Raw genomic sequence first — 40,760 nt, 5'->3', positions numbered from 1 at the left:
CCCATATAGGGGAATATAAGCGAGATGGCAAAGAGCGAAATTATCAATGATTACAACGAATATTGCATCAATGACCCTGCAAGTTCTGTCCTCTTGGAGCAGAACGGGGCAGGAACAAATAAGAAGATTGACACGCCACTGACACAGCAAAGTTCAGGAGACGTTCTCACCCTCGCCGGCCTGATCGAGGCTTACCGGACCCACAAGGCTTCCAGCTTCCATAAGCTGGCCTACGACAACCGGAAGAACACCCGCCGGCTGACCGAGCGCATGGACGAGCAGTATGGCTCGACGCCCCTTGCCGAGATCCGCGCCTCCACCATTCGCATCTGGCACGACGGCTGGGCCGAGGGAGGCAAGGTCTCAATGGCGCATTCGTTCATCGCCCAGCTTCGGACCATGCTCGGCTTTGGTCTCCTAATGCTGGAGGACCGTGAGTGCGAGCGACTTTGCGTCACCATGAGCAAGCTCAAGTTCGAACAAGCCAAGGTGAGCGATGTCAGCCTCTCGCCCGAGCAGGCTGACGCGATCCGGGAGGCCGCGCGACGACACTTCGGCTGGTACTCCCTAGCCCTCGCCCAAGCATTCCAGTTCGAGCTCGTCCTGAGGCAGCGCGATGTTATCGGCCAGTGGGTTCCCGAGAGCGAGCCCGGCGAATCTGACATCCGGTACAACGGGCTGAAATGGCGTGCTGGCATCCGTTGGTCAGAGGTCGCTGACGATATGGTCCTGCGGCACCGCACCAACAAGCGTCAGAAGATGATGGCGGCCGACTTGAAGCTTTGCCCCATGATCCAGGACGAGCTTCGCTACCTGAATTACCGCTCGCCGGACGGCCCGATCATCATCAACGACGTCACCGGCCTGCCGTGGAGCGCAAATGAGTTCCGCCGCAAATGGCGCTTGGTCGCCAACCACTGCGGTGTCCCGAAGGAAGTCAAAGATATGCACTCGCGGAGCGGAGGCATCAGCGAAATGTTCCGGGCCGGCGTGCGACCTGATGCAATCATGACCATGGCAACGCACAGCGATCTCGCCATGACCATGCGTTACAATCGTCAGAACCACCTCGATACGAGCACGGAAGGGCAGCTTGCTCGCCTGGAATATCGCAACCGCAAGGCCGAGGAATAGCCATGCGGCGGCTGAAGTGGATCTGGGACTGGAAGGTCACAATGACCATCGGCCTGCTCGATGGCCTGCCGATCTTATGGTTCGAATGGGAGCAGAGGACGCCGCCGCCGTGGTCCTCACAGTGCAGGGGGGAACATTCATGACAAATGCCCACATCGCCTTCAAGGAAGCAATCGCCCGCCACTACAAGGCGGAGCGGGATCGCGCCGAGGATTGCCTTGGCGACATCATCAAGATTTTGGACCAGGAGGGCGATCAGGTCGAGCAGATCTTGAACCGTCTTGTCCGCCATTACAGCCGCACCGACCCGGCGCTGCCGTATTCCAATCTGACCACCTCCTCCGCACTGCGACAGGGAGAACGTTGATGCAGCACGATCAGCACGTCATAGCTTGGCGTCGGAAGCGCGCCGACTACTACGGGTGGGTTTGTGATTTCGCTAAAATTCTTGGCCAATGAGGAGGACGATATGACTGACACGAAAATTCAAGCGCCGAATCCCGCCGACTTCTCCTGCAACGAGAAGCCGGGGGAATACACCGCTAAGATCGAAGTTAAGGGCGTAATCTCAATACCCATCAAGGCTGAGAGCCAAGAGGACGCACAGCGCCAAGCTGAAGCGGAGCTAGAGCGCATTGAGAAGGAAGGGTATGTCGAGATTAATGGAATCGACGAGATCGACTTGCAGTACGTGACAAAGGATCGCCCGATGTATCGCGTTACACGGGGAGGAGAGCGGATGCAGGTCTCGCACCTTCGGCCCGGCGACCTTCCGCGCGACCCTGACCCTTCCTACGGCTTTTAAGCCACACTCGCGCAGAGGCAAGGACAATGAGGACGACATGAAACAGACGGTCTTGGTCTGCGGCGGGCGCGACTACGATGACGCCCGATCGCTCGGCATGGTGTTGGATGCAGCGCACTCGGCCAACCCGATCGAATGCCTCGTCCACGGGGCAGCGCGCGGTGCTGATACGCTGGCGGCCGATTGGGCTCTAGAGCATGACGTGCTCTGCAAAGCCTACCCAGCGGACTGGGACCGCGACGGGAAAGCTGCCGGCCCAATCCGCAACCAGCGGATGCTCGACCTGGGTAAGCCGCACATGGTCGTCGCTTTCCCAGGCGGCAAGGGAACAGCGGATATGATCCGCAAGGCTGAAGCGGCTGGCGTGCCCGTCGTCCGGGTCACACGCGCAGTCCCGAATGGTCAGTGAGGTAGTGACCATGAAGGAATGGTCTATAGATGAAGACGATGTGATTTTGCGAATGCTCTCAGAGGGGCAAACGCGGAATCAGATTGCCGCGCACTTCGGCGTCACGAGGAACGCCATCTGTGGTAAGGTTCACCGCCTAACCAAGCCAGAGATAAGCGCGATGGACCCCAACGCTGAAACGATTGCTGCGATGAACGATCCGGGCGATGTCCGCGAGGGAACGACGGAAGAAATCCTTGAAGCAATACTCGCGGAAAAGCCAGAACCTCGTGCCCTCATGGAAGGTGAACGCGATGCATTGCGGTGGTTTGCTGAGCGCGGCCCTACTCCCGGCCTTGATGTAACGACCGTACCGGGAGGACTGCGTATTTTCCCAACCGCTCGTATGCGCGATCATCTGTTGGAGATCGGCATGTTAGAGCGCCGCGCGCCGTTAGGGATGTATTTGTACGAAGTTTCCGAGGCTGGCCGTGCAGCATTGGCTGCCGCGCGTGATCATTGCTGACCGAGGAGTGAAACTGTGAAGGAAACTTTATCAGTCTTGGCTTTGTTCGGAGGTACGTTCGCCTTCATCGCGCTCGGCCTCCACTTCGGGTTCAAGTGGATCGACAAAAAGCTGCACTACCGCCCGATCGACCCCAGCGAGCCGATCGTTCGGCGGACCGATCATCGAGGATGAGAACATGCCACTGAAATTCACTAGCCGAGAGAAGCGGGACGAACTGGCCGAGCGGTTGATAAACCTGTCACAATATATGCAGTCATCCTTCGACCAGGGACAGCATGGTACTATAGGGGTGACTGATCAGATGATCGGCGACCTCAAAACAGCCGCCTGCGTGATCGCCTTGGCCGATATCCAAGAGCCAAATCAACTAACTCAAAAAGAAATCTTTGACCTTCAGCAATACCCCAACGCGAAGCCTCAGTAGCGATGATGAGCAGGAAACGACGATGAACCCCGAGAACGCCCTTATCAGTCGGCGAGTTGTGCACTCAGATGAGACTCAAGTGGTTATTGAGGAGCGATGGAATTTGGACCATCCCGATAGCCCCTTTGTAAGGGCGTATTCCTTGATCAACCCGTATCAATCTGCGCACATCCGGCAGTTCGTTTTATCGCCGGACGAATATGCTGAATCAAAGATTCCGCTTAAGCAGTCCTAAGCGAAACGTGAGGATGTGATGGCAATAGATCAGTTCGGAAATCAATGGACGCTCAAGTTCAAGGCCGGTGACATATGGGCGAGCGGCACGGACGACGACGGGAAGCCGTGCATGCGTCGCGTGTTCGACCGGGAGCTAGTCATCGATTGGTCGAAGCCAAATGCAGTCAGACGATTGACCTTGACGGACGAGCCGATGGAGATCGACCTGACCGCCGCAGATGGGCAAGGAGCTGTGACGTGACCGAACAGATAGATAAGATGCTCAGAGAGCGCCAAGCGGTCAGAGACCTTGAAACCATCCCCATGACCCGAGGTCAACTCGTACAGCTTTTGATCCGGCTATACCTAGTTGAGGGGATGAAATTCGAACAGGCTGAGATCCGAGCGCGGATTCAGGTTGACGCCACATTCGCACACTTGCGCTGCCCCTGAGGGAGTTGGGGAGCGGACTACGGCTTCGGCGGTGGAGGCGGCGGCTTTGGCCGCGCGCCCATCTTTCCAAACCGCATCTCAATACTGCTTCGTCGTGTCGCCCAGCAGGCGCCAGCTATTCGCTGCCGTGCCTTGGCAAGTCACCGGACCGGCCGCGCCAAGCGTCCCGAGCGCCGCGTTTGTGTTATAGCAGAAGTTCCCGGTTGCTCTCGCGATGCCGGTTGCGCTCACGTCAACTTGAACATCAGACCCCTTCGGGTTGATAACCGGCGTCCCGGAGACCACAACTAGGTAGGTATTGCCGCCGCCGAAGGTGTTGCCAGCCATGGTCCAATTGACGGTTACGTTTCCGGTGGTCCGCAGGAAGGCATTAAAGCAGCTATCGAGCTGGCAGTCATTGATGCTCAAATCACAGGTAGCGGAGATGTTGCCGACGCATGGTCCATTGAAATAAGCACCATTCAAGCCAAGACGAGGAAGGCCAAGAGCACCGCTCGCGATTTTGAAGACGTTCTGGAATCCGTTGAGATAACCGCCGCTGACGTTAACCGCTCTGACGGTCGATCCCGATCCAAGGAAAACTAGCGCATCAAACAGGAAGGCTCCGTTGTAAATAAAGCCAGCCCCGAACACGTTGATATTGTACACCGTTCCTGAAATTGCGGCATAGGAGACGCTTGTTCGATTGGGAAATCCAACCAAGGATGCAGCGGGGTTATAAATATCCAGCGCTCCGACCGTACCGTCGCTGGTGACGACTACGACGCCCGTAGCCGTGGCCGGGATATTCGGAGCAACATTGTCAAGGGTCAGGCGATCGACAATCACTGTTTGCACTATGACCCCAGCCCCGGCCATGGCATCGACGTTACGGAACGCAATTCCAGAAACCACCTTCGTTGAAGTGTCAGAGGCTACCTTGCACGCATTTTGCGGAGCGTATCCATGCACGCCATCGAACTCGATGTTGTACATGAACTCGGTCGATAGGCCCGCATAAACCACCGCAAGGCAGGCGAGTGTCTTGGCGTCGATGTTGACGCATTTGAACCCGATGCAGTCGCCGCCGCCAGTGAAATTGTATTGCAAGAATGGAGCGCCAGTCTCCGAGCACTGAACCGAGACGACATCATCTCCGTATCGACCGAAAACACCATTCACATAGCCGCCGAAGGCAGGACCATAGACCTTGACCCCATCGCTATTAGTGGATGGAGAATAGAGGTTGACAACACTGTAGTCCCGCACGGCTCCGAAGCAGATGCAATATTTGCTGGCGTTCTTCACGGCAAGGTCGCGAAACACGATGTTCTGTGCATAGGCGCCGATCAGCGCGAATGACTCTGTGGCGCTGCCGTTGACCGTTGGATAATTGTAATCCCACTGCCCGCCTTGCACGATGATATTCTTGTTGGCCTTCGTCGCCAACGCGGAGCCGGTCGGGGCCGTCGTGGGTTGCCGTTGCGGGATGAAAGTGAAGTTGTTCGCGTCGGTGACGGACTCCACCTGGAACACGCCGTTATAATAGGTCGGCGTCGAACCTTTGAGGTAAATCGGGTCTCCGACCGATTTACCATGAGCAGTCCATGCGACCGATACCGGAACTCCGCTCGTCCACGACAGTGTGACAGCCGTAAACGATCCGTTCAAAAACTGGTCCGTCACAAGCATATTGCCAGGGGCGGCAGCAGTGTTTGTAATGGTCATCCCCTCGCTGAGAGTCAGCGTGGTATTATCCGGGATCGAAAGTGTGGCGTTGATATAGACGATGCCGCTGCCAATCAGCGTCACATTGCCACCGAGATTTAGCGCGGTTTGAATCTTTGTGACATTCGCCGCTGCGGCCGAAGTGTCGTTCAGCGTGGGGGCCACAAGCCCGCGATCAATATAGCTCATGTCAGACCCTCACCAGAATGTAGTTGCCTTGTGCGCCGAGCACGTATTGGCCGTCGCTCATTTGCAGGAATTGATAGCCAGCGGGTGCCACTGGCACTGTCCCAAGGGCAGTGCTGCCCTCCCTGCCGAAGCCCCTGCCACCGGCGCCTAGCTTTCCAAATGCCATTCTATGAAGCTCCAATATTGCGGGGTCGCGTGGCGGCGTGCTTCAATTCAGCCTCCAGGAGGATTCGATGATTGATTGGGATAAGATTCGGACTTACCGCTACTCGACCGAGGCTGCGCCAGAGCATTGGCCCCGCGGGATCAAGCCCATATCGAGTGAGGGCTTGTCCTTGTTCGGGATAGACCCTGCGTCCGGTAAGCTTTATTGGGATGGCCAAGAGGTGGCCACTGTTTTGAAGCTGGCTGCTGTGGAACGCTGCCTCGCGTTCATCGGTACATTCAGCGCTCTTGGCATGTTCATTCTGAAGTTGGGTGAAGCCAAGAAATGGTGGTGACTAAGGCGCGGCGATCACCGAGATGGAGGCGCCCGGCTGGACTCCAAAGTACTCAGGCGACATGGCGCCGATCGGCAGGCTCGAGGTCGTGGCCGTGCCGCCAACCTTCACCGCGCACTGCACCTCGCAGGTGATGCGGATGTATTTGGTCTGCGCATTGAAGGCGGCCGAGGACTGCACTCCGCCGCTGATGTCGAGCGTGGCCTGATCCGTGAGGCTGGGCAGAGCGGCCATCTGGCCGGGAGAGCCGCCGCTTGCGGTCGCCGTGAGGACCGCGAATTCCGAGATCCACACGCGGGACGCGGCATCGGCTGAGGTGGCAGACAGCAAGAAAAGTGCCGCCGCAAGAGTTTTGCGAAGCATTGGTAGTCTCCAGTTGTGGGAAGTTAGACCTTACAGGTCCGGCGGATTTGCCAGATTTGACGCAGTGACAAGCCGTGCTCGACGGCGAAGGCGATAGCGGCGACCTTGCCCTTTTCAGAGATCAGGCGGCGGACGTCTTCACAGGTATATGCGGGCGGGGCCTGCGCATCTGCCGGCCAGGCGGGCCGGGTCATCAGTACGATAAGGGCGACGAACAGGACGAAAATCGCCGCCACTGTGAGGATAAGGAACCCAATGGCGCGACGCTTCATGTAAGGCATCAGCGCTTGTATTCGCCATCGACATTGGCACGACGCTCCTGGATGAAACCGCTGCCGTGCCGCAGCTCATCATACCACTTCATCAGAAGCTCGATCTTGGTTTCCTGAACCGCGATCTTCTGGAGCGTTTCACTGAACGTTTTGAACTCGGTTTTAATCTCTCCGAATTCTCTGGCGAGCGCTTGTAGTGTCATGCTGTCGCCGGCTTCTTTGCCGCCTCTGTTGTAGAGGAAGGCGGCAGCCACCATGACCGCGCCGCCCATCGTCAGGATATCTCCGAGCTTTACGGTCCATTCAAAGGTCAGTCCCATTCCCATTAAACTCCTAGTAATCCGCCGATTGCTAGGATCGCGCCCAGCCTGTGCTATGGTTACCGCCACAGCGCGGGTTAGGGCCGTCAGGGTGCTTCCAACACCTTGGCGGCCTGCTTACTTCTTCGAGGCCGCCGCGATGGCGTCAGCCTTCGCATGCAGCTCGCGGGAAAGCGTGTTGGCGTCGATCACGAGGCCTTGGATACGCTCGCGGCCGAACCAGATCAGAGCGCCGCCAGCCATGAAACTGCCGATGTTGCCGAGGATCACGAGGAAGGTCATGTGTTCGTTCCTTTGACTATGGTGGTCGTTGGTTTTGTTACGGCCAGAGTTGCCGCCATGCGATCTTGTCCGCGGAGCATCATGCGGTCGCCGAACCAGAAGCCGATGATGGCGCCGAACATCGCTTGGGTTTCGTCGGGCCAAAGCACCTTGACGAGTTGCCCGAGGTCATAGCCGCTGTTCACCGCATAGATGAACATGAAGACCTCTAGAAGAATCCAGATATGGAAGAAAACCAGCGTGACATAGGGCCTGACAAATACGGCCAGTCCGTCAACAAACTTGTTGCCGCTAAGGCCAGCGCCAAAACTGTAAATATGGTCTGCCTGTCGAATATCAGCCTGAGCGTTAGCGAGATCGACCTGTAGAGCCACGCCTTCCTTTTGAGCCTCCATCTGGAGCTGAGCCATTGCGAGTTGCTGGGCATTCTGCGCCTTCAACGTGAATAGCTGCACGATGGCCGGGACCATGCCGGCGAGCGCGCCGAGGATGGCGGGGAGCGCCGCCAGGACTGCGATCATGACTTGTTCGCCAGCGTTTGGATTGCGTTGTCTTTCTGCGCAGAGCCGGACGACGAACCGATCCAATATCCGACGACTGCGGTAAAATTGGTCGCCAGCGCACCCAACAGGATGGATAGGATTTCAGGAACGGCAGCGCCGTCGAGCTTGCGCGTCATGTAGAGAACGGTCACGCCGATAAAGCCAAAAACCACGATGGTTGAGACCAGAACGCGGCCCCAATCGTTCAAAGTGTTCATCGGTTTGCCTTCGGTTTGAAAAGATCGAGCACCCTGCCCCAGAATGTCGGGGCAAGGTCGTGATGCGCCTGGCTACCGGGAGGCGGCAGAACGATGTCAGGCGGTACAGGGAGCGTCGCCACGGGCTTGCCGGCGGCGAGAGCATCATCCAGAGCCTTGAACGTCTCCGGGCCCGTCAGGCCATCCACGCCTATCCCTGCGGCCAACTGGAAGGCACGCACGGCATTCCGTGTCGCGGGCCCCACGATCCCGTCGAGCTCGAGCTTGGGGCTCGCTCCGAGCCGGTTGAGACTGTTCTGAAGCCAGATGCCGTCACGGACGGGCTTGTCGGATGGCTGGATCGGCCGGGGCTGTACCTGCGGCGCTGGGCCGTCGAACTTGATCGAGGGGTCAAGCTCCATCATGGTTAGGATCAGACCGGCGACTCCGAGCTGAGCATCAACCTTATTCGGGTCGAAAACGCCATCGGCAACGAATTTGCCCTTTTTGTATTGATCGGTCCCGCTCCAGACGTAGGCCGATGGCAGGCCCCGATTGGCGTAGCCCGTGCCGTTGAACCTCTCTAGGTTCGTGAGCATCCCGCCGATGCTCCAATCCTTCAGGCGGGCAGCGTAAGGCGAGCATTTCACCAGGGCATCGACCGCGGCGTCTTCGAACGACTTGAAGGGGCCTCTCTCCTTCGGAACGTGAGTGGACTCCCGGTTCCACGGATCGCCCTGCGCCAGGCTCTTGCTAAAGTCTTGAGACGACTCGCGATAATGGCTAACGGCGATGAACACCCACGCGATGTCAGGCATGCCGGCCTGCCGAGCAATGGCGAGATACCGGCCCTTGTTGGCAACCGCCACCTTTGCGGGGCGCGTGAATTCGGCTTCACGGGTCAGCTTGGCTCGAGACCAGCGATCGGCGTTCGCCCGCGTAAGAGCGTTGAGGTCTACCATGTAGTTTCCCATGAAAAAGCCGCCAGAAAGGCGGCTAGTTGCTACCATCCACCAGGAAGCACCTGATAGAGAATAGTCCCCGTTCCAGCCAATGACGTGTCAGTGGCATTCCCAGAGACGCTTGCGGACCTGACCTGGATGCCCGTGAAGATGGATGTCTTGAACGGCATCAGGAGTTCGCTCGTGAACCTCTGCTGGTGATCGTCGCTGATTTCATCCATGGTATTCATCGAACCACCCGATAGAATGGTCCACGACACTTCATTGTTCGCAACGCCGCGCAAGATGCCCGACGTGAACGACGGAAAACTGGCAGAGACTACCGTTCCGCGTGCTGAGCCTACCGTGATCGAGGCCGTCAGCGACGATATCTGAATCGATGTCAACTGGTTCAGCCGAGCGTAATAGGCTTCTTCCGGATCAGTGGCCGGAGCCGTAGCAGCAGCATAATCGCAGTAGTAGATGAACCCAGACTGTCCGCTCGTGCTGGTGATAACCGTGCCAGCCGGCAATTCGATACATTCACGACAATCAAGCTTGCGGTGGAAATAAGGTCCGTTTCCATTGACATAGACGAACCACATATTCGTGGCGTACCACGTCGTCCCCGCAGGCACGATAAGCGACATGCTGGTCCCGCTGGAATAGGTGTACGCATTCGGGTCGAGCAGGCGATACATCCGGGACCAGTATTGCCGCTTGCTGCTCAGTGCCATGATAGGGACATCCCGTGGATATAAGCGAGTTTGTTGTTGAATACTTTAATTCGAGCTTGGATGGATGTTCCTGCCGTACAGGACTGGTCTCCGGTTTCGGCAACTGATCTCCCATCTTGGCCGGTGCCAGTAAGAGATAGTGCCGCGGCACTCCAATTCGTGCCGCCATTGCAACTAACCTCCACGGTAAGGTCAGTATTCAGTGTGATCGCATTGACTTGCTCATAGGCGATGAGCACGCGTACATTCGATGAAGACGCGTCCGCCGTTTGAGCCGTTGTTACAACCGTAATGTTTTGTGTCGTTCCAGTCGCAGTCAGAATCTCGACCTTCGACACGACGCGAGCTGTCGTTGCTGCGGTCGAATACCCGGTGACGGTGGTTGCGCCAACGTTCGCGCTGTCTGCCGACTTGAAATAGAGTGTGAAATCGGCGCCAGTTGCCGAATTGTTCCGCGCGCTCGACGTGCCCGTGATGTCCATCGAGGTGATAAGCGTTTTGGTATGGTCATAGGTAAAGGTAACAGCGTCGCTGACGACTGCGGGGCCACCGCCGTACAGTGTCACGCCATTGTTGCCGCCATTAAAAGTCAAACGTACCTGATTGCCGTCAAAGTTCGGGGCTGTGCCAGCGTGCCCAACATAGACATTCGATAAGGTCGTGTTGCCGGCTGATGGCGGGGTGAAAGTCACCCTGATCTTGTTCCCGGTTATGTTCGCCAAGGAAGTGCTTGCGATCGCTTGACGTTGCGTAATGCCGCCTTGGCTGATGGCGTCGTTAGCCAGAGTTCCGGTCGCGGCAGTCGAATAGGTATCGGCAGAGATCGTTGGCGCAATCTTTCGCGCGACAACATCGATAGCGCCGTTTGTTACCGTTGCTCCGTCTGTTGTGGCGTACCCATCCGCAAGCGCGGAAAGATGACGGCGATACCCGCCATAGTCTTTTGCCTGATAGATGCGCGTCAGAAGGATGTTGCGGCGATCGATGTCCGGTAGACTGCCAGAGCTGCCAGGAGGGGTGCTATAGTTTCCCGTCCCGTCAAGATAAAGCGCAGCATCGTTAGGAAGTTGGGGCGATAGTCCCTTCTCTGCAGTCGTCGCCAACGGTAACGCTGCAACCACCTGGTCGCCAACATCAGCCATAAGCGAATAATCTACGTCAAACGTGTAGGTGCCATTCGCTTTGGTGACGGTAAGAAAGCTACCAGTAGCTATATTCGCCGGAAAGCGAACGTCCATCTTCCCTTTGATGGTCGGCTTGGGAAGAACCTTGATCCTGAGGACGGGAGCATTCATAGGCGCGCTACTCCCGAGACGATCGACAGAGAGCCAGTAAAGAGCGAGATCGTATCGCCGTTGAGCGAGTAGACGCCGCCGATCTGATAAGAGCCGGGGCACAGGCAGGACATTGTCGATGCCGGGACGTCGAGCTCAAAAATCCCCGTACTCTGGATCGTGATCAGGCCGTTACTCGTTGACGCCTGGATGCGCCGGCACCCTTCAAAATCCTTAACGTCGATCTCAATACTCGCACCCGTGAAATCGATCAGGTCGCCTGTGTCGGCGTCGTTGAACTGGAATTGGGTCTTCCAGTCTGCATTATTGGCCGCTGCGGAACTTAGGGTTATCATTGATCAGGTTCGCCTTGAGGTGGTTGACTCGGCTGGGGGGGTGAGTGGTATGGCTCGGGTATGAACCGAGCCATCGCTATTACCTGCCTCATTATCGCCGTTGGCGGCTTCGGCTGGACTTACGAGCGGGTGAACAAGATCAGTAGTCGACTAAACCTTCTTACAGAAATGGTGAGCGTTCAGAACGAGCGGGTGCAGATCAGGTTATTCATGATCCGTAGCCAGCTTGCGCAAGCAAAGAACCCGATTGTCTTCGTTGGCGACAGCATTACGGAAGCCGCGCTGCTGCCGTCTTCGCTGTGCGGTATGCCCATTGTTAACGCCGGGATTGGTCGCGAGACTGCCGCGTCGTATGCTTACACAGCCAAACGACTCTTTACCCGCATTCCACTCGCTGTCGTTGCGATCGGTACAAACGATGCTCTCGCTTCCAATCAATCCTTCCGAGAAAGCTACGAACAGTTGTTAGATGATCTACCAGCGAAGAAGCTGGTCTTAGTCGGGCTCCCGCCGCTCGAAAGCAACTCGGGAGAGGTAGAGAGCTACAACCAAATCATCGAGCAAATCGCGAAGGAACGCGGCTTTTTGTTCGTTGCTCCGGCGTTCTCAGAGAGTCCGCTATCAACCGATGGAGTTCATCTTTCGGCTGGTGGATACGCCCAATGGCTCCCGCCAATCACTGAAGCCGTATTGAAATCATGCCTTAGGTAATGGTCAGAGCTTCAGGTAGATTGTTGCAAGCATCATTGGGGATGTGATGGCATGCGCGCCGCCGCCGCCTGCCGCATCAAGCGTAATGCCAGTAAAACTACTGTTCGTCGTAGCGACGTTGCTTGCAGTGCTCGACCCAGCAGATGCGAACGCTTGAGCGCCAACGTTTGCGATCAGCTGCAAAGTATGAGTATGCCCCGGATCATGGAGCGTGTGATTATGCGACGGCATTTCTGCTACGGTGAGCGTATGGCTCTGGCTACCGCATGCCGCTCCTAAAGTCGTCGGCGTGCATCCAGCATATGTAGATGTGAGTACTGATGTTGCGCTGTTGCCCATATCCCCAAGGCCAGCGAGCGCGCGACCGCGCCAGTCGGGTAGAGCTATTCTCTTGTTGGCAGCCCAATCGGCCGCAGCGGAAGCCCCTCGCCCGCCGCTTACGGAAAGGTTGGCATCAGCGGCCCAGAGATAGACGAACAGCGCCTGCACATCGGAATTGGCCCGCTCAGTGGCGCCGGAGGTTGCAGAACCGATGGTCCTTCCGTTCGCCCGAACAAAGCCGGAGAGAATACCAGTTCCGTAAGCAACCTTGACGTCGCCGGTTGCCAGGATCGTCGTCGGATCGACCGTGCCGCCACCACCGCCGCCACCAGATGGCCCGACGACCTGGATATTGTCGGCCACAACCTGAGTGACGCCGTTCCTGTCGGTCAGACGAACCTTGATCGTCCCGTCCGCAAGGAACATTTGCGGCAGCCGGCCGGCCGCGTCGCAGGTTTGGGGGTTTGGCAGCGCAATCGTCAGTGCGCTATCCTGATAGGCGCTTTGCGGCGTGCTGGTCGTGCCTGCCTGAATGGTGAAAAACTGGCAGCCGGCGAGTGGCTTTCCGAGGCTATCGAACTGCTGCGACAGACTGAACGGAATGGTCCCAGCGGCAAAACTGGAAGCAATTGACGCCCAAAGAACGAAAGCGAATGCAGCAAAGCGCAACATCATGCGGCCCTCGCAAATTCACCAAAGAGACGTTTGGCCGCATCACAGTAAGCTGCATGGGCCAGTTCAGGAGTTTCAAAAACCCCGAGCGTGATGCGCTGACCGCCGCACCTGATCTGCGAGCACCATTTACTGCGCTTCGGGTGTACGCCCTTGAAGCCGCTCGTGTTGTTTGACGGGCGCTTCTTGTTCGCCAAATTCTCAGACGCCGTTGCCCGTCGTAGGTTGGAGATTGTGTTGTTCTGAGTGTCGCGATTCCTGTGGTCGATGTCGTGATCCGGCCAAACGCCATGCACGTACAACCAAACGAACTGATGAACGTAAGCGCGCACTCCCCCGATATTGGCCTGGAGATAGCCATTTGCGTCGGGAAACCCGACTATATCGCCGACGTGCACCCTGTTGGACGTTCGGACTTTCCGAGTTATAATCCCGGTTTCCCGGTCATAGTCGACCAGCCGCAAAAGCTCGGCATGTGAGATCATCTTGATCATCGAACCCTCAAAGAAAAACCCGCCGTGGAAGGCGGGTCTGTTGCTGTGGTGCGTTGTGATGTTGCTACTGGCCTGGTGGCCGTGGAACGTTTGGCTTGTCGTCTTGGGCGTGGCCTACGCCTACCGCCTGCAAGGCGGGTCCTACCGGAGCTTCCTCGCCGCCGATCCGAGCCAAGCCTCGGTCGGCCGAGCGCAGACCATTGAAGAGAGTTTGATTGCGGGCGATGGTCCTTACCCCCTGCAAGATTATGCGCGGGTCTTGGGATACGAGCATTTCAGCGACACGCCGCGACAGTCGTTCGTTGATGGCGTTTCGCCCGCGAGCGGCACCGTAGACGAGAGCGGCGTTGACTACGGCGCCGGGGTCGCTGAATGGATTGATACCGCCCCCGGTCAGTCCGTAAGCGCCTCCGGCCAACCCAAGTTCGGCCAACTGCCGCGCCGTGGTTGAATTGCCCTGCACGGCATTGCGAGCAAGATCCATGATGCCTTCGACGCGCAGGCCGGCCTCGAGCTCGGCCGCGCGCTGCGGTCCCAGCGCGACGTTGAGCTTTTCCCGGGCCGCCGGCGAGCTCGCGATCTGGTTCAGAATATTGCGGCGGTCCCCGACCTGGTTGAGCGTTTCGACAAACCGAGAAACAAACCCGTCCTGGAATAGCTGCCGCTCCTGAGGCGTCATCTGGGCAAGGGCCCGGCGCGCCTCGTTAGCGGTCATATTCTTTCCGACGAAGTTCTGGCCGGCCTCAAGGGCGTTTTCAGCATCAAAGAAACGAGCCGCGCCGGCGCGGGCGGCCTGATATGACGGGACGTGCCTATCGAGTTCGTCGCGAAGCATCCGAGCCAGTTGGGCCGCCGAACTGGAGGTGTCCCCGCTTCGCTGCGCCATGTTGGCAGCAGCATCGAGCTCGCGCTTGGTCGCATCCCAGAAAGCTAGGTTGGGATAGGTCGGGGCACCATTCCGGCCAGGCGTGAACCGGACCACACCATTTTCAACCGTCACGCCCTGCCGCATTGCGCCAAGTCCCTGCGTGATAGCCCTGTCCTTGCCACTGGTCGACGCTTTGCGCATCGCTTCCACGACAGCCGGGCTGCCCATGAGGCGGTCGAGCTCGGGGGACATGATCGGACGGTCGCCGTGTTCCATGGCCCGGCGATAGTTCGCATTGTTGACCGTGCGCTGCACCTGCCCCAACGCATCTTGCTGGGCCGCAGCGTCCGGATAGTGGAATGTCTGCCGCAGCCAGTTGGTTACGCGGTTGCCTTGGCCCTCGTAACGGTCATTAATCGCCCGGTTAAGGACCGCCCGGCCCTCGGGGGACGTATTGGCGGCCGATCGGGTCAGGGCCCGGGTAGTTTCCCCGCCGATGTCCATGATCGTCGCCGGACCGCCGCTCTGGACGCTCGCCGCAAATTCGTTGGGGGTAAGCCGGCCGGTTGCCTGGGGATCGATGGCCCGGTCACGCTCGAGCGCCGTAACGACCCGGCGCGCCGCCTCATCGTCAACGTTGCGGATACCGCGGACTGCGTTTGCGACCGGCTGAGCAACCGCCCGGGCCCCGCGCACAACGCCCTCGATAACTGCCGGAGCAGCCCCGCCCAGCGCGCCGCCGACGCCGGCGCCCACTGCCGCGCGGGAAGCGCTGTCAACGAACCCTTGGCCCTCGCCAGCCCCGGCAGCGCCGCCCAAGGCCGCACCCGTTCCGGCACCGATCGCCATGCGGGTGCCGAGGTTGGCCGCACCGGCGCCCGCTCCTATTGGCAGGACAACGGCACCGCCGATATTGCCGACCGTAGACGCAATGGGGTGCTGTTCCTCGGCCGACTTGTTAAGCTCCCGCTCGCGCTTGACCGTCTCGTCATAGCGCTTCTTGGCTTCGGCATCGCCGGACCAGTATTTCAGGGCACCGTGGATTAGTTTTCCGAGGCTGGCCGGATCGTCCGGATTGGCTCCGGAGGCTTCCACTAGACCCCGGATTTCATCGCCAAAGTTGGCTGTAAAGCCCTGTGCAGCACCTCGAGCAGCGGCATCAAGGGCGCCGCGGTCTGGCTTCTTGGCCTCATCAGCGGTCGCACGAGAAGGCGCGTCAGAGGCTGGTGAAACGTAGAGGCGGTCAGTAGGCCTCGTGGGCTTTGCCGCCGGCGTCTCGTCAAACTGGTCGAAGAAGTTCTTGGCCTCGGGCTTGGCTTGGCTGACATTGGGCTTATCCGTCGCCGCGAAAGCCATGGCTCCGGGCTGATCAGGCGCGAACTGATCAACTGCGGCCCGCGCGTCCTGCGGGCCTAGCGCCTTGTTGAAGCGTCGGCTGTATTCGTCGACCGTCGTTCCAAAGGCGTCCTTGGCGTTGGGGTTTTTCATGCCCTTTTCGCCGGCGAACCAAGCTCGAGCGGCACCATCCGGACCGTATTTATCGACGTATTTTCCGAATTTTCCTTCAAAGATTGCGTCTTGAAGCTTCGGATCGTTGATGAACTCCTGCGGCGATACTTCACGGCCGAGGACTTCCTTTGACCACGGCCCGACGTTCGCGCTCATGACCTGATATTTTCCGAGCGCGCGGCCCATGCTGCCGGTGTGCGGCCCGATCTCGCGATAGTTGCCGCCACTCTCGACCGTCGAGATAGCGTCAGCATAGCGCGATGACGGACGCGGCGCGCTCGGAGCAGCCGCGCTGTCTGCGCTATCGAACTGGTCGAAGAAATTCGGCACTATTCTTCACCACCGCCGAGAGCGGCCTTTGCAGCCCCGGCGCCATATTTCGCATCGAACTGAGCAGCCAAGCGCGGATCCTTCTTCAGCGCCGCGACAGCGATGGCCGGCGCAGCAATAGCTTTGGCCTGGCCGGTCGCCTTCGGTTCGTGCGGAACGAGAGATCCATCCTGGGTGAACGCGAATTTCGGTCGATAGGACTGGCCGCCTTCACGGCCCATCGCCTCGACAGCAGCGCGCCGGTTGGCAGCTTTCTGCTTGATGACGTCCGGCGTATCGCCCGGGACAGGGAAATACTGCTTGTCGGCATTGGAGAATTCAGAGGCAGCGATCGCCGCGCCGGACTCGCGCCGGAGCTGAGCGTTGATGAAATCGGCCTTGGCCTGGTCGTACTTCTGCCGAGCCTCGGGCACGAAATAGTTCGCGACCCTGCCGACGAGCGGCAGTTCCTTGGCGTTGCTTGCCTGAGTATCGACCCAGCTTTTCCCTTCATCCTGCACGCCTGGGGCGCCATTGACCCCGCGAAGGATACCCTCTGACTGCAACATGCGATCGGTGAAGCCCGCGGCCTTGCCCTGATCCGCATTAAATTTGCCGGGGCTGAACGGATTGTTAGGAGTTGCGGTCGGCGCTCCCGTGTTGATCGGGCCTTCTGCTCCATCCGTGTTGACGCGGACCAGCGTTTTGTTGCCGCTCGCGTCCTCGATCTCTTTGATCGTGTACTTATCCTTGTTGAAGGTGCGGTCCGCATTGCTCTGTGCGCGCTGCGCCTCGGTCTGGCGAAAGCCGAAATCTCGGGTATCTCGTGCCGTAGCCTGCGCCTTGTCGGCCGCAGTCTGCGCCAGCGTCAGGAATTTCAGAGCGCCATCCTGATCGCCGACCGAGCCCAACTTCTGCGCGACCGTAAGCGCCTGCTTGCCGTAGTCGGGAGAGGACGGATCCAGCGCCGTAAAATCTTGAAACGCGCCCTTTCTGGCCTCGTTAATCTGCTGCTTCTGCCGCAGGGCTGCATTCGCCTGCAACGTATCGCCAAGCCCCGACAATTGGCTGTAGAAGTCAACGGCCGGAGGCCCCTGAAAGCCGTTTGCCATCGATTATGCCTTGGCCGGAGTAGGAGCAAATCCGCCAATACCAGAGGCCTTCAGGGCGAGACCGCCCAAGCCCGTGAGAGCTCCCCAGAAGTTCGATGATGCGCTGTAAGGCGCGAGCGCGGCATCTGCATTGGCATTCCCCGTTCCTGTCGCCGCATTGTAGTTGAAACCGGCGCGCTGCCCCGCGACGCCAAGATCAGCGCCAGCCTCCGTAGCCCGAACGCCTGCGCCGCCCGCTGTCGCGGTTGTGGCGCCGGCGAGATTTGGAGCGAGCGAAGACAGAAAGCTTCCATACTTTTGCGAGTCATAGTCCGAGGCAAACTTGATTGTGTCGGCGCTGGTGATCCCACCCCCGAGATCGCCGCGCGCGGCCGCCCGCCGCTCGAGATCGTTGATGCCCATGTCACGACCGGCGCTATATCCTGGCAGAGAACGATAGATACCGGCGGCCCGGGTCGCCGCATCGGCGCCGTTGACGCCCGTTGCATCGTTATAGAGGTCTTGACCCTTGCCAAACTTCGCGCCAAGCGTGCTGAAATCGCCATAGGCCTGATCGTACAGCGGCGTAGCCTGTGCGATCCCGGCATCGAGCGAGGCATTCGCGTCGGTCTTCGCGTTGGCGAACCCTGCCGCCTTCGCCTTGGCTGCTTCTTCAGCAGGTTTGCTGCTGAACAAATCGGTAAAAATATTGCCCATCAGTTGGCTCCCGGCGCAAAATTCTTGTTCGCAGATGAGTAAATGAGCACCTGGCCGTTGGCCGGCGCTGTCGTGGATACGTCCGCGAGATCGAGGAGGCCGAGCTTTTCCAGCCCCTTGATGACGTCGTACCAGTCGGCGACAAAGCGCCCCGTGGCTGGGTCGATCGCGGCAACGTCAATCGGTGGAATGCGGATCCTCATCAGACTGCCCTCGGGTCGTCGGACATGGTTGCGAACATGAAGCCTGCATAGACACCACTCGACACATCAAGCCGCCAGCGCCGACCCTGCCATGACGTGCGGCCGGTACAGGCAACAAGCGAAATCAGTTGCCGCGGTTCGGATTGCCGGCCGAGTTTCCGAAGGATCGGATTGGACCAGGTTTGGCCGTCGTCCGACCATGAGATTTCAACGTCGGGATCCGTCTGATCTGGATCGTGGCCGGAGGCGATGCCTACTCCAGTGGTAAAGTAGAAGTCGGCTCTCCCGACGACTGAGCCGCCGGGAAAATCCATCACGGGACCGCTTTCGATGCGGAGCCGAAGCGGGCTTCCAACTTCATCGTTTGCCGCGGTCTGGATGGCCTGAAAATTGCCCGTTTGCGTATCCCCGGCCAGCCATTGGCTGAATGCATTGATTGCACCGGAGATACGCGAGCGAGTGAGCCCGTAGCTGTCGCGCTGAAACCATTGCGACGTCGAGATGTCGAGGATCCAAGTCCAAGCTGGGCAGGACAACTGCCAGAAGGCGTGCCCGCGAGAGATATAGGCGGTCGCCTCGAGCGTCGTCTTGTCCGAAACTGACTCGATCAGGCCCTCGAGATCAGGCGATGAGACCTTCGTCGGCGTGTAGCCGTCGAGCTTGTAGACAACGTTATCGTCACCGACAAAGATAGGCCCGCGGCTGAACCCGTCCTCATATCCAGAGACGCAGTAAGGCCCGGCCAAACCGCGAGGAATGACCGTTGAGCGCGCGAATGGGAATGGCGTCGTTCCTGCGTCGGTCCACACCTCAGTAGATTGGTTGCCGAAGAACAGGAGCCGGCCGCCCCAGGACACCACCCGCTGCAACCCGTCCGGCTTTGCCTCGGCCTTACCGAATGAGAGGGCGTTGACTGACGTCGAATTCAAATCGGTCGCAAAGGCCCGGCCGTCTCCGGTCGTGAACACCAGATACCCGTCGAGGAAGTCAACCGAGTTGACCGATGGCAGATCGGCGTCAGGGTAGGAGTTCGTTACCGTGGTCGGCGTGAAGGTCGCGATATTGCCATCAGGATCGACAAAGACCTTATCGGGCGTCGTGTTGTTGTTCGCAGCAAAGAAACCGCGCTTGGTGCCGTTCAGGTTGCCGACGTTGACCGAAGCCCCGCCGGCGCTGGTCCACTTCTCGAGTTTGCCGCTGTAGCCGACATAAAGCACGCTGTTGACGACGATGGCGCCGCGGTAGCCAGTGCGATCCGACGTCCCGAAATTCAGCAGCCCGGGCCCACGCCGAATGACGGTCTTGTTCGGTGCCTGGTCGCCGAGCTCTTCGACGTAGCCGTTGACGATCCGGCCACCCGACTCCTGCGACTTGGCGCCGGGAGCGGTCTGGACCGGAAACGGGATAGGCCGCTTCACCAGAAGCCGCCCCGATAGATTCCGCGGCGCGGCGTGGTCAAGGCGGGATCGATCCGAAGGGTGCGCAGCGTGCGCGCCGGCGCCGCCAGCGTGCGCAAGGTATCCTCTGCCAGCATGGCGAGGGCCTGCATCTTCTGGTCGGCCTGAAGGTTGAAGCCAGCGCAGGCCTTGTTCGCGATCCAGTCGGCCAGCGGCAGAAACGCCTCGTCCTCGACCGCGCCGTCCACGGGCCCGACACTTCCCACGTCCTGCACATAGTAGATATCGAGACGGGCAAGCAGAGCAGCGGCCGGATCAATGAACCCGTCCATCTTCAGCACGAGGTCAGCGTCGATTGACTGGCCGGAGGCAATGACGCCCAGGTTCGTCAGGCACTGATTGATCAGCTCAGCCCGCGTTTTGGACATCGGCCGCCTCTTCCGCTGCCTTCAAAGCCACGCCCATCCGTCCGCGCACTTCCGCCCGGGTCAGGAAGTTGGCCTTGATCGTGTCGTCGGACCAGCCGCGCGCCTTGAGATAGGCGTCCGTAGCTGCGTCGATCTGTTTCTCGGTCGGCATGTCACCTCACACGAAAAAGGCCGCTCGAAAGCGGCCTCGTTTCTCGGGTATGCGGGAGCGTTACGCTGGCTGCCGGTTCTCTTCGCGCGCGCGGCGCTGTTCGTCGGCGCGCCGGGCAGCCTCATCAGCCTCGCGGTCGGCCTCGGGCACCTCAGGAAGGTCCGTCTGTGCCGTCAGGATACCGCCGCGGTCGCGCAGCGCCTGTTCACGCCGGATCTGCTCGCGTTCGGCTTCCGTGTTCTCGTTCTCCGGGAATTGCTGATCCCGATGATCGTTCGAGGACAGCGGCATGCCCATCCGGACACCCTCGCGGGGCTTGTCGAACACGGACGACGGGGCATCATAGCCGGTCGTGCGGGTCTTGTTGACCTTGGCGACGTCGGTATTTGCCACCAGCGCGTCAGAAACCTTGGCCGGATCCTCACGGAGGATCGTGCAGAGGTCAGAAAGCTTCACATGGTTGCCGTTGCAGCCCTCGATACGGTCCGCGATGGCGCGCATCAGGGAGTCCACACCCTCCGAAACGCTCTCACTCGACTCGACTTCGTTGATCAGGTCGTCATGCAATTTCGACATGGGACATTCTCCTGTTGATGCTGCCCCAAAGGGAAACAGCGGCACGAATGCCGCTGCTCAACGCTTGAAGGCTTACGCCGTTCCGTTAGGTGCCGGCGACGCGAACCGCGAGGCGCGGATCGATCGTCTTCGTGCCGTACAGCACGTCGAGACGCCAGGTGCTCTTGTCGTTGGTGCCGTCATAGAACGGAATGACACGAACCGAGATGCCGTTCTTGCTCTGACGGGACACGTCGACTGCGCCCGGCGGCTTCGCCATCGGCACTGTGACCAGCGCGAAAGCGTTGCGATCGAAGAACAGGTTGTTCGTGTAGTTCGTATTCGCCGTGCCGACGAAGGTCAGCGCGGCATTGTCGGCCGGAGCTGCCGAAACCGTCTGGAACGCGCCCGAGGTGATGATCTGCGGGGCGATCGTCATGGTCAGGTTGCCCGAACCGTCCGAGGAGCCAGCCGCCTTGACGACGAACTGCTTCAGGATCGGCAGAGTTGCCTTGGTGATCGGGTTGACGTCGAACACGTTGGCGATGGTGAAGACGTCGCCCGCGACCACACGAGCCGCCGCCGCCGCCGTCCAGCCGTCCGTGATGAGCGTCTGGGTGTTGGCGCCGGTGGTGTCGTAGGTGGTGTTCTGGGAGGCGCCGTTGATCAGCGGCGTGCCGCCGAACGGGCCGGTGGTGAAGGTCGGCGCGTTCTGCGACATGTAGGTGTCGATGCCGCCGATCTTGCCGATCTCGCCTTCCCGATACGATTTGTTGTTGATCGCCTGGGAGAACAGAGCGGTCTGCGAGCCGGCCAAGGCCCAGAAGTCGGCAGGAGCCAGAATGGCCGTGCGGCCGCCCTGGGGCACCGAACGCTGGTCCATGTTCTGCGCACCCTTGGCGAAGCCCGCAAAGGACTGCACCAGCGTGCCGGGCGTGCCGACATACTGCGGAATGTCCTTGTAGAGGGACATCACCGAGACGTCGATCTGGTTTGCGATCTGGATCATCGCCGGCCGGATGACGCGCTCGGAGAGCTCGCCGATGTTCAGGGTCAGTTGCTGGGAGGTGAACGCGAAGTCGACGCCGGCGATCTGGTTGACGACGATCGAGGTCTTGGCCTCGGTGACGTCCTGCGCGGAGGCAGTGATCGTGGAACGGACCGTGAAGTCGGTCGGCTTGCGGATGGTGATGGTGTCGCCAACCGTATAGCCGTTGATCTTCTTGTCGAACTCGCCTTCGTAGCCGCGGAACACCGCGTTCGCCATGACGAGTTCGTTTTCGAGGATGCCAACCGCCGCTTTCGCGATGATGCTGGCCGAGAGAGTGGTATTTGCCATTGAAGCCTGTTCCTTGTCGGAATGGCTCCCGCAGGCCCGCCTTTAACGGGCCCTGTCGCCGTATGTCTTCTTGAAAAACGCCTGCAAGTCAGCCTCCTGGCTGCTTGGAGAGGCGCCGCCTTTCGAGCGGGACAACGGAGGGGGAGCGGAGGTTTGCTTTTTCGCTTCCGGCAGCTTCAGCGTGGCCTCCAGCCGTCCCATTGCGCGGGCCAGCTCGCGAGAATTCATCGCGTTAAGTGCGTCGAGCTCGTTCGGATTCTTCGCGAGGTGGTAGGAGATGAGATCGGACTTCTCGGACGACATGATCTCGTCGATCACGTCCGTTCGGACCTGAACCCCATCCATTGCTTTCATGACCTGATCGAAGTCAGCGATTACCTCGCGTGCTGCTTCGACTCGCTCGAGGTGCGCGTCACGGCGCGCCTGAGCGACTTCGGCCTGTTTCGCCTCGTGCTGGGACTGCTCACGGGTCTTGAATTCGCCCTGGATGGCGTCCCGCGCCGCTTTGCCAGCCTCATGGGCCGTCAGTGCGCGTTGCCAGGCGAACCAGTCGCCGTTGTAGTCTTCCTCACGCGGCGCTTTCTCCGCATCGCTGGCGTCTGCCGCCGGCGTCTTGCGGGTTGCCTCTTCCAGCCTGCGTTGCAGGTCGGAATTCTCCTGGAGCAGACGCTGTTCGCGGATTTTGGCCCGCTGCGCGCCGCTCAATTTCTTCTTTTCGGTTTCAGCCGTTTCCTCAGCAGCTTTCGCCGCCGCGGCTTTGGCCTCTTCCGATTGGCCTTCTTCGCCTTCCGCAGCCTCTTCCGTGACCTCCTCAGGAGCATCAAGGTCGATAATGCCGTCATTGACCGGCGTTGCGGGGTTTTCAGTCGTGGTCGTGCCGTCCGGCGTTGCCGCCAGCGTGTCGGTATCGCTCATCGTTTGCTCATGAAAAAAGCCGCCCCAAGGGACGGCCGGTAACCAGCGTCGAGCGCCGGAATTTCTGAGCGTTCACCCCACTGGCGGCGGGGAAATCTCAAATGCGAGGAATTAAGATGCGCTTCCCATGTTCGTTGTATTTGGGTGGCACCATTCTTTTCCCGACCTTCTGCCAACCCGCTTCTTCAAGGGTGCGCAATCTCTTGCATTCGGCAGATTCTATAGCGTCAATTCTCTGCTCATTTACACCCTGCCTTCTATCTGGGTGCCAGTCTCCACGCGCCATTGCCATCTGATCCAAGGCCATGGCAAGCCATTTGAACACGACGATATCTGGGTCGTCATAACTCCTGAAGGCGTTCTCTAGCGAATCTCTGCAAACAAAGCAGACGTCAAGTTTGCCTCTGACTCTGACCAATGGGCTTTGACAGCCACAAACTCGGCAAATACCCCGGACCAACTGGGGTCTCCCCCAGCGGTCCTTGGTCCACTTGAAAGTCACGCGACTAGAGCAAGCGGCTTCAATGACACGAGCGCTTTCGGCTCAACTCTTTCCATCTCCTGAGCGTCCATTTCGAGCCGCACAGTAGCGATGGCCGCATTCGCCAATCTAGCGATAGCGTGCGCACGATCCTGCTTGGTTTCGCCAGCGCGCAAACTGTCGATCTCATCCAGCAGAATATTGCGTAGGCCAGCGGTAGTCCGATCCATCTTCGTGGTCATAGTTTTCGTCCTCATGGCGTCCGGCCCGCCAAGCCCGGAACGCGTCAGGGGTTCGCTTTCACGAACACCGGAGCCATGAAGCTCGGTGATCGCGCTCTTCCTCATTGGCGGCGAGGAATTTCTTAGATCAGCCGAAATGCCAGCCGATCCGAGTATCTGTTTTCTTGAGGCAAACGATGTCATCTCGCATGAACACACCGTCAGAGACGGACGGCATCGCGCGTTGACAAACGTGCATCGGAACTTGCTCCCAGCCTTCAGGAACATCTGCTGCGACAACCGCAAGAATGAGAGCACTCACGAATAGCATTATTGCGCCGTCTCCGGTTCAGGCTGGGCCATCTGCTCCATCGTCAAATCGTGCTTCTCGCCGGCGCGGCGGGCGTCAATGCCGAGCAGCGTCATATCTGCGCCGTGGCGATCCATCGCGTGCGCGTGGTCGCGGGAATGGTTGACGTGGCCGCGAGCCATGTCCTGGTCGTGCCGCTCGACGTCGCGCAGATTGTCCATGTGGGTCTGAGCCCAATTGGCCTTGGCGGTCGCAGCCTCGTATTGCGCCTTCTCAGCGTCGGCCTTGGCCTTCACGGCGTCGGCTTGTGCCTTTTCTGCCTTGGCCTGCGCCTCTGCGACCTTGGCCTGTGCTTCCGCCATCTGCATGGCCTGGGCCTGCTGCGCCTGCTGCTGAGCGGCCTGCTGCGCCTGAGCCTCCTGCTGCTGCTCTGGCGATGGGCCCTTTCCTGCGGCCTGCTCGCGCTTCTGGCGGTCAGCCTGAAGCTTGGCCCTGATCGGAGGCGGCAGAAGCTCCTCGAGCCGTTCGCCGATCTCCTCCGCCTGCGGCCAGTCCATGTTGCGGGCGTAAATGTCGCCCATGACAGGTGCGGCCGGCGGGAAAGCACGGATAAACTCGGTCATGGCAGCCTGGGCAAACTCGCGCTTGGTCGCGAACGAAGGCCCCTGCTCCATCACGACGTCATAGCTGCCCGACGTCATATCGTGCAAAATCTTCGAAACCCCGTCCACCATCTGCGGCTTGTTGATCTCCACAATGTCGGGCTTGCCGTCGTCGCCGAGGATCTGGACCGTGCGCTGGGTGTCGTAAATCTTGGGAAAGAGCTCGTTGATGATTTCGCCGGTGCGCTCGATCGCAAGCGCGAAATTGTCGTGGTAGACGTAGGTTCCGGTATCGCCCTGCGCGTCACGGCGAGCGATGGCGATGCCGCTGGTCTCGTTGGACTTCGCGCCCAGGCTGGCATCATAAATGCCGATGACGGCCTTCATGTCGTCGGAGTTGCGAATCTTGGCCTCCGAGATGGCATTCGAGCCGACCGGCGGCTGAATGCGCTGCGGCGGTCCCGGCGCGGCAGGATCAACCGTATACTCGAGGAAGGGATGCGCCTCGGTGTTGGCCGTCTCCCAAAGGTCGTAATGCTGTTCGAACTGCTTCCTTGTCCCGAGCCATGGCGCCTTGGGCTGAAGCGCGATCACCTCAGTTTCGGCCGAGGCGTAGTAGTTTTCCATTCGCTGCGGGTCGCGGGCATAGCGGACGACGCCATGCCGGTAGACCTCGCGGCCGATCCGGACTTCCTCACCGATCACAGGAACGATTGGGATATGCATCCCGGGCCAGTCCGACTCTTCCAGGACTTCGGCCATCGTGATCATGTAGCGGCAGATTTTGTAGCTATCGCGCTCCTCGATGCGCGCCTGCTTCTGCTGAGCCAGCCATTGCAGGCCGGCCTTGGCCTGCTCCGGAGGAACGTCCTTGAGCTGATCGGTCAGATCCTCAACCGAGCCATCCGGCAACAGCGCCAGCGTGCGCTTGATCGGCTTTTTCTTCCAATACTCGACGACGCGGATATAATCGTCGTTCGCCCAGCTTGAAAACCAGCTCGTGCCGCCCAGCCCGTAGAGCGAGGTATCGAAGCCCTCAGCCTTCGCGTTGGGCCATTTCTTCTTGAACTTCGCCCGGGTCATGTCGGTCGGGACGAAGACATGATCGGCGTCAGATTTCGTTGGCAGGAACGAGTCTGCATCCCAGAGGACTGACACACCGTCCTCAATGCCGATCACCCGGATTTCCTGGTTGAACGTGCCGGCGTGCGCATATTCTGTCGTCACGGCCCAATGGCCGATGCCGCAAGTCACTTGGCTATCGGCGCCGGTGGTGTAAACGTGCTTCGCCTTGCTCCGGTTCTCGACGTAGCGGATCATGCCGCCGCGGACTTCCGCCGTCTTGATGTCTGCCCCGCTATCGACCGGGACAACCTTGATCGCCGGCCGAGACTGCCGCATGTCGCCGGTGACCTGGCGCACAAACTGAGGCAGTTTGTTGATGACGAGACACGGACGGCCAACCCGGGCTTCCAGCGCCAGCGAATCCCACTGATCTTCTTTCCGACCGCGGCGGAACCTCAGATCCTGGTACGCTTCATCGATGTTGCCCTGCTCGCGCGCATAGTCGCGATCGTACTCGAGCAACGCCTCTTCGTGGACCTCTTCCCAATCGGACTTGGACTCGTCCTTGTCCTGGTCGTCGTCATAATCAGACATCAGGCGCCCTGCCATGAACCGCCGCCGCGGGCCGCGCGCTTACGCTCGGTCGGGGCTGTCTCGGCAAAGCGCTTCATCATGAAGGCATACCGAGTTGCGGACAGTAGATCGTCGCGCTCTTTCACGATCTTTCCGTCCTTGCGATGGTAAAGCCTGAATTCATCGAACCATTCTTTCAGATGCGCGAAGACCTTGAACCGGCCTGTCTTCATCATGTCGAGCATTTCGATCACGCCGGCCTCAACGCCGTTGCCGCCGTCTTCAAACGTGGCGCGCTCAGGAAGCGTATTCAGGCCCTGCTCTGCGTATTGCTGCGCCAGCGCCTCGCCCGATCCCTTGTCGTGCTGCAAGCCATCGTGCGGCCATGCGCAAGGTATCCACTCGCCCCAGGGCTTGATTGAAGCCACGTGAATGACCGGCGTTGTCTGGCGCTCCCGATAGCAAGCCGTCACATACCAAACGTCAGCGTCACGATCCCACGCGCACGAGACGGCAGCGAAAGGATGGTCATAGCCAAAGTCGAGGCCATTGATCCGAGCCCAATCTTTCGGGATCGTAATGGCCTCGATCATTACTTTCTCATCAGCGATCGGGAATATCCGACCGCTACCCATGATTGGGATGCCCTTGGTCCGGGCGTCACGTTCATGCTCAGGGTAGCTCGCGATGATCGCCGCGCGCTGCTCCTGGCTGTAGTGTCCCGCATCATCGATCGTCATGCGGGTGATGGAGCGGGTCATTCCAGCCCGCATTCCTGGATGAACATATGAACCACGTCCGACATGCCGAGCAGCGGCGTAAAGGTCAGGTAGACCATGCCGCCGGTAGCGTTGGTTCGCGTCAGCCCTTCCATGTAGATATCCATGGGCGGCTCCTCATCGAACCAGACAACATCGAGCGTTTCGCCCTGCCACTTCTCGCGGCCTTGGTCATAAGACTTGAAGCCGAGCGTCGAATTATCGCCCGACTTATGCCTAACCAAAACGCTATCAACAGCGTCCGCCACACCCATTCGCTGCGAAACGTCAACGATGGCGTCCCCCGGAATGAAGCCGGTCCCGCGCGCGGCCCGATCCTTTGGCTCACCGACGAGAAGGCGTTGCACACCATCGCGGGTGACTTCGCCTGTCTTGGATCCTGCCCAGGATCGAATAGGATGGTCAAAGACACGGCCTTCCCACCAAGAGGGATAATTGCCTGTCAGGTGGTAGGATAGCTCAGCGGCCCCGCTGTACGTCTTGCCGAGCTGGTTTCCTGCCATCAGAAGACGCTCGCGATGCGTCAGGCCGGCAGCGTGGAAGTCCTCCTGCTTTGGATAGGGCTGATACCTAGTTAAGCGTGTCCGATCGAACCGACGTTTCCGCTCCACCAGCAGAGCCGCCAGTTCCCGCTTCGCTTCCGTTGAGCTCGAGGCTGATGGCGGCGGCAAGCTGCCGGATACGCTGGTCAAGCTGCTCATCGGTCAAATCTGATTCCGTTGTGACCTTCAGTTCCTTCGGCAAGAGCGAGGCGACAACCTTGAGATATTCGTGGGGCCGATCGCGGCGGACTTCCTTGATCGCGGCAACTCCGCCTTCCTGGAAATCGTCATGCAGTGCCTGGATAAAATCCTCGCCAAGCTTGTTCCGCGAGCCCTTCGGACGTCCGGAAGGATTGCCAGACTGGCCCGGCTTGAACAGATGCGCGGGACGCTGTTCCTCGTCTGTAGGATCAGAAGACATCTCAACTCACACGCTTTCGGAACAGCCCGTCGATGATCGCGCAGATGGCGCCCAATAGGCCGAGGCCGATCACAGATCGCTCACGAACACGACCTTGCCGCCCTTGATGACGAGGCGGCCGGTCTTGGCGATGATCTGGCGAACGATATCCTTGTGGGATGCGTCGCTCATGCGGTCAGGCTTGCTCATGATCTCACCTTGCGAATTGAACGGGGCAGCGCGCCTGTTTGCTCACAAACCTATCGGCAGCGATATGGTTATGACGCGCGCCCCGAACTGAATGAAAAAGCCCCGGCCTTCGCGCTATGGGGGTTAGCAGGCCGGGGCTAGTGGGGGTCGATGGGAGGAAACATGGTGGGTAGAAAGCGATCCATCAAATGCAAAACCCGCCCTGCGATTAACAGGACGGGTGGCGCAATTCACGAACCTGCCTGATTTGGTGTGATTTGGTTAAACCTGTCAAGCCCGCACATCACCCGATCCCCCACAGCTTTGCGAGGCGATATCCGGCATCTCGGACTGCTTCAGTCGCAGCAGCAATTGCCTGAGGCTTGTTGGCCCACCCGATAGCGCTGCCGGCGTCCTGTAGCGTGTTGCCAGCGCATACGACGCTATCGACCACAATGCCCGTTCTGTGCCCCAGCAAGCCACGTGCATCTCGCCATTGCTTGCGGTGGTGTGCTTGGGCCTCGGTCTTTGCCATCCCGCTCATTGAGCCTGGATCATTCGAGAAGATGCGGTTCAGGTCTACCGTGCCGACACCCATCTCCAAGCCGGCCCGGTGCCAATGCATGTGATATTTCTGGAGGGCTGAGTATTCGGCGCCGGTGATGACCTTGCGGGCGAACATCCGGCCGACCGGATCATCCCGCATGGTGTGAACTTTGCCGCCCTGCTGGTCGTCTCCGACGGTGAAGAAGCCGTCAGCTTTCGCCAGCCGCTCCCGTGTTGGCCCCACCGCCACTGCGTATAGCGGGTTCGCCTTCCCCTTGATCGTTGACTGCACGCCCGTCCGTCGAATGTTCCGTGTCATTGCTGCCCCGTGCATTGTGTTGCCCCTCAAACGCTAGACGGCGAAAAGCCGCTGTTGATACGCTCTTCAAGCTCGTCATGGTTCTTCGGCTTGAACGCCAGATCGTAGTGCTGATATTGGTGCCGCAATTGATCGATCGTGGGAGCGGACTTGATCTCCCGCTTGGCTTGCTCCTCCGCTCCGATCCCCCAATTCTGGCCATACTTGTCCTTGAGCTGGGCAAGCGAAGGGCGCTCACCACGCTCCTCCCGCTCTCTCATTTCCATCTGTTCCTTGATCCGCTTCAGGCGCAATTCGTTCTGCAGGATCGGCTCATAGGCCTGGTTACAAGCATCCTTTACTTCCTTCACGGTCGGGAGCCAGCCCTTGCCGTTCGACGGAAGACCTGTATCGGGATGCGTCACCTGAGTAATAATCTCTTCAGGAAACCGAGCCAGAACCGCCGTTACAGCCGCCACATAGGTATCTGGATCGTTGGCATCACCCGTGCGATAGCAGCCGAACAGGAGCCGAGATCTCTCCACTGCGTAATTCATCTGGGCCTCTTGCCGGGCCATCGAAGCTGGCAAGTTTTCGGCGGAGATCGTCAGCGGCTTGAATAATTTTGCTGCCGGAGGTGCCATTTGCGTTCGGTCCTTTGAGCCTTGCGGCGATCCATGCGGAGGGGTCAACAACTTGGTTTCTCTCGGCGTCCTCGATCAATCCGAGAACGGTCACGGCATCATCGCCGGCAGCCTTGAGGCACTTCCCGACGAATGACCGGCAAGCGTCCGGCCCCTTCCCGGTCAATTTGGCGAGGGTCGAGAGGCCTTCACCGAAAAGCCGCTTGCGATGGTCGGGCGCTTCAGCGCCAGAAGCGTTAGCTTCTGAATTCTTATCTAACTCTACCTCTTCTTCTAGGCGTAACTCGGTTACGTCAGTTACGGGCGTAACGTTACGGTCTGTTACGGAGCCGCCCTTCCGTTTCCGATACCGTTGCATACGGTCAGCCGCTGTCGGATCGGATACCTTGTATTGGCGCCCTTCCCAATTATGCGGGATGAACTTCCCGTCCACCTGATCAAACAGGCCAGCTAGTTTGAGTTTGGAAATCCACTCACCAACTTTCGCCGGCTTTTCTCGAAGCGCAATTGCGATGTCTTCAGCCGGAGGAAGTGTGCCGCCATTCTTCGACGCGAAGCATAGAAGCACCGTCCATGACCTATAGAGGGCGTCTGAAAGCTTCAGAAGCTTTGGGTCGTGGATTGTGTCCTCGTAAAACTTAAACCAATCACCGGCCATCTAGATCATTCCCATGGCCTGCAAATAGGTCTCCAGAATCGCTTCCTGCTCGGCGCGCTCGTTGGCATCCTGCTTGCGCATACGCACGATGGTGCGAAGGGCCTTTACATCGTAGCCATTGCCCTTGCTCTCGGAATAGATGTCCCTGATATCGTCCGATATAACCTTCTTCTCCTCCTCAAGCCGCTCAATGCGCTCGACGATGGATCTGAATTGCTCTTTCGAAAACGAATTATGCCCCTGCCCTGGCTCGGTCATCTGCGCTCTCACTTGTTTCTGTTTCGGGAACGCGGTGGGGATACACTGGGGGATTTTGGCTCAGCCACTCGACGATGGAGTGATTAGGCTTGTCGAAGTCTGGCATTACGTAAGACCAACCGGATGCCCACCACATAGCAGCGCCTTCGGTCGGAATTGACTTGCGGATGCGGGTCATGCCGCTGTCCTTCGCTCATGCTTCAGCCGGCGAAGGTTGATGTCCTTGAGCATGGCCTCCAACTCGCTACGGCGGATGCTGCGGGGCTTCTCAGCGTCGATAAGGGCCTTGAGGTGCGCAGCTTGGTGGCGCAGCGGGAGGCGCTTCATGCGTGTCACGATGAGGTGAAGCGGGGTCATGCCAGTTTCTCCCTCAAGACGCTGACCGTCTTTGCGAACGCCGGATCAGCCTGAAGCTGTCGCTCGATCTTCTTGATGCCCGACAGCGCCGAGGTATGGTCGCGTCCTCCGAACCGGCGCGCGATGTCCGGCAATGACCTCAATGTCATCTCACGGCTGAGGTAGTAGCCAATCTGCCGGGGCAGGCAGAACTTGACCTTCCGGCTTTGGGAATCGATGTTCGTTGTCGTGATGCCGAAGTGCTCGGCAATGACGTGCTTGATTTCGTGGACGGTCGGAATCTTCCGGCCACCCTCATCGGTCAGATAGCGGATGAACCGCGCCTCTGCCTTGGTCTCCGGCGCCCGAGACTGGCGAACGACCGCAGGAACGATTTCAACAATGTCCGGTTCAGGCTGTGGCGCCGGAGTGCCGTGAACCTCGCGTAACTTCGACAAAAGCTTCCGACACCCAACTTTGTTCGCGTGCCGAGCGTCCAGATCCCGAGCCTCGAAATACCGATCGTCAACTTCCATGTTTTCCCCCACTGAGAAATGCGCGCAATTTCCGTTGCGCTTCAAAAATGATAGTGCGGCACACGGTTGATCCCAGACTTATGGGTGAACCGATGCTTGCCCCAATAGTGGGACATGTTCTCCTTGTGAGTTACCTCACGGAGGTTCGATATTGCGTTGTTGACCTTGTTGCCGTCGACATGGTCGAGAAACATCGTCGGCCATTGTCCATACTCGTAAAGCCATGCGAGCCGGTGGGCGAAGTAGGAACGGTTGTCGACCACGATCTGCCAATAACCGAAGGTGCTCTTCGTCCCGGCGCTACCATCTGGTTTTTTGCTGCGCGACCGATCGATCCATTTGAACAGCCCTGTCTCGCTGTCATATGAAAGCAGCTCCTTGAGCTTACTGTGTGTAAGATCGCTTTTCCGGAATCCGGACTTTGGCGTTTTCATTTTCCCCTAATCCTTACCCAAAAGAGCCTTAGCCGCGCGCACAGAACTGCTATCAGCCCCGGCGATTTTTTCGGTCCTTGCAAGGTCATTTTCCAGCTTTCGCAGTTGTCGTTCGCACTCTGCGCGATAAGCCGCCCTGATGGTCTCGTAGACCGAGACACTAATTATCCTCAGCCGGTCCCGGCGATAACGTAAGGACCAGAGGAAGCCATATTCGATGCCGTACTCGCGCTCGATCTGGCGCATTGCGTTTTCAATGTCGCCAGGTCCGCGAGATTTCATTCGTGTAAGATCTTTCGACCAGTTCGCAGCCTGGTCCAAATACGCGGTATCAGACATACGCAACCCTTTTTTGCCCACCTGAAAACTCCTTCATGGTTCCTTATGATCACCATGAAGAACTTCGATAATGACAACGAGCACTTCAGTTTTATCTCGCTCGGCGCGCTAACGCTGAACGTCGTAAGGTACTTAGAGAGCAGCAAAGAAGAGGGCCCAGATAGCAATCGCGAGAAGGCCCCAGATCCCAAAATTGACAAGCAGCGCGAACACGACCGCTTCATTGAAACGCGACTGCGCGAGATTGAGCGGTTTGAGCGGAGGTATCGAGACAATCGACCCTGACGGCATGCGAATGATTTCGGCAGGCGGATAGTATTGCTTCCCCTGTCCGCGAGAGCCGGTCGAGTGGCTGATCCCCGTCGCACTCGACCGGCTCGTCAATTGTCTGGATCCGATCCATGCAATCGCTCCTCTCGTTCGAGTATTGCCATTGCTATGGCGTAATTCTTGGGTCATGCGGCACTCTCGGCGCGATCGTTCGCCTGCATGAATGCCTTCACCTTATCCAACGTGGATAAACTCGGCGTGCGGCCTTTGTTTAGGTCGCTCACGAATTTCGGATCATTGAGTGAGAGTGTGCCGAAGGCGGTTGCGCTCATGCCGGTCCTGGACCGGAAAGCGTCAATCTCAGCCATCAGCGAGCGGATAGTAGGATGAATGATCATAAAATAGGAAATACAGGACATTTCCTATCCTGTCAACAGGTCAGTTCCTAGTTCCTTTCCTTAAGGGTAATCTCCTATAGGGAGGCTATGGATGTGGTCCGAAAACTGATTCTCGAAAAGCTAGAGGAACTCGAGCTGAACATGGCCGAGGTCTCGAAACGCCTTGGGCGCAATGAGACCTATCTCCAGCAGTTCCTTAAACGTGGTTCCCCCCGCGAACTCCACGAGCGCGACCGCATCATGCTTGCCGAAATCCTCAGTGTTTCAGAGGATCAACTCCGCGGCCCTTCATCAATATTGCCTAAAAGGGAATACGTTAAGTCTAACCAGACTACCCGCGAAAGTTTAATTGCCGATCCTTCCCGCCGCCCTAGAGTGGCGGAAAATCAACAGCCAATGTCGGACTTCATTCCGGCGTCACAATTGGTGGGGGATCGAGATCTGCCGGTCTTCGGGACCGCGCAGGGTGGTAGCGGGGCCTTAATCGTGAGTAACGAACCGGTGGACTGGGTGGTCCGCCCTGACCCTCTGCTAAGGGTTAAGGACGGCTATGGAATGATCATAACGGGGGACTCGATGGACCCCGCCCTACGAGCTGGATCAGTAGCGCTCATTAACCCTCACCTACCACCAGGCCTTGGTGATTTCTGCTTGTTCCGCAGTCACGCCGAAGACGGAACTACCCATGCCGTCATCAAGGAATACCGCGGCGAAACCGAGGTTGTTTGGAAGGTCCGCCAGTACAACCCGCCGAAGGATTTCACCCTAAAGAAGAGCGAATGGCAGATTCGCCATAGGGTCGTCGGGACCTATTTCAACTAGTCAATCAACGATTTAGGATGCTCCAAAGGCCCCGGTTAACCACCGGGGTCGAATTATTTTCGGCCGGTTGTAGTTTTCCTGTTTACAATACAGGAAATTTCCCATAGGTTGTTTCCTGTCAGCACGACGGGGAAACGACATGGCAATCACGAACATCAGCTACTTCGTTATTTGCATCGATTACGGCCGCAATGGCTGTGAGGGGGTTGTTGACCCCGAGATGACGTTCCGCGGCGCCGTCGAGAAGGTCCGCGAGATCATCGGCGACGGTCGGGAAATCGCCTTCGCCCACGAAGTCACGTTCATGAACGGCAGCCACCACGTCTCCGACGTGCGCGACGAGCTGATCAACCGCGCGAATGACCTCCGGCTGGAGGCTGCTGAGTGATGGCCCTCGCCCTGAAAGACGTTGACGCGCTCCTCGATGACCTCGCCGTCACCATGCAGAACAAGACCGCAGAATCCGCCGCACAGATCGCAAAAGTTTACGGCGCCTCTGATGAGGTTGTGCAGGCGATTCTCCGTCTCAAGACCAAGGAGAAGGCAGCATGACCGAGAACCGCATCGAAATGCTGCTCTGCTGCGTCGGCTTCGGCCTCTGCTGCTTTGCCTCTCTCGCATGGGGCCTGACATGACCAGCCAGCAGTTCGGCGACGAACTTCTCCGGCACTGGCAGTTGCTCTGGCCGCTGCCCGCCTCCGAACGGATCAAGCGGATTGATGAAATCCGCCAAGACCTCGAATTCGAAGAACAGCTTTCGCTCGTCTCAACCGAGATGGCCAACCCGGAGTTCGCTTAAATGTCCGACGTTGCAGAAACCACCCGCCCCGCCGATCAGTACGATTTCTGGCGGCGCCGCATGGCCGGCGAAGTCGTGCCGATCCACGATGGAGAGCCCCAGGCCGGGTTTTATCGCACCAGGACGAAGGATGGGACGTGGCATCCGGTCGCTTACTGGTTCGGTCGTGACGGCGCACTGCGCTGCCGTGTTGCTGATCGAGATGTCAATGAACAGACGGCTGCCGAGCGCTGGCCGCACATTTCCAAGAACCCGATCACGCATGAAGTTTACAAGGCCGTTCTTGCTGGCGAGCCGTGGCCGGATCAGCATGAAGGCGCGAACCGTGATCGCGCCAATTCAGACGGCGCGCCGTCCGATGACTCTTTCGATGGCCTTAAGGACCGGATCGAGGATCTGGCGCGCGACGCCGAAAAGCTGATCCAGGCTGGGGCCGCCGCTGATCAGTCCGCCGCTGACCGCGCCTCCGATCTCGCAAACAGGCTGGCCGAGCTCCAAAAGACGGCCGACGCCGCCCGCGCTGCGGAGAAGAAGCCGCTGGATGAACAGGTTGCCGCCGTACAGGCCAAATGGAAGCCGCTGCTTGGCGCTGCCGATATCTACAAGCGGATCAAGGCCGCCGTGATCACTCCGTTCCTGGTTGCTGAGGCCGCCAAGATGCGAGCGGCGCAGGAAGCCGCTCAGAAGGCAGCCGAGGAAGCCGCAAAGGCCGGCAAGCCCATCGTCGAGACACAGACGCGCGCTGCGCCCAAGGCTGGCAGCGGAGGCCGCCGCTCGGTCGCGCTGCGCACCGTCAAGGTGGTCACCATCGCAGATCGCGCCGCCGTGCTCGCCTTCTTTGCCGACAACGATCAGGTGACGGAAGTACTCCAGAAGCTGGCCGAGAAGGTCACGGCTGCCGGCGTCACCGTTCCCGGCGTCACCATCACCGAAGAACAGAGGGCAGCATGAGTAACGCAGTCGCCATCAAGCCGCAGGGTCGGTCGGTATTGATCGACATGGCAACCCGCTTCGGCATGGAGCCGCAGGCGTTCGAGGCCACCGTTCGGGCAACCTGCATCCAGAAGGCCAGTCGGGAAGAGTTCGCCGCCTTCCTCCTGGTCGCCAAGGAATACGGGCTGAACCCGCTGACGAAGGAAATCTATGCCTTCCCGGCGAAGGGTGGCGGAATTGTCCCCGTCGTTTCGATTGACGGCTGGATCAATCTCGTCAACTCGCACAAGGCCTGCGACGGCTTTGAGTTCGATATGGAGCACGGCGAGAACGGCGATCTGATCTCCTGCACCTGCCGCATGTTCCGCAAGGATCGCGGGCGCCCAGTGACCGTGACCGAGTACCTGTCCGAGTGTCGGCGCGGGACCGAGCCTTGGAAGATGCAGCACCGCATGCTGCGCCATAAGGCGCTGATCCAGGCCGCTCGGTATGCCTTCGGTTTCTCGGGCATCTATGACGAGGACGAGGGCGAGAAGATCGCGGAGGCAATTAATGTCAGCCGCGAAGAACCGCCCGCGCCGCCTGCAATAGCGCAGATTGCCGCCCCCGAGAAATCTGCCGACCCCATCGAAGAGATGATAACCGCCCCTGCGCCGACCGAGGCCGTTGAGTGGTCCGAGGTTGAGGACGACGAACCGCCCGCGCCGATCGGCTTCCCCGGTGATCGACCAATGGAGCGGCGGGTATGAGCCAAGCGCAGATCACACTTTGCGGCCGCGCTGACCGTGAACGCGCGGTCGATTGGGTCGAGAAGATGAAGCCAGGAACGCGCGTCATCTTCAAAGACCCGAAGCGGACGTTGCCGCAAAACGAGAAGATGTGGGTAGCTTTGACAGAGTTGGCGACCCAACTGAAGTGGCACGGCGAGAAGCTAACGCCTGATGAATGGAAAATCTTATTCATGGACGCGCTCACGCGCGAAATGCGCGTGGTGCCGAGCATTGACGGGCTAGGCGTCGTCAGTTTGGGGCGCTCATCGTCAAATCTTTCCAAGTCCGAGTTTTCAGATTTGATCGAGCTGATCCATCAATTTGGCGCCAACCATGGCGTTGTGTTTGGCGATCAATCTGTTGCGGAGGACGCATGAGCCGCACGGTCGAGGAATGGCACGGCAAGACCGACGACAGCGCGATCCCTGTTCGGGTGAAGCTGCGCGTTCATGCCAAGGCCGAGGGATGCTGCGCAAAGTGCGGCGTCGAGGCATCGACCGGCCAGTACGACCACGCCATTTCGCTGATCCTGGGCGGCGAGAACCGAGAGAGCAATCTCCAGTTTCTCTGCGTGCCTTGCCATAAGGCGAAAACGAAACTCGACGTGAAGCTTAAGGCCAAGGTCGCGCGCGTCCGAGCTCGACACATCGGTGTGAAGCACCGGCGCCGCACGATACCAGGCAGGAAATTTGACGGCACGCCGATCCCGGCCCGATGGGTCGAGTGATCACCACTGCCGCTACGTGATCGCTGAAGTGACTTTTTTACAACGGGGAGTGATATGAGCAGGGATACATTCGAGCATTTCATCAGACAACTTCGGCCAATCAAGGTTTGCTATATCGACCCTGGCGAACCAGACAAGCTGTTCGGCAGGGCGCCAGACGTCAAGAAGGGCTGGGCGGTTTTCTGCGGGTTCGATGAGCGTGGCTATTCCGTTATCGTGCAAAAGGCCGCGAACGACCGGCAAGTGATGGTCCGCGCCGGCTGCCAGTGGAGAACTCTCAAGGCCGCCCGCACTCATTGGGTCTCTGCTGCCAGAAACTACAATGCCTATAGCCGCCGCACAGCCAAGCAAATCTTGATGCTGATTGACATTGGGGTTCGGCGCGCCCGCGATCACGGTTGGACCAAAGAAACATTCAACGCGGCTCCACGCAAAGCAACGCGCTGAGTCCCCCACTGTCATCGCCGGAGCATTCATGAGCAAGCCAGAATCCGAGAGAACCGTTCAAGACCGGCTTACCGATATCTACACCTGGATACGGGAGCCCGACTTCGTTGAAGAGGGCGAAGCCACGCTTGAGTGGCTGATGGCGTGGCTCGACCGACGCCCCATTGGCGACGTCGCCATGGTCGCAATGCTGATGCCTACGGCCTCTCCAGAGCTCACTCAACATCAGCTTGGAACACAGGAGAACTGAAATGAACCGTCAATCTCATCTGGAATGGTGCAAAAAGCGTGCTCACGAATACCTCGCCAATGGCGACATTCAGAACGCTGTGACCTCAATGCTTTCCGACCTCAGCAAGCATCCCGAAACGGAAGGCTCCTCCCATGGAGTATTCGCACAGCTCGGGATGATGGCAATCATGTCCGGGGATAAACGAGAAGCCACTCGATTCATCGACGGCTTCAACTAGCACCCTCACTGATCTCATCGCAGAGAAAATGAAATGACCGAGCCTGTACAGAACTGTTCCGCTGGCAGTGCCAGCGAGTTGCTGGACCTGTTACCGCGCCGGTTAGATTGGTTGTTCGCTAGAGGGCGGACTAGGCCAGATGAGCCCCTGTACGGCTGCCAAATCAAAGACGGCGATGAAATCGTATCGCAAACGGAGCACGATGACCCGCAGCAGTGCGCAACACTAGCCATTGAGGGTCTGAGAGTTCATCCCTGCGAGTACTGCCACAAGAAATTCACGGGTCTGCCTAGCAACGCCTGTGAGAACTGTATGAACTCCGGTTTGCGCTATCCAGAAATCGAGCGCATGGGCAGCGCTACGGTCGAGGCGGACGACATCAAACGCTTCTTTGATGGCATGGCCGCTGCCAACCGCCGCAGTACTCACATGAGCGATGTTGCCCAAGCTGTTGGGGAGCCGGTCGCCTTCGTCCCGATCCACCCGCGCCAAGGCCCGCTTTGGTCCGACACAATTCCAGCCGGCTCAGAGATTCAGCGGAGCAACAACTACCCACGCATGGCCCTCTACGCATCCCAACCATCGCCGGCCGCTACGGTCGAGACGGATGCGAAGAAGCGCCAAGAACTTGCGCAGCGCCTCGTTTATGTCGCCAATAGCATGAGCGAAACAATGTCTCAGGGATTCGACAGCAAGTTGTTTGTCGATCCGGAAATGAGGGACGACCTGATCGCGGCGGCCGGATTGGTGGCGGCCTACAAGCGAGGCGACGCCGCTCACTCGCATTCATCTGCCGCGACTGAGGACGAGCCGCGCTGGTATGCTGTTGATGAGCGGGGCAACGACAATTTCGCTACCAGCATCTACGAGGCTGGAGACAAGGGACTTCTCGTCGCGCGCTGCAACCAGAACGGTCAATACCCTTGGCAGGGACCGGCGATTATTCGCGGCTTGGCGGCCAACAAGCAGATCGTCCCCATTGAACCGCAGGCATTCCCGAAGTGGCGGCATCTGAAGCGCGGCTCAATCGTGAGCGAGGTCGCGCGCGGCTTCGCTCAGGTCGCCCATCATCCGATCGAGGAAATGACGGCGGTCGTCATCTACAAGCACGACGCCGATGGCGTGTATTGGGTTCGCAATGCCGTTGAGTTCGATGACGGGCGCTTTGAGCCTCTGCCATCATCCCAACTGACGCGCCCAGCACAGCAGAGAGCAAGCAACAAATGAGCTGGAAATCACCACGTTGCGGCCAGGCTTGCTGGGATGAAATCAAGCGTCACGATGACGAGCGAGAGAAATTAGTTATGGCGCTGGTCAATATGACTAGGGACCGTGACGAGTGGCGGGAGCAGCACGAAAATTTGCTTGCGATGTATCGCGCCGCCACACTTGCACTGACGTCGAACAACTCAGGTGGTGAATGATACCTAAAAGCATCACACCTGGGGCGCTGGCGGCTGAACTCGGCTGGTCAGAAAGACGTGTGCGGGACAAGGCAAGGGAGCTTGGCGCGTGCCGGATATTGGGCAATCGTATGGTACTCCTGCCCGAGGACGTGAATGCCATTATGGAGGCGACTAGGCCATGCCCCTCAAGATCTATCGACGTAAGGGAAGCGATGTCTGGCATTACCGAGGGACGCTTGCCGGACGTAGACAGCGCGGGACTACTGGCACATCTCACAAGGAAACAGCCGCGCGCATTGCGTCCGAGGTCGAAAACAAATTCTGGAAACGTGGTCTCGATGGAAAAGAAAAGGCCCTGACATGGCCGAAAGCAAGTGCGCTCTACTTGGCGGCTGGAAAGCCATCAAGGTTTCTAGCGCCACTCGTCAAATACTGGGGCGATGCGAAGATTGCGGACATCAATTCTGGTTCTATCCGTCAATCGGCGATAGACCTTTATCCCAATGCCAAAAACTCAACCCGCAACCGACAAGTTATCGTTCCGACGCTAGCCGTCATCAATCATTGCGCTGAGCTTGGGCACTGTTCGCCACTGCGAATGAAGCGGTTTAAGGTCGATACCAAGATCAAGAAGCCCGTCACCCTGGAGTGGATCAATGCCTTTAGAGCAGCCGCTGAACGGCCTGATATTGGAGCTCTTGCCCTCTTTATGTTCGCAACAGGAGCAAGGGTATCTGAAGCTCTCGCTGTCCGATGGGACGACATTGTACTTAAGGAACAATGGGTACTCATCCGTCAGACTAAGCTCGGTAACGAACGGCGAGCTCATATCCCAGCGCAGCTACTCGTGGCCCTCGCCAACCTCCCCCGCGACCGAGATCCCTTCGCCATCGCCTACACCACAGCAAGAGATTCGTGGTCTCGTACTGTCGCCGCCGCCGGCATTGAACCGCTCACGTTCCACAGTTGCCGCCACGGCTTCGCTACAACGCTCCACGACAAAGGGGTCGGGGTCAAAACGATAGCCAATGCCGGCGGGTGGAAGTCAGCGCAACACCTGTTCAACACGTATCTACACGCCGACCAGGACGCCACGATCACAGATCGTATTTTTGACACAGAAACTGACACAACCTACGACGATAATAAGCAAGATCAATTACTTAAGCCCGGTAAGTGAAACCCATATAGGGGAATA

61 protein-coding genes and 1 pseudogene are annotated in these 40,760 nt (G+C 58.8%); 24 read left to right on the top strand and 38 right to left on the bottom strand.

The features are described 5' to 3' along the window. Positions 1-24 precede the first annotated feature (24 nt). The 5 genes from IVB13_RS08285 to IVB13_RS08265 all read left to right on the top strand — a co-directional run bounded on the left by IVB13_RS08285 (position 25) and on the right by IVB13_RS08265 (position 2,853). Positions 25-1,134 carry a hypothetical protein gene (locus IVB13_RS08285; RefSeq protein WP_247488299.1) on the top strand — a complete coding sequence of 370 codons (1,110 nt, stop codon included), beginning with the start codon at positions 25-27 and terminating at the stop codon, positions 1,132-1,134. A gap of 139 nt (positions 1,135-1,273) precedes the next feature. Further along, complete coding sequence (locus IVB13_RS08280) at positions 1,274-1,501, top strand: hypothetical protein (protein WP_247488297.1); 228 nt, start codon at positions 1,274-1,276, stop codon at positions 1,499-1,501. Positions 1,502-1,603: 102 nt separating this feature from the next. After that, positions 1,604-1,939 (top strand): hypothetical protein, encoded by a 336-nt coding sequence (locus IVB13_RS08275; RefSeq protein ID WP_247488295.1) that lies wholly within the window; start codon positions 1,604-1,606, stop codon positions 1,937-1,939. Between the two features lie 37 nt (positions 1,940-1,976). Then, positions 1,977-2,348 (top strand): DUF2493 domain-containing protein, encoded by a 372-nt coding sequence (locus IVB13_RS08270; protein WP_247488292.1) that lies wholly within the window; start codon positions 1,977-1,979, stop codon positions 2,346-2,348. A gap of 10 nt (positions 2,349-2,358) precedes the next feature. Beyond that, positions 2,359-2,853, top strand: a complete 495-nt coding sequence (locus IVB13_RS08265; protein WP_247458639.1) for a GcrA family cell cycle regulator — start codon at positions 2,359-2,361, stop codon at positions 2,851-2,853. Positions 2,854-2,883: 30 nt separating this feature from the next. Here the strand turns inward: IVB13_RS08265 and IVB13_RS08260 are convergent, their stop codons facing one another. Beyond that, positions 2,884-3,033: a hypothetical protein gene (locus IVB13_RS08260; RefSeq protein WP_247488290.1), complete on the bottom strand. Its 150-nt coding sequence runs from the start codon at positions 3,031-3,033 to the stop codon at positions 2,884-2,886. On the opposite strand from IVB13_RS08260, the gene IVB13_RS08255 reads away from it, so the two are divergent. Then, positions 3,032-3,280, top strand: coding sequence for a hypothetical protein (locus IVB13_RS08255; RefSeq protein WP_247488288.1), 249 nt, complete (start codon positions 3,032-3,034; stop codon positions 3,278-3,280). The genes IVB13_RS08260 and IVB13_RS08255 overlap by 2 nt on opposite strands. Positions 3,281-3,533: 253 nt before the next feature. After that, entirely contained in the window at positions 3,534-3,758 is a 225-nt protein-coding gene (locus tag IVB13_RS08250) for a hypothetical protein (RefSeq protein WP_247458630.1), read from the top strand. Between the two features lie 269 nt (positions 3,759-4,027). Here IVB13_RS08250 and IVB13_RS08245 read toward each other — a convergent pair whose 3' ends face one another. Then, positions 4,028-5,845: a hypothetical protein gene (locus tag IVB13_RS08245; RefSeq protein ID WP_247488285.1), complete on the bottom strand. Its 1,818-nt coding sequence runs from the start codon at positions 5,843-5,845 to the stop codon at positions 4,028-4,030. A 233-nt stretch (positions 5,846-6,078) separates the two neighbouring features. Here IVB13_RS08245 and IVB13_RS08240 point away from each other — a divergent pair, with 233 nt between their 5' ends. After that, complete coding sequence (locus IVB13_RS08240; protein ID WP_247458621.1) at positions 6,079-6,345, top strand: hypothetical protein; 267 nt, start codon at positions 6,079-6,081, stop codon at positions 6,343-6,345. Here the strand turns inward: IVB13_RS08240 and IVB13_RS08235 are convergent, their stop codons facing one another. From IVB13_RS08235 to IVB13_RS08190, 10 genes are all read right to left on the bottom strand, one after another. Further along, positions 6,346-6,708 (bottom strand): hypothetical protein, encoded by a 363-nt coding sequence (locus IVB13_RS08235; protein ID WP_247458618.1) that lies wholly within the window; start codon positions 6,706-6,708, stop codon positions 6,346-6,348. A gap of 23 nt (positions 6,709-6,731) precedes the next feature. Then, entirely contained in the window at positions 6,732-6,980 is a 249-nt protein-coding gene (locus IVB13_RS08230; protein WP_247488283.1) for a hypothetical protein, read from the bottom strand. An 8-nt stretch (positions 6,981-6,988) separates the two neighbouring features. Beyond that, positions 6,989-7,300 carry a hypothetical protein gene (locus IVB13_RS08225; RefSeq protein WP_247458616.1) on the bottom strand — a complete coding sequence of 104 codons (312 nt, stop codon included), beginning with the start codon at positions 7,298-7,300 and terminating at the stop codon, positions 6,989-6,991. 117 nt (positions 7,301-7,417) lie between these two features. Beyond that, on the bottom strand, positions 7,418-7,582 hold the full coding sequence (locus tag IVB13_RS08220) for a hypothetical protein (protein ID WP_247458614.1): 165 nt from the start codon (positions 7,580-7,582) through the stop codon (positions 7,418-7,420). After that, complete coding sequence (locus IVB13_RS08215) at positions 7,579-8,103, bottom strand: hypothetical protein (RefSeq protein WP_247458611.1); 525 nt, start codon at positions 8,101-8,103, stop codon at positions 7,579-7,581. The genes IVB13_RS08220 and IVB13_RS08215 overlap by 4 nt, the downstream gene beginning before the upstream one ends. After that, positions 8,100-8,342: a hypothetical protein gene (locus tag IVB13_RS08210; RefSeq protein WP_247298409.1), complete on the bottom strand. Its 243-nt coding sequence runs from the start codon at positions 8,340-8,342 to the stop codon at positions 8,100-8,102. The genes IVB13_RS08215 and IVB13_RS08210 overlap by 4 nt, the downstream gene beginning before the upstream one ends. Continuing rightward, complete coding sequence (locus tag IVB13_RS08205; protein WP_247488280.1) at positions 8,339-9,283, bottom strand: peptidoglycan-binding protein; 945 nt, start codon at positions 9,281-9,283, stop codon at positions 8,339-8,341. Before IVB13_RS08205 ends, IVB13_RS08210 begins: the two co-directional genes overlap by 4 nt. 41 nt (positions 9,284-9,324) lie before the next feature. Beyond that, complete coding sequence (locus tag IVB13_RS08200) at positions 9,325-9,999, bottom strand: hypothetical protein (protein ID WP_247458713.1); 675 nt, start codon at positions 9,997-9,999, stop codon at positions 9,325-9,327. Continuing rightward, positions 9,990-11,294: a hypothetical protein gene (locus IVB13_RS08195; RefSeq protein ID WP_247488277.1), complete on the bottom strand. Its 1,305-nt coding sequence runs from the start codon at positions 11,292-11,294 to the stop codon at positions 9,990-9,992. The genes IVB13_RS08200 and IVB13_RS08195 overlap by 10 nt, the downstream gene beginning before the upstream one ends. Beyond that, positions 11,291-11,629 carry a hypothetical protein gene (locus IVB13_RS08190; protein ID WP_247488276.1) on the bottom strand — a complete coding sequence of 113 codons (339 nt, stop codon included), beginning with the start codon at positions 11,627-11,629 and terminating at the stop codon, positions 11,291-11,293. The genes IVB13_RS08195 and IVB13_RS08190 overlap by 4 nt, the downstream gene beginning before the upstream one ends. 60 nt (positions 11,630-11,689) lie before the next feature. Here IVB13_RS08190 and IVB13_RS08185 point away from each other — a divergent pair, with 60 nt between their 5' ends. Then, on the top strand, positions 11,690-12,340 hold the full coding sequence (locus tag IVB13_RS08185) for an SGNH/GDSL hydrolase family protein (RefSeq protein ID WP_247488273.1): 651 nt from the start codon (positions 11,690-11,692) through the stop codon (positions 12,338-12,340). 3 nt (positions 12,341-12,343) lie between these two features. On the opposite strand, the gene IVB13_RS08180 is transcribed toward IVB13_RS08185, so the two are convergent. From IVB13_RS08180 to IVB13_RS08055, 25 genes and pseudogenes are all read right to left on the bottom strand, one after another. Then, positions 12,344-13,336: a hypothetical protein gene (locus IVB13_RS08180; RefSeq protein WP_247488271.1), complete on the bottom strand. Its 993-nt coding sequence runs from the start codon at positions 13,334-13,336 to the stop codon at positions 12,344-12,346. Further along, positions 13,333-13,827 carry an HNH endonuclease gene (locus IVB13_RS08175; protein ID WP_247488269.1) on the bottom strand — a complete coding sequence of 165 codons (495 nt, stop codon included), beginning with the start codon at positions 13,825-13,827 and terminating at the stop codon, positions 13,333-13,335. Before IVB13_RS08175 ends, IVB13_RS08180 begins: the two co-directional genes overlap by 4 nt. A 64-nt stretch (positions 13,828-13,891) precedes the next feature. Further along, complete coding sequence (locus IVB13_RS08170; RefSeq protein WP_247488267.1) at positions 13,892-16,534, bottom strand: hypothetical protein; 2,643 nt, start codon at positions 16,532-16,534, stop codon at positions 13,892-13,894. Then, positions 16,534-17,625 carry a hypothetical protein gene (locus IVB13_RS08165; RefSeq protein ID WP_247488265.1) on the bottom strand — a complete coding sequence of 364 codons (1,092 nt, stop codon included), beginning with the start codon at positions 17,623-17,625 and terminating at the stop codon, positions 16,534-16,536. The genes IVB13_RS08170 and IVB13_RS08165 overlap by 1 nt, the downstream gene beginning before the upstream one ends. A 3-nt stretch (positions 17,626-17,628) precedes the next feature. Next, on the bottom strand, positions 17,629-18,321 hold the full coding sequence (locus IVB13_RS08160; RefSeq protein ID WP_247488264.1) for a hypothetical protein: 693 nt from the start codon (positions 18,319-18,321) through the stop codon (positions 17,629-17,631). After that, a complete protein-coding gene (locus tag IVB13_RS08155) occupies positions 18,321-18,524 on the bottom strand; it encodes a hypothetical protein (protein WP_247458700.1) in 204 nt (67 codons plus the stop codon). The genes IVB13_RS08160 and IVB13_RS08155 overlap by 1 nt, the downstream gene beginning before the upstream one ends. Continuing rightward, positions 18,524-19,741 (bottom strand): packaged DNA stabilization protein, encoded by a 1,218-nt coding sequence (locus IVB13_RS08150; RefSeq protein WP_247488262.1) that lies wholly within the window; start codon positions 19,739-19,741, stop codon positions 18,524-18,526. Before IVB13_RS08150 ends, IVB13_RS08155 begins: the two co-directional genes overlap by 1 nt. 197 nt (positions 19,742-19,938) lie before the next feature. Continuing rightward, entirely contained in the window at positions 19,939-20,349 is a 411-nt protein-coding gene (locus IVB13_RS08145; protein WP_247488259.1) for a hypothetical protein, read from the bottom strand. Further along, entirely contained in the window at positions 20,330-20,500 is a 171-nt protein-coding gene (locus IVB13_RS08140; RefSeq protein WP_247298377.1) for a hypothetical protein, read from the bottom strand. The genes IVB13_RS08145 and IVB13_RS08140 overlap by 20 nt, the downstream gene beginning before the upstream one ends. A gap of 60 nt (positions 20,501-20,560) precedes the next feature. Beyond that, complete coding sequence (locus tag IVB13_RS08135; RefSeq protein WP_247488257.1) at positions 20,561-21,121, bottom strand: hypothetical protein; 561 nt, start codon at positions 21,119-21,121, stop codon at positions 20,561-20,563. Positions 21,122-21,161: 40 nt separating this feature from the next. Further along, a complete protein-coding gene (locus tag IVB13_RS08130) occupies positions 21,162-22,394 on the bottom strand; it encodes a P22 phage major capsid protein family protein (RefSeq protein WP_247488255.1) in 1,233 nt (410 codons plus the stop codon). A 42-nt stretch (positions 22,395-22,436) separates the two neighbouring features. Beyond that, on the bottom strand, positions 22,437-23,309 hold the full coding sequence (locus IVB13_RS08125; RefSeq protein ID WP_247488253.1) for a hypothetical protein: 873 nt from the start codon (positions 23,307-23,309) through the stop codon (positions 22,437-22,439). Between the two features lie 97 nt (positions 23,310-23,406). After that, complete coding sequence (locus tag IVB13_RS08120; protein ID WP_247458690.1) at positions 23,407-23,634, bottom strand: hypothetical protein; 228 nt, start codon at positions 23,632-23,634, stop codon at positions 23,407-23,409. A gap of 173 nt (positions 23,635-23,807) precedes the next feature. Further along, positions 23,808-24,032: a hypothetical protein gene (locus IVB13_RS08115; protein ID WP_247458688.1), complete on the bottom strand. Its 225-nt coding sequence runs from the start codon at positions 24,030-24,032 to the stop codon at positions 23,808-23,810. Positions 24,033-24,341: 309 nt separating this feature from the next. Next, positions 24,342-26,582: a portal protein gene (locus IVB13_RS08110; RefSeq protein WP_247488250.1), complete on the bottom strand. Its 2,241-nt coding sequence runs from the start codon at positions 26,580-26,582 to the stop codon at positions 24,342-24,344. After that, a pseudogene (locus tag IVB13_RS40365) lies at positions 26,582-27,951 on the bottom strand (terminase family protein). The gene IVB13_RS08110 and the pseudogene IVB13_RS40365 overlap by 1 nt, the downstream one beginning before the upstream one ends. Next, a complete protein-coding gene (locus tag IVB13_RS08095) occupies positions 27,911-28,303 on the bottom strand; it encodes a DUF5681 domain-containing protein (protein WP_247488248.1) in 393 nt (130 codons plus the stop codon). The pseudogene IVB13_RS40365 and the gene IVB13_RS08095 overlap by 41 nt, the downstream one beginning before the upstream one ends. A 472-nt stretch (positions 28,304-28,775) precedes the next feature. Next, a complete protein-coding gene (locus IVB13_RS08090) occupies positions 28,776-29,336 on the bottom strand; it encodes a hypothetical protein (protein WP_247488246.1) in 561 nt (186 codons plus the stop codon). A gap of 26 nt (positions 29,337-29,362) precedes the next feature. After that, positions 29,363-29,872, bottom strand: a complete 510-nt coding sequence (locus IVB13_RS08085; RefSeq protein WP_247488244.1) for a hypothetical protein — start codon at positions 29,870-29,872, stop codon at positions 29,363-29,365. Continuing rightward, entirely contained in the window at positions 29,817-30,617 is an 801-nt protein-coding gene (locus tag IVB13_RS08080) for a hypothetical protein (protein ID WP_247488242.1), read from the bottom strand. The genes IVB13_RS08085 and IVB13_RS08080 overlap by 56 nt, the downstream gene beginning before the upstream one ends. Continuing rightward, positions 30,618-30,875, bottom strand: a complete 258-nt coding sequence (locus IVB13_RS08075; RefSeq protein ID WP_247458739.1) for a DUF2312 domain-containing protein — start codon at positions 30,873-30,875, stop codon at positions 30,618-30,620. Between the two features lie 174 nt (positions 30,876-31,049). Further along, positions 31,050-31,232, bottom strand: a complete 183-nt coding sequence (locus IVB13_RS08070; RefSeq protein WP_247488240.1) for a hypothetical protein — start codon at positions 31,230-31,232, stop codon at positions 31,050-31,052. Continuing rightward, on the bottom strand, positions 31,229-31,747 hold the full coding sequence (locus tag IVB13_RS08065; RefSeq protein ID WP_247458673.1) for a helix-turn-helix domain-containing protein: 519 nt from the start codon (positions 31,745-31,747) through the stop codon (positions 31,229-31,231). Before IVB13_RS08065 ends, IVB13_RS08070 begins: the two co-directional genes overlap by 4 nt. Positions 31,748-31,788: 41 nt before the next feature. Beyond that, on the bottom strand, positions 31,789-32,181 hold the full coding sequence (locus IVB13_RS08060; RefSeq protein WP_247488238.1) for an HNH endonuclease signature motif containing protein: 393 nt from the start codon (positions 32,179-32,181) through the stop codon (positions 31,789-31,791). Between the two features lie 6 nt (positions 32,182-32,187). After that, positions 32,188-32,541, bottom strand: a complete 354-nt coding sequence (locus tag IVB13_RS08055) for a hypothetical protein (RefSeq protein ID WP_247488235.1) — start codon at positions 32,539-32,541, stop codon at positions 32,188-32,190. Positions 32,542-32,574: 33 nt separating this feature from the next. Between IVB13_RS08055 and IVB13_RS08050 the strand changes: the two genes are divergently transcribed. Beyond that, complete coding sequence (locus tag IVB13_RS08050) at positions 32,575-32,805, top strand: hypothetical protein (protein ID WP_247488233.1); 231 nt, start codon at positions 32,575-32,577, stop codon at positions 32,803-32,805. Between the two features lie 170 nt (positions 32,806-32,975). Here IVB13_RS08050 and IVB13_RS08045 read toward each other — a convergent pair whose 3' ends face one another. Next, on the bottom strand, positions 32,976-33,209 hold the full coding sequence (locus tag IVB13_RS08045) for a hypothetical protein (RefSeq protein WP_247488231.1): 234 nt from the start codon (positions 33,207-33,209) through the stop codon (positions 32,976-32,978). A gap of 72 nt (positions 33,210-33,281) precedes the next feature. Between IVB13_RS08045 and IVB13_RS40360 the strand changes: the two genes are divergently transcribed. The 14 genes from IVB13_RS40360 to IVB13_RS07975 all read left to right on the top strand — a co-directional run bounded on the left by IVB13_RS40360 (position 33,282) and on the right by IVB13_RS07975 (position 40,742). After that, positions 33,282-34,010 carry a S24 family peptidase gene (locus IVB13_RS40360; RefSeq protein ID WP_247488229.1) on the top strand — a complete coding sequence of 243 codons (729 nt, stop codon included), beginning with the start codon at positions 33,282-33,284 and terminating at the stop codon, positions 34,008-34,010. Positions 34,011-34,149: 139 nt separating this feature from the next. Continuing rightward, positions 34,150-34,398, top strand: coding sequence for a hypothetical protein (locus IVB13_RS08035; RefSeq protein WP_247488227.1), 249 nt, complete (start codon positions 34,150-34,152; stop codon positions 34,396-34,398). Beyond that, entirely contained in the window at positions 34,398-34,562 is a 165-nt protein-coding gene (locus IVB13_RS08030; protein WP_247488225.1) for a hypothetical protein, read from the top strand. The genes IVB13_RS08035 and IVB13_RS08030 overlap by 1 nt, the downstream gene beginning before the upstream one ends. Positions 34,563-34,641: 79 nt before the next feature. Further along, positions 34,642-34,809 carry a hypothetical protein gene (locus tag IVB13_RS08025; RefSeq protein WP_247488223.1) on the top strand — a complete coding sequence of 56 codons (168 nt, stop codon included), beginning with the start codon at positions 34,642-34,644 and terminating at the stop codon, positions 34,807-34,809. Next, positions 34,810-35,760 carry a hypothetical protein gene (locus tag IVB13_RS08020; protein ID WP_247488221.1) on the top strand — a complete coding sequence of 317 codons (951 nt, stop codon included), beginning with the start codon at positions 34,810-34,812 and terminating at the stop codon, positions 35,758-35,760. A gap of 47 nt (positions 35,761-35,807) precedes the next feature. After that, entirely contained in the window at positions 35,808-36,491 is a 684-nt protein-coding gene (locus IVB13_RS08015; RefSeq protein WP_247488301.1) for a recombinase RecT, read from the top strand. After that, entirely contained in the window at positions 36,488-36,889 is a 402-nt protein-coding gene (locus IVB13_RS08010) for a recombination protein NinB (RefSeq protein WP_247488219.1), read from the top strand. The genes IVB13_RS08015 and IVB13_RS08010 overlap by 4 nt, the downstream gene beginning before the upstream one ends. Further along, a complete protein-coding gene (locus tag IVB13_RS08005; protein ID WP_247458655.1) occupies positions 36,886-37,239 on the top strand; it encodes an HNH endonuclease in 354 nt (117 codons plus the stop codon). The genes IVB13_RS08010 and IVB13_RS08005 overlap by 4 nt, the downstream gene beginning before the upstream one ends. A gap of 54 nt (positions 37,240-37,293) precedes the next feature. Beyond that, positions 37,294-37,686, top strand: coding sequence for a hypothetical protein (locus IVB13_RS08000; RefSeq protein ID WP_247458654.1), 393 nt, complete (start codon positions 37,294-37,296; stop codon positions 37,684-37,686). A gap of 28 nt (positions 37,687-37,714) precedes the next feature. Continuing rightward, positions 37,715-37,936 carry a hypothetical protein gene (locus IVB13_RS07995; protein WP_247488216.1) on the top strand — a complete coding sequence of 74 codons (222 nt, stop codon included), beginning with the start codon at positions 37,715-37,717 and terminating at the stop codon, positions 37,934-37,936. 1 nt (position 37,937) lies between these two features. Further along, positions 37,938-38,156: a hypothetical protein gene (locus IVB13_RS07990; protein WP_247488214.1), complete on the top strand. Its 219-nt coding sequence runs from the start codon at positions 37,938-37,940 to the stop codon at positions 38,154-38,156. 312 nt (positions 38,157-38,468) lie between these two features. After that, positions 38,469-39,383 (top strand): hypothetical protein, encoded by a 915-nt coding sequence (locus tag IVB13_RS07985; RefSeq protein WP_247488213.1) that lies wholly within the window; start codon positions 38,469-38,471, stop codon positions 39,381-39,383. Next, positions 39,380-39,580, top strand: coding sequence for a hypothetical protein (locus IVB13_RS07980; RefSeq protein WP_247458651.1), 201 nt, complete (start codon positions 39,380-39,382; stop codon positions 39,578-39,580). Before IVB13_RS07985 ends, IVB13_RS07980 begins: the two co-directional genes overlap by 4 nt. Positions 39,581-39,740: 160 nt before the next feature. After that, on the top strand, positions 39,741-40,742 hold the full coding sequence (locus tag IVB13_RS07975; protein WP_247488210.1) for a site-specific integrase: 1,002 nt from the start codon (positions 39,741-39,743) through the stop codon (positions 40,740-40,742). Positions 40,743-40,760 lie beyond the last annotated feature (18 nt).

Origin of the sequence: Bradyrhizobium sp. 17, from assembly GCF_023073515.1 — a bacterium.
Classification (GTDB): domain Bacteria; phylum Pseudomonadota; class Alphaproteobacteria; order Rhizobiales; family Xanthobacteraceae; genus Bradyrhizobium; species Bradyrhizobium canariense_D.
The sequence above is the reverse complement of the archived record's forward strand: the minus strand, read 5'-3'. Positions and strand labels throughout refer to the sequence as shown.

What these genes read in the sequence shown, in the direction of transcription:
- IVB13_RS08225 (WP_247458616.1), bottom strand. Translation starts at nt 7,300, where the DNA reads ATGGGACTGACCTTTGAATGGACCGTAAAGCTCGGAGATATCCTGACG.
- IVB13_RS07985 (WP_247488213.1), top strand. Translation starts at nt 38,469, where the DNA reads ATGAACTCCGGTTTGCGCTATCCAGAAATCGAGCGCATGGGCAGCGCT.
- IVB13_RS08200 (WP_247458713.1), bottom strand. Translation starts at nt 9,999, where the DNA reads ATGGCACTGAGCAGCAAGCGGCAATACTGGTCCCGGATGTATCGCCTG.
- IVB13_RS08215 (WP_247458611.1), bottom strand. Translation starts at nt 8,103, where the DNA reads ATGATCGCAGTCCTGGCGGCGCTCCCCGCCATCCTCGGCGCGCTCGCC.
- IVB13_RS08110 (WP_247488250.1), bottom strand. Translation starts at nt 26,582, where the DNA reads ATGTCTGATTATGACGACGACCAGGACAAGGACGAGTCCAAGTCCGAT.
- IVB13_RS08165 (WP_247488265.1), bottom strand. Translation starts at nt 17,625, where the DNA reads ATGGCAAACGGCTTTCAGGGGCCTCCGGCCGTTGACTTCTACAGCCAA.
- IVB13_RS08050 (WP_247488233.1), top strand. Translation starts at nt 32,575, where the DNA reads ATGAAGAACTTCGATAATGACAACGAGCACTTCAGTTTTATCTCGCTC.
- IVB13_RS08080 (WP_247488242.1), bottom strand. Translation starts at nt 30,617, where the DNA reads ATGGCCGGTGATTGGTTTAAGTTTTACGAGGACACAATCCACGACCCA.
- IVB13_RS08195 (WP_247488277.1), bottom strand. Translation starts at nt 11,294, where the DNA reads ATGAATGCTCCCGTCCTCAGGATCAAGGTTCTTCCCAAGCCGACCATC.
- IVB13_RS07990 (WP_247488214.1), top strand. Translation starts at nt 37,938, where the DNA reads ATGAACCGTCAATCTCATCTGGAATGGTGCAAAAAGCGTGCTCACGAA.
- IVB13_RS08210 (WP_247298409.1), bottom strand. Translation starts at nt 8,342, where the DNA reads ATGAACACTTTGAACGATTGGGGCCGCGTTCTGGTCTCAACCATCGTG.
- IVB13_RS07975 (WP_247488210.1), top strand. Translation starts at nt 39,741, where the DNA reads ATGCCCCTCAAGATCTATCGACGTAAGGGAAGCGATGTCTGGCATTAC.
- IVB13_RS08285 (WP_247488299.1), top strand. Translation starts at nt 25, where the DNA reads ATGGCAAAGAGCGAAATTATCAATGATTACAACGAATATTGCATCAAT.
- IVB13_RS08000 (WP_247458654.1), top strand. Translation starts at nt 37,294, where the DNA reads ATGAGCAGGGATACATTCGAGCATTTCATCAGACAACTTCGGCCAATC.
- IVB13_RS08010 (WP_247488219.1), top strand. Translation starts at nt 36,488, where the DNA reads ATGAGCCAAGCGCAGATCACACTTTGCGGCCGCGCTGACCGTGAACGC.
- IVB13_RS07980 (WP_247458651.1), top strand. Translation starts at nt 39,380, where the DNA reads ATGAGCTGGAAATCACCACGTTGCGGCCAGGCTTGCTGGGATGAAATC.
- IVB13_RS08205 (WP_247488280.1), bottom strand. Translation starts at nt 9,283, where the DNA reads ATGGTAGACCTCAACGCTCTTACGCGGGCGAACGCCGATCGCTGGTCT.
- IVB13_RS08035 (WP_247488227.1), top strand. Translation starts at nt 34,150, where the DNA reads ATGGCAATCACGAACATCAGCTACTTCGTTATTTGCATCGATTACGGC.
- IVB13_RS08230 (WP_247488283.1), bottom strand. Translation starts at nt 6,980, where the DNA reads ATGAAGCGTCGCGCCATTGGGTTCCTTATCCTCACAGTGGCGGCGATT.
- IVB13_RS08160 (WP_247488264.1), bottom strand. Translation starts at nt 18,321, where the DNA reads ATGGGCAATATTTTTACCGATTTGTTCAGCAGCAAACCTGCTGAAGAA.
- IVB13_RS08045 (WP_247488231.1), bottom strand. Translation starts at nt 33,209, where the DNA reads ATGTCCTGTATTTCCTATTTTATGATCATTCATCCTACTATCCGCTCG.
- IVB13_RS07995 (WP_247488216.1), top strand. Translation starts at nt 37,715, where the DNA reads ATGAGCAAGCCAGAATCCGAGAGAACCGTTCAAGACCGGCTTACCGAT.
- IVB13_RS08125 (WP_247488253.1), bottom strand. Translation starts at nt 23,309, where the DNA reads ATGAGCGATACCGACACGCTGGCGGCAACGCCGGACGGCACGACCACG.
- IVB13_RS08115 (WP_247458688.1), bottom strand. Translation starts at nt 24,032, where the DNA reads ATGACCACGAAGATGGATCGGACTACCGCTGGCCTACGCAATATTCTG.
- IVB13_RS08070 (WP_247488240.1), bottom strand. Translation starts at nt 31,232, where the DNA reads ATGACCCCGCTTCACCTCATCGTGACACGCATGAAGCGCCTCCCGCTG.
- IVB13_RS08255 (WP_247488288.1), top strand. Translation starts at nt 3,032, where the DNA reads ATGCCACTGAAATTCACTAGCCGAGAGAAGCGGGACGAACTGGCCGAG.
- IVB13_RS08175 (WP_247488269.1), bottom strand. Translation starts at nt 13,827, where the DNA reads ATGATCAAGATGATCTCACATGCCGAGCTTTTGCGGCTGGTCGACTAT.
- IVB13_RS08130 (WP_247488255.1), bottom strand. Translation starts at nt 22,394, where the DNA reads ATGGCAAATACCACTCTCTCGGCCAGCATCATCGCGAAAGCGGCGGTT.
- IVB13_RS08180 (WP_247488271.1), bottom strand. Translation starts at nt 13,336, where the DNA reads ATGATGTTGCGCTTTGCTGCATTCGCTTTCGTTCTTTGGGCGTCAATT.
- IVB13_RS08145 (WP_247488259.1), bottom strand. Translation starts at nt 20,349, where the DNA reads ATGTCCAAAACGCGGGCTGAGCTGATCAATCAGTGCCTGACGAACCTG.
- IVB13_RS08075 (WP_247458739.1), bottom strand. Translation starts at nt 30,875, where the DNA reads ATGACCGAGCCAGGGCAGGGGCATAATTCGTTTTCGAAAGAGCAATTC.
- IVB13_RS08140 (WP_247298377.1), bottom strand. Translation starts at nt 20,500, where the DNA reads ATGCCGACCGAGAAACAGATCGACGCAGCTACGGACGCCTATCTCAAG.
- IVB13_RS08235 (WP_247458618.1), bottom strand. Translation starts at nt 6,708, where the DNA reads ATGCTTCGCAAAACTCTTGCGGCGGCACTTTTCTTGCTGTCTGCCACC.
- IVB13_RS08025 (WP_247488223.1), top strand. Translation starts at nt 34,642, where the DNA reads ATGACCAGCCAGCAGTTCGGCGACGAACTTCTCCGGCACTGGCAGTTG.
- IVB13_RS08030 (WP_247488225.1), top strand. Translation starts at nt 34,398, where the DNA reads ATGGCCCTCGCCCTGAAAGACGTTGACGCGCTCCTCGATGACCTCGCC.
- IVB13_RS08220 (WP_247458614.1), bottom strand. Translation starts at nt 7,582, where the DNA reads ATGACCTTCCTCGTGATCCTCGGCAACATCGGCAGTTTCATGGCTGGC.
- IVB13_RS08280 (WP_247488297.1), top strand. Translation starts at nt 1,274, where the DNA reads ATGACAAATGCCCACATCGCCTTCAAGGAAGCAATCGCCCGCCACTAC.
- IVB13_RS08085 (WP_247488244.1), bottom strand. Translation starts at nt 29,872, where the DNA reads ATGAATTACGCAGTGGAGAGATCTCGGCTCCTGTTCGGCTGCTATCGC.
- IVB13_RS08155 (WP_247458700.1), bottom strand. Translation starts at nt 18,524, where the DNA reads ATGAGGATCCGCATTCCACCGATTGACGTTGCCGCGATCGACCCAGCC.
- IVB13_RS08065 (WP_247458673.1), bottom strand. Translation starts at nt 31,747, where the DNA reads ATGGAAGTTGACGATCGGTATTTCGAGGCTCGGGATCTGGACGCTCGG.
- IVB13_RS08260 (WP_247488290.1), bottom strand. Translation starts at nt 3,033, where the DNA reads ATGTTCTCATCCTCGATGATCGGTCCGCCGAACGATCGGCTCGCTGGG.
- IVB13_RS08190 (WP_247488276.1), bottom strand. Translation starts at nt 11,629, where the DNA reads ATGATAACCCTAAGTTCCGCAGCGGCCAATAATGCAGACTGGAAGACC.
- IVB13_RS08060 (WP_247488238.1), bottom strand. Translation starts at nt 32,181, where the DNA reads ATGAAAACGCCAAAGTCCGGATTCCGGAAAAGCGATCTTACACACAGT.
- IVB13_RS08265 (WP_247458639.1), top strand. Translation starts at nt 2,359, where the DNA reads ATGAAGGAATGGTCTATAGATGAAGACGATGTGATTTTGCGAATGCTC.
- IVB13_RS08015 (WP_247488301.1), top strand. Translation starts at nt 35,808, where the DNA reads ATGGCAACCCGCTTCGGCATGGAGCCGCAGGCGTTCGAGGCCACCGTT.
- IVB13_RS08275 (WP_247488295.1), top strand. Translation starts at nt 1,604, where the DNA reads ATGACTGACACGAAAATTCAAGCGCCGAATCCCGCCGACTTCTCCTGC.
- IVB13_RS08240 (WP_247458621.1), top strand. Translation starts at nt 6,079, where the DNA reads ATGATTGATTGGGATAAGATTCGGACTTACCGCTACTCGACCGAGGCT.
- IVB13_RS08270 (WP_247488292.1), top strand. Translation starts at nt 1,977, where the DNA reads ATGAAACAGACGGTCTTGGTCTGCGGCGGGCGCGACTACGATGACGCC.
- IVB13_RS08020 (WP_247488221.1), top strand. Translation starts at nt 34,810, where the DNA reads ATGTCCGACGTTGCAGAAACCACCCGCCCCGCCGATCAGTACGATTTC.
- IVB13_RS08005 (WP_247458655.1), top strand. Translation starts at nt 36,886, where the DNA reads ATGAGCCGCACGGTCGAGGAATGGCACGGCAAGACCGACGACAGCGCG.
- IVB13_RS08250 (WP_247458630.1), top strand. Translation starts at nt 3,534, where the DNA reads ATGGCAATAGATCAGTTCGGAAATCAATGGACGCTCAAGTTCAAGGCC.
- IVB13_RS08095 (WP_247488248.1), bottom strand. Translation starts at nt 28,303, where the DNA reads ATGTCTTCTGATCCTACAGACGAGGAACAGCGTCCCGCGCATCTGTTC.
- IVB13_RS08090 (WP_247488246.1), bottom strand. Translation starts at nt 29,336, where the DNA reads ATGACACGGAACATTCGACGGACGGGCGTGCAGTCAACGATCAAGGGG.
- IVB13_RS08245 (WP_247488285.1), bottom strand. Translation starts at nt 5,845, where the DNA reads ATGAGCTATATTGATCGCGGGCTTGTGGCCCCCACGCTGAACGACACT.
- IVB13_RS08185 (WP_247488273.1), top strand. Translation starts at nt 11,690, where the DNA reads ATGAACCGAGCCATCGCTATTACCTGCCTCATTATCGCCGTTGGCGGC.